Here is a 55653-nt window from a genome sequence, read left to right as displayed (position 1 = left end):
CCACGCTGCCTTCGAACTCACCGCCATCGTGATTGCCGGTGGCGCCGGCCTGCAGCTGGGCATGAAGCTGCTGGCGCCGGGCCGGCGCAGCCGCCTGGACGCGCTGGTCGAAGGCGGACGCATCGGCGCGCGGCTGTGCCTGGGCGTGGCCTTCATGCTGCTGGTGGCGGCGTTCATCGAGGCGTTCTGGTCGTCGATTGCCGAAGTACCGGCATGGGGCAAGTTCAGCGTGGCCGGCGTGTTGTGGGCCGGCGTGCTGCTCTGGCTGTGGCGTGGCGGGCGCGGAGGCGGCGATGCGGATTGACCGCCTGGACGTAGTGCTGCGTGCACGCAGCGGCTGGGAGGCGATGGAGCTGGGCAGCGCCCTGGCCCGCCGCCATGCCCGCGCGGTATGGGGCAGCTGGCTGCTGGCCAGTGCACCGCTGTTCGTGATCTTCAATGCAGTGGGTTGGTGGCTGGATGCCTTCGGCTGGGCGTGGCTGGCCATGTGGTGGTGCAAGCCGCTGTTCGAGCGCGCGCCCCTGTACGTGCTGTCGCGCGGCATCTTCGGCGAACCGGTGACGGCGGTGGGCGCCCTGCGCGCGCAACACAGCTGGGGCCACAGCGGATTCTGGGGTTACCTCGGCTGGCGCCGCTTCAGTGTGCTGCGCAGCCTGTGCCTGCCGGTGAACCTGCTGGAAGGCAATGCGCCGAACCAGCGTGGCCCCCGCCGCCGCGCGGTGGCCGCCGGTGCGGCCGGCGCCGCGACGGCGCTGACGGTGCTGTGCATGGTGTTCGAAGCGGTGTTGGTGTCCGGCGCGATCGGCGCGGTGTTCATGTTCATGCCGCTGGAGCTGATGTCCGAATCCTGGCGCGCGGCGTGGGACGTGATCGGCAAGGACACGCCGGCCTGGGCACGCTTCGGTTTCAACCTGGTGTGCTGGCTGGCCTCGGTGCTGATCGGCCCGTTCTTCGTCGGTGCCGGCTTCGGCCTGTATCTGAACCGGCGCACGCAGATGGAAGCCTGGGACGTGGAGATCGCGCTGCGCCGCCTGCGTGGGCGCCTGCTGCCGGTCGCCCCGACGCTGGCCCTGCTGCTGTGCCTGGCACTGCCACTGGCGGTCGGGCCGGTGCACGCGCAGAACGCAGCGCAGAGCGCAGAAGAGGCCAGCGAGACGGGCCTGGACGACACGCCGGACGAGGAAGCCGCCACGGCCGACAATGACCCGGCCAACGCCCCGGCGACCATCTTTGGCACCGCACCGGTGGATACCGCAGGGTTCCGCCAGGCGGTGAGCCGCGCCTATGAAGATCCACTGCAGCGCCCGACGCGCCAGGTCACACACTGGAAACCGATCGAGCAGGCCGAGGAAAAGAAAAAGGACGACAAGGCGCTGCAGCGCGACAGCCGCAACACCGGTGAGCGCAAGGCCCGCAGCAGCGGCATCGCCTGGCTGGCGCGCCTGGCCGAGTGGGGCCTGTGGGGTCTGCTGGGCGTGCTGTTGCTGGTGCTGCTGCTGACCGCCCGGGTGTGGCTGCCGTGGCTGCGTGGCAGTGGCCGGCGCAAGGTCGTTGCCGCGCCAGAAGTGGTGGAAGATCACCTGGAACTGCCGGCCGTGCTGCCACCGGATGTGGCCACCCAGGCCGGCCTGCTGTGGGACCAGGGGCGGCCGCGGCAGGCGTTGGCCCTGTTGTACCGCGCCAGCGTGCGTACCGTGGGTGAGCGCAGCGGCATCGCCCTGCCCCCCGGCGCCACCGAAGCGCAGTGCCTGCGCGCATCGCGGCGCATGCCCGAGGCTGCCGACCGTGACCTGTTCGCGCGCATCGTGCGCATGTGGCAGTACGCCGCCTATGGTGGCCGCCTGCCCAACCGCAGCGACTTCGATGCGCTGGCCGCAACGCTGCGCCAGCAATACCGGTGGCAGGCATGAGCCCGCGCCTGTTCTGGTCGTTGTTGCTGGGTGTGCTGGTGCTGCTTGGCATACCGCTGACCATCCTCTACCTGCGCACGCACGAGCGCGTGACCGAGACCATCACCCTGCCCGCGCAGGGCGAGGCCGCCTACAACCCGCTGTATGTGCTCGGCCAGGCGCTGCGCGCCGACGGTATCGAGGTGCATGCACGGCCCCGGCTGGAGCTGCAGCAGATGGCACTGGGCCGGCACGACACGGTGGTGCTGCTGCAGGACAGCAGCGAACTGCCCGCACCGGTGGCGCGTGCGCTGTTGGCCTGGGCCGGGCGAGGAGGTCATCTGCTGGTGCGCACCCCACCGCCGGCCGAAGATGACGCCGGCAGCACGCAGGGCCCCTTGCTGGACCAGCTGGGCGTGGACAGCCTGTTCCAGCGCAGCGAGTGCCAGCCGTTTCATGTGCAGGATGATCCCGGCCACGTGGAATTCTGCACAGGCCGGCGCTTCACCCTGGGCTTTGCCGCCAGCGCGCAGGCCGAGCGTCGCTGGGGCAGCGATCACGACCTGGTGTTCGCACGCCTGCGCCATGGCCAGGGCCGGGTGAGCGTGCTGGCCGACATGGCATTCATGCGCGGCGAGGTGGATTCGCCTGCTGCGCGCCTGGCGGCCGCCGCCGGCAACGCCAGCGACGGACTGCACGATCGTGCGCACCGCGACCTGACCCGTTACCTGCTTGATCCGAACTACGGCAAAGGCAGCGTCTGGCTGGTCTATGCCAGCCGCCCGCCGTCACTGTGGGCACGCGTGTTCTATCAGGGCTGGCCGCTGTGGGCACCGCTGCTGCTGGCCATCCTGGGCTGGCTGTGGGGCCGCTCGCAACGCTTCGGCAGCCTGTTGCCATCGCCGGTGCTGGAGCGCCGCTCGCTGCTGGAACACGTGCGCGCCAGCGGTGAACTGCTGCTGCGTTTCGGCCAGGGTGCGCGTCTGTACGACGCCGTGCACGCCTTGTTCCTGCATCGCCTGCGCCTGCGCGCACCGGTCGCCGCCGCACTGGAGGGCGCACCGCGCGAACAGGCCATCGCCGAACTGCTGGCCTGGCCGCGCAGCCGCGTTGCCAGCGCACTGACCCCGCCACCACCGCATGATTCCTCCGCCCTGCGCGAGCGCATCCGCTTGCTGCTCCAGATGAGATCCCTGCTATGACCGAAGTTCCCGAACTGCCGGCAGCGGCCCACGCCCGCCTGATCGAGCGCGTCGATGCCATCCGCAAGGCCGTCGGCCATGCCTTCATCGGCCAGGCCGACGTGCTGGACCAGATCCTGGTGGCCCTGCTGGCCGGTGGCCATGTGCTGATCGAGGGTGTGCCCGGGTTGGGCAAGACCCTGCTGGTGCGGGCATTGGCCCAGGCGCTGGAGCTGGACTACGGCCGCGTCCAGTTCACCCCGGACCTGATGCCCAGCGACGTCAGCGGCCACGCCGTGTACGACCCGAAGAGCGAGAGCTTCAAGATCCGCCGCGGGCCGGTGTTCACCCATCTGCTGCTGGCCGACGAGATCAACCGCGCACCGGCCAAGACCCAGTCGGCACTGCTGGAAGTGATGCAGGAAGGCCAGGTGACCATCGAAGGCAAGGCCTTCACCCTGGCACCGCCGTTCATGGCGCTGGCCACGCAGAATCCGCTTGAGCAGGAAGGCACCTACCCGCTGCCGGAAGCACAGCTGGATCGCTTCCTGTTGAAGGTGCTGATCGACTACCCGCAGCTGGAGGACGAGAAGCGCATGGTGGCCGCGATCACTCGTGGCCGCGCCGCCAGCGATTTCGATCTGAGCCAGGTGCCGCGAGTGCTCGGAGCCGGCGAGCTGCTGGAACTGCAGCGTGCCACCGCGGCGATCAGCATCGATGACGAAGTGATCGACTACGCAGTGCGGATTGTCGCCGCCACCCGGCAGTGGCCAGGCATCGCGGTGGGCGCTGGCCCGCGCGGCAGCATCGCGCTGGTGCGCGCATCGCGGGCGCAGGCCGTGCTGGCCGGTCGTGACTTCGTCACCCCGGACGACGTACGCGACATTGCACGCCCGGCGCTGCGCCACCGTATCGCGCTGGCACCGGAACTGCAGATCGAAGGGCAGGATGCCGACGACGTGCTGGGCGCGCTGCTGGCCAAGGTGGAAGCACCGCGCCGATGAGGCCGGCCCCGCTGCTGCTGGCGCTGTTGCTGGGCTGGGCTGCACTGGGCGGCCTGGTCGTGGGCGGATGGCTGCCGTCTTGGAGCTGGGTACTGGCCGCGCTGGTGGTGGCCACGCTGGCGGTGCTGGACCTGTGGCGGCAATGGCGGCGCCCATCGCCGCAGGTGCAGCGCGAACTGCCCGAGGCGCTGGCGCTGGGCGTTCGCCGTGAGGCCGCGCTGCGCCTGCAGGCAGCGCAGGCGATGACCGTGCAGGTGTTCGACCTGGTGCCGGGCGGCTGGCCGCTGGAATCGCTGCCGCAGCGCGTGCGGTTGCAGGCCGGCACCGCCTCCACCCTGCATTACCACCTGCAGCCGCTGCAGCGTGGGCGCTTCCGCTTCGAAGGCGTGCACGTGCGCATGCGCTCGCCATGGCGCCTGTGGTGGCAGCAACGCACCCTGCCGCCGACGCTGGACGTGCGCGTGTACCCAAACTTCGTGCCGCTCACCCGCTTTGCGTTGTTCAGTGCCGACCAGGCCTCGCGGCTGGTCGGTGCGCACGTGAAGCGTCGCCGTGGTGAAGGCACCGACTTCCATCAGATGCGCGAGTACCGGGTGGGCGACAGCCTGCGCCAGCTCGACTGGAAGGCCACCGCGCGGGCGCGCAAGCTGATCTCGCGCGAGTACCAGGACGAAAAGAACCAGCAGCTGCTGCTGATGCTCGACAGCGGGCGGCGCATGCTGGCCAGCGAAGGTGGACTGTCCCACTTCGACCATGCGTTGAACGCCTCGCTGGTGGTGGCGTACCTGGCGCTGCGCCAGGGTGATGCGGCCGGCCTGTTCGCCGCCGGCGGCGAGCGCCGCTGGGTGGCGCCGCAGCGTGGCATGGGCACGGTGGAGCATCTGCTGCGCGCCAGCTATGACCTGCAACCGCGCGCGGTGGCCACCGACTACCTGGCGGCGGCCACCGAAGTGTCGCTGCGCCAGCGCCGGCGCGCGCTGGTGATGCTGGTCAGCAACGTGCGCGACGAGGACATCGAAGACCTGCTGGCGGCCGTGCGCCTGCTGCAGCGACGCCACCTGGTGTGCGTGGCCAGCCTGCGCGAGCGCGAGCTGGACGGCGCGCTGGAGGGTGAGGTGCAGACGCTGGAGGAAGCCGCGCGCGCCGGTGCCGCCGCCCTGTATCTGCAACAGCGCGCGAAGGCGCACGAGGCGCTGCGCGGCGAGAAGGTGATGGTGCTGGACGTGACCGCCGACGCCCTGCCCGGTGCGCTGGTGGAGCGCTACCTGGCGGTGAAGCGCGAAGGGTTGCTCTGATACCAACGATCACTCTGGTAGGTGCCAACCTTGGTTGGCACGAAACCCACAGCGCCGACCAAGGTCGGCATCTACCAACAACGGTTGCCGGCCAGCGGCCGGCACTACCACTGCAACAACCGACGCATCGCTCTGGTAGGTGCCAACCTTGGTTGGCACGAAACCCACAGCGCCGACCAAGGTCGGCATCTACCAACAACGGTTGCCGGCCAGCGGCCGGCACTACCCGCCCTGCCACCGTCAGACGTAGATCCGCGTCGGCGCCTCGTCCACGATCGCGTGCGGCACGAAACGCGCGCTGTCGCGGGTGATCGCGCTGTCGTCCTCGCGGATGCCGATGCCGCAGGCGTGGTCGCCGATCACCCAGCTGCCGATCAGCGGGTAGCCACCTTCGAAGCGGGTGAGCGGATGCGCACGCTGGATGATGGCCGGGCCGTCATACGGACCGTCGCTGCGCTGGGTGCTGCCATCGGCCAGGTGCATATAGATGTTGGCACCTTCGCGCGAGAACAGCGGCTTGCGCACCCAGCCCGAAGCCAGCGTGCTGCCGTCGTCGAAGTGCGCTTCCAGCAGGTTCGGGTGGCCCACGTTACGCTGCCACAGCAGCGGCAGGATGCCCTTGTTGCTCAGCACCGCCTTCCATGCCGGTTCCAGCAGCTGTACGCCCGAACCAGGCAGCGCGCGGCCGAATTCCTCGGCCATCAGGTCTTCCAGCGGGTACAGCTTGAACAGCGTGCCGATCACCGAATCGTCCAGCGCGGTGAAACGGCCGTCCTCGGACAGGCCGATATCCTCGATGGCGATCGCCTGGCCATGCAGGCCCGCCTGCGAGGCGCAATCGCGCAGGTAGTCGACCGTGCCGCGATCCTCGTCCGAGCTGCCCACCGCGCTGAAGTACAGCGGCGGCGGCAGCTGCGTGGCCAGTTCGCCAAAGCGTTCGACCAGCGCCTCGTGGATGGCGTTGAACTGGTCGGCGTGCTGCGGCAGGCGGCCGGCGTTGCGCTGGTCCTCCAACCACTGCCACTGGAAGAAGCTGGCCTCGAACAGCGAGGTCGGCGTGTCGTAGTTCAGCTCGTACAGCTTGGCCGGACCGGTGCCGTCGTAGGCCAGGTCCAGGCGCCCGTACAGGTGCGGCTGGCGCTGACGCCAGCTGTCGGCGATCCAGTCGCGGTAGTGCGACGGAATCGCCAGCTGGTCCATCAGCCGTTCGCTGGCGATGACATCGCCGACCAGGTCCAGCGCCATCTGGTGCAGCTCGGCGCTGGGGTCTTCGATGTCCTGTTCGATCTGGCGCAGGGTGAAGGCGTAGTACGCGCTTTCATCCCAGTACGGCTGGCCGTCGATGGTGTGGAAGCGGAAACCCGCTTCGTCCGCGCGTGCCCGCCACTGGGCACGCTCGGCAATCCGGATGCGCTGCATGGGTCGATCAGCCGCCCACGCTGCTGCCGCTGCGGCGGGCGCTGGTGCTGCCAAAGCCGCTGCGGCTGGCGGTGACCGCCCGGTTCGGCTCGCTGGTGACCGGCGCCAGGCCGGCCTTGCCGGTGCCGATGCCGCTGGCGGTGTTCAGGCCACCGCTGCCGCCCGGGGCCGGGCGCGCCCAGCCGGCGCTCTTGTCCTGGTAGGCCGGCGACGCCGCCGGCGCCTGCGGGGCCAGGCCACCGCGGTTGCTCAGCATCTGCGACATGAAGAAGCCCATCATCATCGGGCCGATGAACGAGGTGCCGGCCGAAGTGTGCTGCTGCACGCACTGTTCCGGCTTGTAGTCCTGCTCACAGGCTTCCTTGCTGGCGTACTTCGGCGCTGCATCGGCAGCCTGCTTCTGCGCTTCGGCGAAGGCATTGCGGCACGACGACGGATCGCCGGTGGCCTCGGTGCAGGCCTCGACGGAGGTGTACAGGCCTTCCTGCACCTTCACCTCCGGCTCCTTCTGGCAGGCGGTGAACAGCAGCGGCGCGGCGCTCATCAGCAGCAGCGCGGTGGTGCGGGAACGTTTCATGGCCTCATGCCCTGTCGACGGATCAATAGCCCAATGATGCCAAATTCACCCCAACAACCGGAATCAGCAAAGTACGAAAGATGAACGGGTTTTCATTTTCGTCAGGCCGTGGGGTCAGATCCCTTCGCGCCGCGATGGGATCTGACCCCGTCGGCACACCGCCGCAAGCGGAACGGGTGGTTGCAGCAGCAACCGAAAAAATTGGCCATGATCGGCCGACCCCCACGTCGTACGGCCCGCCCGTTCCGCCAGCCATGCCTGAATACCGCTCCCGCACCTCCACCGCTGGCCGCAACATGGCCGGTGCCCGCGCCCTGTGGCGCGCCACTGGCATGAAGGATGGCGACTTCCACAAGCCGATCATCGCCATCGCCAACTCCTTCACCCAGTTCGTGCCCGGCCACGTGCACCTGAAGGACCTCGGCCAGCTGGTCGCGCGCGAGATCGAAAAGGTCGGCGGCGTCGCCAAGGAATTCAACACCATCGCCGTGGACGACGGCATCGCCATGGGCCACGACGGCATGCTGTACTCGCTGCCCAGCCGCGAGATCATCGCCGACTCGGTGGAGTACATGGTCAACGCGCACTGCGCCGACGCGCTGGTGTGCATTTCCAACTGCGACAAGATCACCCCTGGCATGCTGATGGCTGCGCTGCGCCTGAACATCCCGGTGGTGTTCGTCTCCGGCGGCCCGATGGAGGCCGGCAAGACCCAGCTGTCCGAGCACAAGCTGGACCTGGTCGATGCAATGGTGGTGGCCGCCGACGACAGCGCCTCCGACGAGAAGGTGGCCGCGTTCGAGCGCAGCGCCTGCCCTACCTGCGGTTCCTGTTCGGGCATGTTCACCGCCAACTCGATGAACTGCCTGACCGAAGCGCTGGGCCTGTCGCTGCCCGGCAATGGCACTACGCTGGCCACCCACGCCGACCGCGAGCAGCTGTTCCTGCGCGCCGGCCGCCTGATCGTCGAACTGTGCCACCGCTGGTACGGCGGCGAAGAAGCAAGCGCGCTGCCGCGCGGCATCGCCACCCCGGCCGCGTTCGCCAACGCGATGACCCTGGACATTGCCATGGGCGGCTCCACCAACACCATCCTGCACCTGCTGGCCGCCGCGCAGGAAGCCGAGGTCGACTTCGACCTGACCCACATCGATGCGCTGTCACGGCGCGTGCCGCAGCTGTGCAAGGTGGCGCCGAACACGCCCAAGTACCACATGGAGGACGTGCACCGCGCCGGCGGCGTGTACGGCATCCTCGGCGAACTGGCGCGCGGCGGCCTGCTGGATACCACGGTACCGACCGTGCACAGCCGCACCCTGGCTGATGCCATCGAGCGCTGGGACGTGGCGGTCAGCAACGAGCAGAGCGTGCACCAGTTCTTCCGCGCCGGTCCGGCCGGCATTCCCACCCAGGTCGCCTTCAGCCAAGCCACGCGCTGGCCCACCCTGGACGTGGACCGCGCCGAAGGCTGCATCCGCAGCGTCGAGCATGCCTATTCGGCCGAAGGCGGGCTGGCGGTGCTGCGCGGCAATCTGGCGGTGGATGGCTGCGTGGTGAAAACCGCCGGCGTGGACGAGTCGATCCACGTGTTCGAAGGCACGGCGCGCGTGTATGAAAGCCAGGACGCGGCCGTGGCCGGCATTCTGGCCGACGAAGTGAAGGCCGGCGATGTGGTGGTGATCCGCTACGAAGGCCCGAAGGGCGGCCCGGGCATGCAGGAAATGCTGTACCCCACCAGCTACCTGAAGTCGAAGGGGCTGGGCAAGCAGTGCGCCCTGCTGACCGACGGCCGCTTCTCCGGCGGCACCTCGGGCCTGTCGATCGGCCACGTTTCGCCGGAAGCGGCCAGCGGCGGCACGATTGGTCTGGTGGAAGACGGCGACCGCATCCGCATCGACATCCCGGCACGCCGCATCGATCTACTGCTGGACGAGGCCATCCTGGCCCAGCGCCGCGCCGACGCTGACGCGCGTGGCTGGACGCCGCGTGCACCGCGACCGCGCAAGGTTACCAGCGCGCTGAAAGCCTACGCCCTGCTGGCCACCAGCGCCGACAAGGGCGCGGTGCGCAACACCGCCCTGCTGGGCGATTGAGTGGCCCTGGGGTCAGAGCCTGGATCACAGCATGGGGTCGGATCCCTTTCGCAGAAAGGGGTCTGACCCCGCTAGCGCACCTCCATCCGCGCCCCTGCACTCACCAGCACCTCCAGCGAGGAACGACGGACGAAAGCCGCGTAGGCATCTCCACGGGTTTCGAAACGCAGGCCCGTGCTGCTCCACGACTCTGGATCGCCTTCCAGCACCACGCCGTGCCTGTCCAGGAATGCGGAGCGGAAGAAGGCATCCAGTGCCCCGTCCCCTGCCTGCAGCAGGCATGAGCGAAGGTGCTGGTCTTCGACGGCATTGATCGGGATCACCCCGTAGGCACGGTCCTGGCCGGCATCCGGGAAATCGGCGTGGATGCAGAAGGCATAGAACAGACGGCCTTCATCGGACAGTACGCCATGGATCAAGCCATCGTAGTACTCCGAATAGAACTCAATCTGCATCTACCTGCTCCAGGCCAGCAGGGCTGGCGGCTGTTTTGATGGCGGTTAGCACAGTGCCCAATGATCGATCAGCAAATCGCCATCCACTGCGTCCAGGTGGTTGACGCCCCCTGCGGGGATGCAGACGTTGTGCTTTGCCGCGATTTCCATCCACAACGAACGCAGCCTGGATGAGTCAGCCATCTTCATCCTGATTCACTTCCGGGTCGCGAAATCGATCAGGAGCCCTTGGAGCATCTGTCCGGTCCAGGTTCACCTCGAACACCTCCCCGTCCTCGATGTAGAGCTGTACGTCGTTGTCGTGTGAGAGCCGGATGTCCAGAACCCAGACCTGCGGAGCGCCCGTCAGCGCATCGCAGAGATCCGCCGTGGATGCCTGTACCGGTCCGTTCGTCATCCGATCTCGAAGGTCATTCAAGGCCGTTGGCGCATCTGTTGCCGAAGGAACATCCATGTGCGCTATCAGCCACATATTCTCCGCACCGAAGTTGGCCCTTAGCGCCTCACTTACCCTGTTCCCTGTGATCGGGAACCCCCAAGCGATTTCGGACATGACCATCGATCTCCGTTGGGCCGCCGTGCGGGTTCGTGCGAAGGCGCGCCTTAGCCGTATCAGAATCGTAACTAAGTTCGTGTGGATGCTGATGATTACCTTGTCGGCCATGGCCAAACGTCCAACCTTGTCGCCTACATGCAGCACCCGCGCCTTTTCGCCACTCAATCGGAGAAATAGAGTGGCGACATTCCAGCCAATCAAATGCTGGAACCAAGGCAGGAGCTGCCCCATTTGGCCTCCCTACTACTCTCGATAGTTGACTGATACAGCCACCCCAGCCGCGAGAGCCTCCACATCAGAAAGATTGGCCACCTCAAATACGGAATAGGTAACCTCACCCGTCAACTCCCGCAGCTCCGATGAATCTTCCAGATCCGAGTCAACCGAAATCAGCTTTCTGATTCCAGCGAATCGGTACTCGGCCTTCTGCCCCTCGATCTCCAGATGGCTACTTTCACCGACCTGTTCGTACTCAGCCGCCAATCCCAGCGCCCGCAGCATTGCCTTGTCCTCATCATCCTCTGAAACAAGGTAGACGTTCTCATGAACTACGTAGGAGCTCTGACCTACATAGCTGTAGTAGAAAATTGCATGTGCGCAATACCACATTCAACACCTCACCCGTCTTCTTCCCGCTTCGACTTGTTCCTGGGTCTCCGAGCCTTCTCCCCAGCATGCCGCTTGCACTCTGCTCAAGACGGTACTCGGACGCCATTGGCACGGCGTTCCAGCTGACCTGATCGCTTCCGCTGTTGCTGGCCCCGGTTCGGGATACTCACCGCGCGGTTGCGAGGCTAGCTTCGCAGGCCCTTGGTAATCTCAAGGAGAAATCCATTCAACCCCACAGGATCCCCCGTCCCCGGATCAAAGTCTTCGACCATTCGTGCCATCACATCCGTCAGGCCACCCAAACGCGCCAGCACTTCCGAAACAAAATCCACCTTGGCCGCGAAGAGAGTCACATCCTGATCGAGACGAACCACCCACTCACTCGAACGGGACAGTACATAGTGGTCAGCAAGGAAGCGCGCATCCTCGGCAAGGAATTCATGCAACGAGCAAAGGCTGGGCGCGGCAAAGAATCCGTCCCTATCCGCTTCGACATCCTTGAACGAGACAATCTCAATCTGTTTCAAGGAAGATGGGCGGCCCAGGTGCACATCCAACCACGCAATCCATATGTCTTCAGGGGCGAAGTACTCATGGCGATTTCTGTCGAAAGCAATCCCAGCCCAGCCTTCAGCCACAATAGGACTGTCAGGCGGCTGCGCATCAGACAATGTTCCATGCAGAAGATCTTTCGATGAGCCTGCAGCCATATCGCCTGATCCTTCTCGTATCTGATCATCGTGGTTGGAACGTTACTTCCCGCAGGATGATGCCAGGTGGTGTCAGAGCTCTTTGCCGGACCATCCTTGCAAGGAAGGTTGGTGGCATGCCGATTCGCATTGCTGCCATCCTTACCGAGCTGCGCAGATCGGACGTCCCTGCGCCCTGAGCCGACCCCATCCCAGCGACAGGCATCCCGTTGGCGGGCTTCCTTGTAGGACTTGGGAACTTTCCTGCGGTCAGTTCCTTGTCAAGAAGCCCCCATCAACGTCCGAGGTCGGCTCATTGAGTTCATCATTGAACCCTTCCCTGATTGCACTGAGCGCAATCCGCGCATCCACGCCATAACCCGACTCAAGCGCCTTCGAAAGATGGCGCGCAACGTCTGCCAGGATCACGCCCCATGCCTTCTCTTCCGAGATCCTGGAGGTCTCTTTGTACAGTCCAACCTTCATCGAGCAATGGAGCGCTTTTGCAGCAATCCACACTCGAAGCATCTCAACTGAATTCTCATCTTCCAGAGCCGCTTCCGGAACAGGACGCTCATTCATGACCTGACTTCCCACCTGCTTGGTGACACTTCATTCCACTGAAGCGGATGACGCTGATCAACTGGCGTATCCCCGGGCCGAACCGCACCTTTCCCTTCCGCCCGATGCTCGGCCAGCCAGTTCTATCCGATTCCCCCACACCCGGCAATCAGACAACTCTGAAACCGCAATCGCGATACGCCCATCCGTTACCCTGCCCGGCATGACCCAACGCCCGACGCGCCAGCCCCTCATCGATGCCCTGCGCGGATTCGCGCTGCTCGGCGTGTTCCTGGTCAACCTGCGCTTCTTCTCGCTCGACGCGCTGATGACCGAGGCCGCGCAGCAGGCCCTGCCCAGCGCTGCGCTAGACCATGCCCTCCGTACCGGCATGGAGTGGCTGCTGGACATGAAGGCGATCACCCTGTTCTCGCTGCTGTTCGGCATAGGCGTGGCGATGCAGATGGAGGGCAACACCCCAGGCCGGATGGCCGCGCACCTGCGGCGGATGGCCGCGCTACTGGTCATCGGCCTGCTGCATTCGGTGCTGCTGTGGTGGGGCGACATCCTGCTGGTGTATGCGGTGGTCGGCCTGCTGCTGCCGCTGTTCCGGCACCTCGGTGATCGCGCCCTGCTGGTCAGCGGCGTGGCCGTCGCCCTGCTGCTGCCGCCCCTGCTGTCGCCGTGGATCCGCGACTGGGTGGCCCTGCTGACCCCACGCGCACAGATGAATGCCATGGCGCTCGATGCGTTGGCCAACGGCACTCTGGCCCAGGCGTGGTGGCGCAACCTGCAACTGGCGGCGTGGCTGAAGCTGAGCAACTGGGCGTTGCTGTTCTTCGTGCTCGGGCGCTTCCTGCTGGGCTACTGGGCTGGCCGTCGCGGCCTGCTGCAGCAGCCGCAGGCGCATCTGCCGCTGCTGCGTTCACTCGCCGCAGGTGGGCTGCTGCTGGGCGCCGCGTTCCTGTGGGTCGATGCTACGGCCGATGCACTCAAGCAGGCCTGGCCGGCGTTGCGCGGTGGTGTACCGGGCTACCTGCTGCGCGTGTCGTACCGCGTTGCACCACTGGCACTGGGCATCGCGGCGGCGGCGACCTTTGCCCTGCTCTATCTGCGCCCGTGGGCTGAACGCGTACTGCGCGTGTTCGTTCCGGCCGGGCGCATGGCACTGAGCAACTACCTGCTGCAGAGCGTGATCTGCGTGCCGCTGTTTGCCGGCTTCGGGCTGGGCATCGGCCCGCTGCACGGGCTGTGGCCGGTGCTGCTGGTAGCGGCCGTGGTGTTCCCGCTGCAACTGTGGGCGAGCGCGTGCTGGCTGCGCAGCCATCGCTTCGGGCCGGTGGAATGGTTATGGCGCAGCGCCAGCGAAGGGCAATGGCTGCCACTGCGGCGGTAGAAAAGGGGACGGAGGGAATTAAGTCGTTCGTGCCTCAAACGACTTAATTCCCTCCGTCCCCTATTTTCCGCTGGGCATCGCCCGGCGCCACCAGAGCGCCTCAGCCGATCACGCGCTTGAACGGTGGCAACGCGTCGATGATGCGCTTGCCGTAACGGCGGGTCAGCAGCCGCGAATCGAGAATGACCACGCGGCCGGTGTCGGTGGAGGTGCGGATCAGACGGCCGGCGAACTGGGTCAGCGTGCGCAGTGCGTGCGGAATGGCAATCAGGTTGAAGGCATTCAGCCCGCGCCCCTCGAACCATTCGCTGAGGGTGGCGGTCTGCGGATCGGTCGGCACCGCGAACGGTACCTGGGTAATCACCACGGTGGTGCAGGCCTCGCCGGGCAGGTCGAGGCCTTCGCCGAACGAGTTCAGGCCGAACAGCACCGAGCCCTCGCCGGCTGCGACGCGGCGCAGGTGTTCGTCGATCAGGCGGGTCTTGGACATCTCGCCCTGCACCAGCACCTGCTTGCGGCGCGCGGCCGACATCAGGCCGGCCACCTTCTCCATTTTCCAGCGCGAGGTGAACAGCACCATCGAACCCTTGGCCCAGTCCAGTTCGGTATCGAGGTAACGCGCCACTTCGCGCGGATGGCCTTCGCGGTCGTCCGGGGTGACCGGGAACTTCGGCACGATCAGCTCGGCCTGGTTGGGCAGGTCGAACGGCGAGGACAGCGAGACCATCTCGGCCTCTTCGGGGATGCCGTTGTCGATCGCCAGCGACTGGAAATCGCCACCACCGGTCAGCGTCGCCGAGGTCATCACCACCGAATCCACTTCATCCCACAGCAGCTTGCGCAGCACGTGCGCGGCCGATACCGGCGAGCCGTGCAGCACCAGGTCGCCGTCGCGGGTGGCGGTGACCCAGCGCGCCATCGGCGGCGCGCCGTCCTTGTCCTCGCGGCGCCAGGCCTGCCACAGGTTGTACTGCTGTTCGATCATCTCCAGCGCCATGCCCAGGTTGCGCTGCAGGCGCTCGCGCGCGGCATCGTCCGGCTTGCCCTTGGCCACCTGCGCGGTGGCCGCATGCGCCCAGTTGTAGAGGCTGCGGGTATCGTCGGCCAGTGCTTCGATCGGCTCGCGCCAGGCCTCGGGCAGGCGGCCGTTGGCGGCGCGCCACATCGGTTCCTCGTCGGCCGGCGCCGGCATCCACACCCGCTCGATGTGGTCACGGAACGCGCGCAGCTGCTTGGCCACGTTGCTGGCCACCTCGATCGCCTCGTTCGGCAGCAGGTTGCCGAGGCGGTCCTTGTCAACTGCGCGGTAGGCGCCGGCGATCAGGATCTGCAGGCGGCCGGTGCGCTTGGCCATTTCATCCAGCGCCAGGCTGGCCGCGCCCTGGTCGATGGCCACGTTGCCGATGTGATGGCCTTCGTCCAGCACCAGCAGCATGTCCGACGGCGCGGCGATCAGTGGCTGGCCGTTGTCGCTGTCGCCGATCGACAGTGCCGACAGCAACAGCGCGTGGTTGGTGACCACGATCTGCGCATCACGCACGGTGTTGCGCGAACGCAGCACCGCGCACTGCGCCGAATACGCGCAACGACGCCCGGCGCAGCCCGAGGCCGGCGTGGTGATGCGGCTGCGCAGGCCGGGGCTGATGGTCTCCGGCGCGTTGTCGATATCACCGTCCCAGCTGCCGCCGGTGAAGGCGTCGGTGAGGCGCTTGGCGATGTCCATCTCAATCGGCGCCAGCGGCCGGTCGAACAGCGGCGCGTCATCCTCGAACATACCGCCCTGCGAGCCCTCGCCCTGCGCCTCGGCGGCATTGCGCGTGCACAGGTAGCGGGTGCGGCCCTTGGCCAGCGCCACGGTCGCTTCCAGGCCGGTGGCCTTGAGGAAATTGGGAATGTCGCGCTCGACCAGCTGCGACTGCAGGGCCACGGTGCCGGTGCTGATCACCAGCTTCTTCTTGCTGGCCAGCGCGATCGGCACGCCCGCGGTGAGGTAGCCCAGGCTCTTGCCGACGCCGGTAGGCGCCTCGACCACGCCGACGCCGCCACTTTTGGACAGCGCGCGCGACACCACGCCGATCATCTGGCTCTGCGAGCGGCGGGTGGAAAAGCCGGGCGTATTGGCCTGCAGCGTCGTGTACGCCTTGCGGATCGCGTCCTTCAAGGGGTCATCGAGCGTGCGCGGAGCGGCGACAGTTTCGGTCACGCCGGGAACTACCGTGGCTGGATCAGGCCGGCCATTGTCGCATGGCCGACCGGGTTCACCGCCGCTGGCAGCCTGAACGGGCCAGCGACGACGCCCGCTGGCGGTCACGGTCCAATGGCCGTGCCGTGGGTGGGGCAGATGCGCCGGGCCAGGCCGGCGCCAACGGTCAGGCGGCCGGGATCGTGCGGGTGCGCAGCAGGCGCACCAGCGCCCACACCAGCAGCACCACGCCCAGCGCCTCGACCATCGCCAGCGCGAAGTGCAGCACGCCGAGGATGGTGCTCAGGCTGGACACGGCGCTGAAATCGCCACTGCGCACCATCCACATCGGCAGGATGCCCGCCGCCATGCCGCCCAGGCTGGCCAGCAGCAACAGCAGCAGGCCCACCAGCGCACCCGTGCGGGTGGCATCGCGCGGTGCGCCCACCACCCAGACCAGGCCGACGCACAGCGCGATCAGCACCGGCAGGCGCACGCCCACCAGGCTCAGCACCGTGATCAGCAGGGTTGCGTTGTCCATTGCTCAGTCCTCGCCGGCCAGCACGGCCGCGCCTTGGCGCAGCGACTGGTAGACCTCGTCGGTCTGCGGGCGCACCCCGTGCCACTGCAGGAAGCTCTCGGCGGCCTGTTCGACCAGCATGCCCAGGCCATCGACGGTATTGCGGCACTCCGCCGCGCGCGCCCAGGCCAGGAAGGCGATGGCCGCCTCGCCGTAGTTGAGGTCGACTGCGGTGGTCATCGAGTTGACCAGCGACAGCGGCAGCTTGAACTCGACGTCGCGGTCGCGGCCGGCCGAGGTGGCGTTGACGATCAGTTCGAAATCGCCCAGCTCGCGCAGGTCTTCCCAGTAGCGGCTGATCGCGCGGCCCGGCTCACCCATCGCATCGATCAGTTCATCGGCGCGTTCCGGCGTGCGGTTGACCACCACCAACTCGGTGATGCCGGCATCGAGCAGCGCCGGGGCGACGCTGCGCGCCGAACCACCGGCGCCGATCAGCAGCATGCGGCGACCGCGCAGGTCCAGGCCGTGGCGATCGGTCAGGTCGCGCACCAGGCCGATGCCATCGGTGGTGTCACCGTGCCAGCGGTCGCCCTTGCGCAGCAGCGTGTTGACCGAGCCGGCGCGGCGCGCGCGCGCGGTCAGCGTGGTGCACACCGAGAACGCGGTTTCCTTGTGCGGCAAGGTGACGTTGGCGCCGACACCGCCCTCGGCGGCGAACGCCTCCAGGCCGGCCAGGAACGCTTCCGGGGCCAGGTCGATCGCGCGGTAATCCACCGCGATGCCTTCCTGGCGACCAAACGCAGCATGGATCTGCGGCGACTTCGAGTGGGCAACGGGGTGTCCGAAGACGGCGTAACGGTCGGTCATGGAATCCTCAAGCTGGCTAGACTGATGCTCTTTCGTGCACGGACCTGGATGATGCGTCTCACCCCGCCCCTGCTGGTGCTCGCCGCCAGTCTACTCTCTGCCCCCGTGGCGATGGCGTTGAACGAGTACGGCATCGAAGGCATGGGCGTGGTCTCCACCCGCGCCGACGAGGGCCGCGCCACGATCAGCGCCGACGCCCAGCGCATCGTGTTCGCGCGCCGTGGCGAGGCGGGCTGGGGCCTGTGGGAGGCACGCGTGGTCGATGGCCGCTGGCAGCAGGCGCAGGCGCTGCCGGTGGGCGTGGCCGGCGAGGCCCGCGATCCCTACTTCAGCCGTGATGGCCACTGGCTGCTGTTCGCGGCCGGCCGCGAGGGCGCGCTGGCGCTGTACCGGGCCGCGGTCGCCGCCGATGGCCAGCTGGGCAGTGCGCAGCCACTGGCCGGCGACGCCGGGCGCCAGGCAGAGCGCGGGCCGGCCCTGAGCGCGGATGGCCAGCGGCTGCTGTTTGCACGCCAGCAGGGACGTGGCGCCGGCTGGGACCTGTTCGTGGCACCTCTGGACGCGCAGGGCGCACGGGGCCCGGCCCGCGCACTGGCCGCGTTGAACAGCGCCGAGGACGAGACCGACGGCGACTGGCTGGGCAACGACGGCGCGGTGGTGTTCAGCCGTGGCAGCGGCGCGAACGCGCAGGTGTGGAGCAGCAGTTGTGCGTGGAGCGGCGCGGCGCTGCAACCGTTGGGGCTGTCGTTCAACCAGGCCGGCGGCTGGACCGGCGCGCCGGTGATCGACAACGCCAAGCCGGGCGAAATGATGGTGGCCAGCAGTGCGGCCAAGGCACCGCGTGCCGGCGGCGTGGACGTGTACCGGTTGGCGGTGCCGAAGGTGGTGGCGGTGCCGGGGTGCGTGCCGGGCGCACGCTGACGGCGCTACCGGTAGATCCACGCCATGCGTGGATGATCGTTCGCTAGGTGCCAACCCAGGTTGGCGGCTACCAGAACGCGGGGATCAGCGCGACAACACCTTGGCGCGCTGCTGCTCGTACTCGACCTCGCTCAGCTGGCCGTTGTCCTTGCGCTGGTTCAGCGCGGCCAGTTCGGCCTGCACGCTCTCCGGCAGAGCCTGCTCACGGGCCACGTGGCGGGCGGCCGAGAGCTGCTCCGGCGGGCGCTTGCCGGCCCGCCAGGCGGCGATGAAGACACCGACGATGATGGCGCCGAACACCAGCGTACCGATGCCCCAGATCAGCCATTGCATCCATCCCAGTTCGGGTCCCATCGCCTATTCCTCCGTCTATCGAGGCGCTATTGTCAGCGCTCGCGCAGCCATCGCGCCACCTGCGGCGCGAAATAGGTCAGCACGCCATCGGCGCCGGCGCGCTTGAAGCCCAGCAGCGACTCCAGCACGCAGGCCCGCTCGTCCAGCCAGCCATTGGCGAAAGCCGCCTTCATCATCGCGTACTCGCCACTGACCTGGTAGGCGAAGGTCGGCACGCCGAAGGTCTCCTTCACCCGGCGCACCAGGTCCAGGTAGGGCATGCCCGGCTTGACCATCACCATGTCGGCGCCTTCTTCCAGGTCCAGCGCGATCTCGCGCAGCGCCTCGTCGCCGTTGGCCGGGTCCATCTGGTAGGTCTTCTTGTCGGCCTTGCCGAGACTGGCCGCGCTGCCCACCGCATCGCGGAACGGGCCATAGAACGCCGAGGCGTACTTGGCCGAGTAGGCCATGATGCGCACGTTGAGGTGGTGCTCGGCATCCAGCGCGCGGCGGATCGCACCGATGCGGCCGTCCATCATGTCCGACGGCGAGACGATGTCCGCGCCGGCTTCGGCATGCGACACCGACTGCTTGACCAGCGCCTCGACGGTGATGTCGTTCAGCACGTAGCCCTTGTCGTCGATGATGCCGTCCTGGCCATGGGTGGTGTACGGATCCAGCGCCACGTCGGTCATCACCCCCAGTTCCGGGAAGCGCGACTTCAGCGCGCGGATCGCGCGCTGGGCCAGGCCGTCTTCGGACCAGGCGGCCGAAGCGTCCAGCGACTTCAGCGACGGGTCGATCACCGGGAACAGATCGATCACCGGAATGCCCAGCTCCAGCGCCTCTTCGGCCACCTTCAGCAGCTCTTCGATCGACAGCCGGTCCACGCCCGGCATCGACGGCACTGCGGTGCGGCCGGCCTGTTCGTGCACGAACACCGGGTAGATCAGGTCGTCGGTGGTCAGCGTGTTCTCACGCATCAGGCGGCGCGAGAACTCGTCGTGGCGCATGCGGCGCGGGCGGTACAGCGGATGGGACATGGCAGGCTCCGAGGAGTGGCTATTGCAACAGGTAGCCCTGCGGCAGCAGGGGTTCGGGCAAGGGGCGTTCGCCGAGCGCGTCGAGCTGGTCGATTTCGATGGTGCGCACCAGCGCATCCAGCGGCAGGTCGTTCGGCTCCAGGCCGAACGGGTCCTCCATTTCTTCGCCCAGCTGGTCCAGGCCGAAGAAGGCATAGGCCAGCACCGCCGACAACACCGGCGTACCCCAGCCCAGCGAGCTGGCCAGGCCGAAGGGCAGCAGCACGCAGAACATCCACGCGCAGCGGTGCAGCAGCAGGGTGTAGGCGAACGGCAGCGGCGTGGTCAGGATGCGCTCGCAGCCAGCCTGGATCGACGACATCGCGTGCAGGCGCTGTTCCAGCTGGGTGTAAAGGATCGGGTCCAGTTCGCCGCTGCGCAGCGGCTGGGCCAGTTCGGCGGCGATCATCGCCAGCAGTGCGTCAGGGACGTTTTCGCGCTGGCCCAGCTGCTCGCGCTGCGGCTTGTCCAGCCAAGGCACGGCCGCCAGCGCCACCACCCGCCCGCGCAGGCGCGCCGCCAGGGCATGGGCGAAGGCCGTGGTGAGGTAGGCGATGCGGCGGCGGCGGCCTGCATCGTCAGGCAGCAGCAGGTGCAACTGGCGGGCCAGCGAGCGCGATTCGTAGACCAGTTGGCCCCACAGCTTGCGGCCTTCCCACCAGCGGTCGTAGCAGGCGCTGTTGCGGAAGCTGAGGAAGATCGACAGGACCAGGCCGAGCAGGGTGAACGGGGTCACCGAGAAGCGCTCGATGCCGGTCGGCGGCGCCAACTCCACCACCGCCGCCACGGCAATGGACAGGATCAGGATGGCCAGCACCTTCGGCGCGATCGCCGGAACGATCGAGCCGCGCAGGATGTACAGCAGTTGCCAGCCGTGGGGACGGGGTCGGATGATCATCGGGCAGCCGCGCCGGGCGCGGATTCACAGGCACGCGGGGGGCTCGCGCAGTCATTCATTGTACGCCCCTGCCCGGCCACCGGCCGTGCGCCTGCGACGCCCGGTCGCACCCGCCGGCGGGTTCAGATCACGCCGCCGCCCAAGCCCAGGCGCAGGATGCCAACCACCACCACGATGCCGTTCAGCACCAGCCCGGCCCAGGCCCGGCCACGCTTGCTGGGGTGGGTGAATAGGATGCCCAGCGCGGCGATCACCGCGCCAACGGCGGCAAACGGGATCAGGAACCAGTTGCCCCAGCCCAGCAGCGGAATCAGTGCCAGGATCATCCACAGCAGCGCCAGCACACCCCACAACAGACTGATCACACCCATGCCGCCCTCCTGCAGTTGGTTCCTGGCCCCACCATAATCGTTCCCGGGGCCGCCGCCTACTGTCGTTGGCAGGGCTGTCACCGGCACCGTGCTAGCGTCTGGGCTGCCTGCCCACGGGCGGGTGTTGGCGCCGATTCAGAGTGGCCCGCCGATGATCGCAACCAGTCCTACAGGGGTCGTGCCATGAACATCCGTTGGGCCGCGGTGGCGGCCATCCTGCTGGTCAGCGCCGGCTGCGCCAGTACTTCCAAGGTGATGCTGGGCCGCGCCCGGGCACCGATCGATCCGGCGCTGGTGCAGATCTATTCGACGCCACCGGCCGGCTCCCAGGAGATTGCCCAGCTGGAGTCGGCCTCGGCGGTCGGCTTCGGCACGCAGGGCCAGACCGATGCCGCGGTGGCACGCCTGAAGCGTGAAGCGGCGGCACTGGGCGCCAATGGCGTGGTGCTGATGGGCGTAGGCAGCAGCGGCTCGCCAGTCGGCATGTCGGTGGGTGCCGGCACCTTCGGTTCGCATGTCGGCGGTGGCGTCGGCATCGGCATTCCGACCACGCAGAAGCGTGCGGCCGGCGTGGCGATCTGGGTGCCGAACCCGGAACCGCCGGCACGGCTGCCGACCCAGGTGATCACCCCGCAACCGCAACGCTGATGCGATTCGGTAGTGCCGGCCGCTGGCCGGCAACCTCGGGAATTCCTGCGCAAAGGGAATGCCGGCCAGCGGCCGGCCCTACCCCTGCAACAACCGACGCATCGCTCTGGTAGGTGCCAACCTTGGTTGGCACGAACCCACAGCGTCGACCAAGGTCGGCATCTACCAACACCGGTTTCCGGCCAGCAGCCGGCACTACCCGGTGATGCTCAGCGCTTGTACTTCGGCACGAACACCTTGTTGACCGCGTCGGCCAGCTGGTCCGGCGGCAGCAGGCCCTGGTCGAGCAGGAAGTTGTTGAACGCCAGGCGGTCGAACTTCGCGCCCAGTGCCAGCTCGGTCTGCATGCGCAGTTCCAGGATGCGGGTGTAGCCGTAGAAGTAGCTGCCGGCCTGGCCCGGCATGCGCACCATGTAGCGGTCCAGTTCCTGGGTGGCCATCGCCTTGGACAAACCCACCTGCTCCATCAGCACGCGCTCGCCATTGGCGCGGTCGGTCAGGCCGAGGTTGAGCATCGGGTCAAGCATTGCGCGCGCTGCACGCAGCAGGCGGAACTGCAGGGCGATCATCTGCCCGTCCAGCGGCTCGTAGGGCACCATCTCGGCTTCGGCATACAGCGCCCAGCCTTCTACGTTCACCGAATTGAACGCGAACATGGTGCGCGCCAGCGACACCCCACGCTCGACCATCGCGGTGAACTGCAGCTCGTGGCCGGGGCGGCCTTCATGCGCACTCAGGGTCCAGGCGGCCGAACCGAAGTTGAAGTCGTCGTACTGTGCGCCCGGGCCGGCGGCCGGGTTGCCCAGCGGCAGCACGAAGGTGCCCTGCTGCCCGGTGTTGTTGACCAGCGGCGCCGGCAGGAAGTGCGGGGCCGGGCTGGCCGCGCTCTCGGCCGCCGAACCCAGGCGCATCTGCATGGCGCGCTTGGGGACATCGACGATGGCGTGCTCGCGGATCAGCGGATCGATCGCATCGATCACCTTGCGGTAGTGGCCTTCCAGCTGGTCGTCGGCGATCTTGTCGGCCTTCAGCGCGCGGATCACTGCCACCGGGTCGCTCGGGTCGGCCACCTTCAGGCCCTTGTCCTTCACCACCAGCGGCGCCAGCTGCTGCATCGCCGAGCGGGTTTCCATGAACTCCAGCTGCGCGCGCTGCATCAGCAGCTTCGGGTCGATGTCGATGCCTACCTGCTTGAGCTGGTAGGCGTACAGCGGCGCCGGCAAGCGTGCATCGGTGCGCGCCTTGGGCAGCACGTCCTTGCGCGTCCACGCCGCGTAGTCCTTCATCTGCCCGGCCAGCGTCTTCATCGCTTCATCGGCACCGGCGATCTGGTACTTCTTCAGCAGCGACTCGATGCCGCTGATGTAGGTCTCGACGTTGTCCAGCGACTGCTGCACTTCGATCTTCGTCGGCTGCAGCAGGCTGCTCTCCTTCAGCCGCTCCTCGTAGCGCTGGCGTGCCAGCGTGGTGAAGGCGGTGCCGCCCGGCTGCAGGCCGGCATAGGCCTTGAGACGATCGATCGCCTTGGCCCGGCGCTCGGCTGGCACCTGGTCGGACAGCAGCAGGTTGAGGCCGCTGAACACCGTCTGCGGTGCGTCGGTCCACGGCAGCAGGTACTTCTCGTTGAGCTCGCTGCCTTCGATGTTCTGGTTGGCGGCATGGATCATGATCTCCAGGTCCTGGCGGACGTTGGGATCCTTCTCGGTGGCCAGCTTCGCCTTCAGTTCGTCGCGCGCCTTGGCCATCGCCGCGCGGTAGCGCTTGTCGTTGTCGGGACCGAGATCGGCCACCTTGTCGTCATAGCCAGGCACACCGAAGAAGCCGGTTTCCTCTGGCTGGAACGGGCCCTGGGCATCAAGCAGGATCTGCGCCAGTGCATTGCTGCGGGCCACCCAGGCCGGGCTGGCCGGCGTGGCGGCCTTGGCGGTGGGTGCGGCCAGCGCCGGCGGGGCGGACAGCAGCGGGGCGGCGGTCAGGGCCAGGGCAACGGCCAGCGCGATCGGCTTCATGGTGCACTCCAGAACAGGGTTGCCCGCACCCTACGCGCTCAGGGCGACGGCGACAACCGGCCGGACGTCACGGGCGGCGGATATGAGACGTCGGGGCTCTGGGATGGCGGATCGGGATAGAAATCGGCAACGATGCCCTTCGTTTCGCGCAGGACTCTTGCGTTGTCATGAAGATCGGTCGATCCCGCTGGCATCCCCTCATGCTGGTTCATCGAGGATGACCATAGATTCACCCGCGGGCAGACCTGACCAGTGCACTCCAGGGCCATGACAGTTCGCCAGCCAGGCGCAGCCCCCTCGGTGAAACGATAGCCATGACCGTACGCGAATCTGGGCGGATCAAGTGTCGCATTTTCGGGATTATGATCTGCCCCCGGCAGATGGCCGACCTCATGCGCAAGAGTGTGTTGATCCAGGCATCTGCGCTCAATCGCGACAAGAGCTGTTTCCCGGGTGGCCAGTACCTGCTGGGCAAGTCCACATGCGGAAGCGCCCGTGCCAGTATCGATGATCATCACCATGATGTCGGCACGCTCGCCCTCCCGGGCCGCATGCAACAACCATAGTGGCCCCTGCTTGCCTTCGGCCATGTCATCCAAGGTCTGATCAAGCGTGGATTCGCTGTATCCAGGGACCGCGTATGCCACCGTCCGCAACTCCAGTTCAATGCCACTTGCAGCGAATCCGGAATTAGCCTGCATTACCGCAACCCGGAACTGCTCAATTGCAGGATCCAGCCCGCTCGCCAGTGCGCCTGTCGCAAATCCGTACGCGACCCGGATGACATCCTGACCTTCCCCACTCCGACCAGAGGCAAGTCCAAGGGGAACACCGGGAGCCGGTCGATCGGGTCGTCGGTCCTTTACATCGTCGCGCTCGTCGCGCAGGGCATGGCGCACGTCACGCTTTATCAGTCGATCACCGTCGAGGGTGTAGTGCCAGACGCCGAGGCTGAATCTTGCATGTGTTCCCGAAGCGTCCGACCAGATTCTCACGCGTTGCTCCCCTGACTTTCCTTCCGTGCTCCGGAGCGCGACTTTCACCGTGCCCACCCACTGCATACTTGAGAGCGAGCGCACCTCGCGTTGGACGCCTCCGTCGCCCACTGGCCGGTAGCTCACACTCTGCGTAGTCTCGAACAAGGGTTGGGAAGGATCGCGAACAAGGTTGAGAACCGTATCGTGGAGATCGACGGTGATCTCATCTGCGGCCAGGGCCGCCTCGTTCACGCGGACCCGACGTACCCATACCACGTCGTCCCCCTGCCTCCGCAACGTCTGTTCGGCTTCGACAAGTGAGGCGTATGAGAGCGTCTCCACGAGGGGTTCAACGGCCATCGCGGGCGTGACCAACGCCAGCGCAAGCACAATCGGGACGACCACACTCCTGATTGCATACATTTGCATTGCAGGCTCCTTCCAGAATCAAATGAAATGCTGCCGCCGAACCAAGGCTGCAACGCATCAAACATTGGAATGAACTTGCGTCGGCGTTTCGAGACGTCTCCCGCACTATCAATCAGCTCCATGAAGGCAATGAAGATTGATTGCACAGCCAATGACGAAGTGGCGAACCTGCGCCACGCCACGACGTGATTGAACAGGCTCGCACGAGACACACTGAGCCAAGCCGGAGCCCGATAGGAGAGCGTGATTGCAACTGCGCCAGATTGCGACAAACTTTGATTCCGCAGTACTTCGAACAGCTACATCGCCATGCCAGGTTTGCACCCACCGCGATCACGGCATTCCTGCAGCGCGCATTCGTCCGCCGCTTCATCGTCATCCAGCGCGCTCAGGTCGAAAGTCTGCTTGTTCTCGCCCAGCACGTACATCACCGGGTAATCCCATACGTCATCGCGGCGGCTGCCCTGCACGAACAACCGGCCGTGCGCGCGGGAGCCCTCCAGGGCCACGGTCAGGCCGACGTCGCGCTGGCCGTCGATCGCGGTCTGCATGCTGCCCAGCGGCATCGATCCGGTACGCAGGGGTTCGCCGAACGCTTCCACCAGTTCGACACTGCAGCCGGCGCGCCGCAGCGCCTCGCGCATCGGCGGGCTCTCGCGTGCCGCCTCGCTCCAGCGCAGCACGCTCCAGGCCACGATGCCGCCGGCCACGCCCAACACCATCACGACGGTCAGGGGCATCGCCCAGCGCCAGTGCCGGCTCCACCATCCGGCGGGTCGGGTGCAGTGACTGGGAATGGGCGGTGGCAGGGTCATTGGCGGGCTCCTTCCCGGCTGTGGATCAGGGTTTCAGGCAACGCCCCAGGAAGGCTTCGGCCACGCGGTAACGATGCAGGGCATCGGCGCCGGACAGGCCATGCTTGGCACCCGGGTAGGTCATCAGCTCGAACGGCTGGCCGCGCTTCTGCAGCGCGCTCATCAGGCTGGTCGAGTTGGTGAACAGCACGTTGTCATCGGCCATGCCGTGGATCAGCAGCAGCGGCGAGCGCAGGCCGTCGATGTGGGTCAGCACGCGCGCCTCGCGGTAACCGGCTTCATTGCGCGCCGGCAGATCCATGTAGCGTTCGGTGTAGTGGCTGTCGTACAGGCCCCAGTCGGTGACCGGGGCGCCGGCCACGCCGCAGGCGTAGCTGTCGGAGGCCTTGGCCAGCAGCATCAGGGTCATGTAACCGCCGTTGGACCAGCCCTGCACGCCGATGCGCGCCGGGTCTACCCACGGCTGCTGCTTCAGCCAGGCCACGCCGCGCAGCTGGTCGGTCACTTCCACCGTGCCCTGCCTGCCGTACAGCGCGCCACCGAAGTCGCGGCCACGGCGCGGGGTGCCACGGTTGTCCAGCGAGAACACCACGTAGCCCTGCTGGGCCAGGTACTGGTTGAACAGGTGATCGCCGCGGCCGGGCCAGCTGTCGGTGACGGTCTGGCTGGCCGGACCGCCATACACGTACACCGCCACCGGGTAGCGCTTGGACGGATCGAAACCGGCCGGCTTGATCAGGCTGTAATTGAGCGGGGTCTTGCCGTCGGCTGCGGTGAGCGTGCCGAACTCGACCGGGCGCTGTGCATCGCGGTAGCGCGCATACGGATGCTTGGGATCGGCCAGGTCGTTCTCGACCAGGGTGGCGATCTTCTCGCCGTTGGCGCGGAACAGTTCGATCTGCGGCGGCGTGCTGCTGTTGGACCAGCTGTCGACATAGACGCTGGCGTTGCGCGCGAAGCTGGCGCTGTGCATGCCCGGCGCCTTCGACAGGCGCTGCGGCTGGCCGCCCTGCAGCGACACCGCGTAGATCTGGCTTTCGCGCGAGCTGTCGATGCCGGCGCGGAAGTAGGCCTTGCCGGCCTTCTCATCGACCGCCAGCAGTTCGTCCACCGGCCAGTTGCCCTGGGTCAGCGCGATGGTCTTGCCTGCGCTGTCGATGCGGTACAGATGCTGGAAACCGGTGCGCTCGGACGACCACAGCACGCTGCCGTCCTGCAGGAAACGCAGGCTGTTGTGCAGCGGCACCCAGGTCGGGCTGGTCTCGTGGGCGAGCACGCGCTGGCGGTTGGAATCGAGCGCCACTTCCACCAGGTCCAGCTGCTTCTGGTCACGCGACTGGCGCTGGAAGCTCAGGTGCCGGGCATCGCGCCAGTCGACGCGGGCCAGGTAGATGTCCTGTTCCTTGCCCAGGTCGACCCAGCGCGGCTGCGCGTCGGCGGCCGGTGCGATCACGCCCAGCTGCACGCGCACGTTGGCATCGCCGGCGGCCGGATAGCGCTGTTCGATCACATCGGTGCGGTCGGCATAGACCTCGTAGCGTTTCTGCACCGGCACCGGCGCTTCGTCGATGCGGGCAAAGGCAATGGCCGAATCATCCGGCGCCCACCAGTAACCGGTGTGGCGGTCCATTTCCTCGTCGGCGACGAACTCGGCCACGCCGTTGCCGATGGTGCTGCTGCCGTCGCCGGTCAGCTGCAGCTGCTTGCCGCTGGCCAGATCAATCACCCACAGGTTGCGGCCGCGGATGAAGCTGACGAAGCCGCCCTTCGGCGACAGCTTGGCGTCGGTGGCAAAGCCTTCGCCGTGGGTCAGCTGGCGCACGGCCGCGGCACCCTGCTGCTTGAGGTCGTACAGGTACAGCTCGCCACCCAGCGGGAACAGCAGGCGCTGCGCGTCCGGCGACCACTGGTAATCGACGATGCCGGTCATCGCGGCGATGCGCTGGCGCTCGCGGCGGGCCTTCTCTTCGTCGCTGAGGGTCTCGGTGCCCGGCAGCACGACCTTGGAATCGACCAGCAGGCGGGTCTGGCCGCTGCCGATGTCGTAGCTCCACAGGTCCAGCTGGTTGCGGTCGCTGTCCTTGCCGCGCAGGAAGCTGACCTGCGAACCGTCTGGTGCCACCTTGGGCTTCATCAGGGTCGGGCCGGACAGCGGCAGCGGGCCGGTGATGGCTTCCAGGGTCAGCTTTTCAGCGTGGGCAGCGGTTGTGGTGGCGAGCATGAGGGCAAGCGAAGCGAACAGGTGGCGCATGGAGGATCCCGGCAAACGGCAGGTCCGCCCCCGCGTCGGGCGCGGAGCGGTCATCCCCCATCCTAACCAAGCCTGTGCGGGAAGGCAGCATGACCTTCTGCCCATGGCCCGGTGCTGGAGTCAGAGCCCTTTGCGCTGCAAAGGGATCCGACCCCGGGGCGGTCAACGCTGGCCGAACAGGTGCTTGCGTTCTTCGTCGCTGAGCGGCTTGCCGGCGTTGGGGTTCACCTGCTGGCGCAGGGCGTAGGCCCGCTGGGTGGCCGGGCGCGCGGCAATCGCCTCGTGCCAGCGCTTGAGGTTGGGGAAGGCGGCGAAATCGACCGGAATCCTGTCGTAGGCGCCGATCCACGGGTAGCTGGCCATGTCAGCGATGGTGTATTCCTCGCCGGCCAGGAACGCATGCTGGGCCAGGCGCTTGTCCATCACCCCGTGCAGGCGGCGTACTTCGTTGTCGTAGCGCTCGATCGCGTACGGGATCTTCTCCGGTGCGTACACGTGGAAGTGGCCCATCTGGCCACTCATCGGGCCCAGCCCGGCCATCTGCCAGAACAGCCATTCCAGGGTGGTGACGCGGCCACGCGCGTCGCTGGGCAGGAAGCGGCCGGTCTTCTCGGCCAGGTACAGCAGGATCGCGCCGGATTCGAACACGCTCTGCGGTGCGCCGCCATCGGACGGAGCGTGGTCGACGATCGCCGGCATCTTGTTGTTGGGCGAGATGGCCAGGAATTCAGGCTTGAACTGCTCGCCCGAGCCGATGTTGACCGGGTGGATGCGGTACTCCAGGCCGGCTTCCTCCAGCAGCAGGGTCACTTTGTGGCCGTTCGGGGTGGGCCAGTAATACAGGTCGATCATGGCAGCGGCTCGGGGTACGGAAGGGAACCTGAAGTCTAGTGCGTGAGTTGGGTTGGCACCGTCATGGCGGGCCAGTAACCTCGCCACTCCCCCGCAACGCAGCATCCCCCGCATGAGTGCAAACCGTCCGCCGCTCTCCCCCCTGTCGACCCTGATCTTCGCCTCGCGCTGGCTGCAGCTGCCGCTGTACCTGGGCCTGATCGTGGCGCAATGCGTCTATGTCTACCTGTTCGGCAAGGAACTGTGGCACCTGATCTCGCACTCGCCGTCGATGGGCGAGCAACAGATCATGCTGATCGTGCTGGGCCTGATCGACGTGGTGATGATCTCCAACCTGCTGGTGATGGTGATCGTCGGTGGCTACGAGACCTTCGTCTCGCGCCTGCGTCTGGAAGGCCACCCGGACCAGCCGGAATGGCTGAGCCACGTCAACGCCAGCGTGCTGAAGGTGAAGCTGGCGATGGCGATCATCGGCATCTCCTCGATCCACCTGCTGAAGACCTTCATCGCCAGTGGCGGGCTGGGTGCCATGCCGTTCTGCACGCCGGACCGCATGGCGCTGGCCGCCGAGAACATCGCCGCGGCGCAGTGCACCAACCTGACCCCGGACGGTGTGCTGTGGCAGACCATCATCCACTGCGTGTTCATCCTGTCGGCGATCGGCATCGCCTGGACCGACAAGCTGATGTCCAACAGCCACAGCAAGCCGCACGACCACTGACCTCGTTGCCGGCAGCGGCATGACGCCGCTGCCCCATCCCGGCCATCGCCCCTTGTACGCGGCGGTGGCCGGGATGCTAGATTGCACCCTCGCCGTTGCCGGCGGTGGCGTCGGGAAACGTCACCCTGCCGCGCCCGGACCGCAGGTCCCGGCCATGCGTATCAATGATTTACGTCACGTCGTCTTCTAGAGGGGAGCAGGATGTCGCACGTCTCAACGATCACCGCCGCGCGCCGGTGGCTGCCGGTTGCCCTGGCACTGGCGCTGGCCGCCTGCTCGGGCAAGGAAGAAACACCCGCACCGGCACCGGGCGCCGCCCCGGCGGCCACGGCACCGGCCGCCCCGGCGGTCGCGGCCAAGGTGCAGTCGATGGGTACCGAACAGCTGCGTGAATCGGCCAGCCAGGCCCTGCGCGAGAACCGCATGTATGCCCCGGCCGGCGACAACGCCATCGAGTACTACCTCGCCCTGCGCGACAAGACGCCGGACGATGCGTCGGTGAAGAGCGCACTGACCGATCTGCTGCCCTACACCCTGATCGCCGCCGAACAGCACCTGGGCCGCGAGGATTTCACCGAAGCGCAGCGGCTGGTGGCACTGATCGAGAAAGTGGATGCGTCCGCGCCGGCACTGCCGCGGCTGAAGGATGGCCTGGCCAAGGGCGTGCAGAACGCCGCCAAGCGCACCGAGGCCGAAGCCGAGAAGGCGAAGAAGGACGCCGAGGACCGCAGCAAGCAGCAGACCGAGCAGCAGCGCCTGGCCGAGCAGCGTGCCAAGGAAGCCGACGCCGCCAAGCAGATCGCCGCGCAGCAGGATGCCACGCGCCGCGACAACGAGCGCCAGGAGGCCGAGCGCCAGGCCGCCGCCCGTCGCGAGGCCGAGCAGAAGCAGCAGCAGGCCGCTGCCCAGCAGGCCAGTGCGGCACGCCAGGCCGCCGCACCGGCCGCCGCTGCCGCACCCAACCTGCGCCCGGTCAGCACACCGGCGCCGCGCTATCCGGCCGAGGCGCTGCGTGCGGGTACTTCCGGCGAGGTGCTGGTGGAAATCACGGTCGGCACGGACGGTTCGGTGATCAACGCCCGCGTGCTGCGTGCAACCCCGTCGCGCGTGTTTGATCGCGAGGCGCTGAACGCGGTGAAGCGCTGGCGCTTCGAGCCGGTCGGCGCGCCGGTCACCACCCGCCGCACGCTGGTATTCGCACCGGGCGGCTGACCACAGAAAAGGGGACGGAGGCGATCAAGTCGCTTCCGCCCCGCCCTGACGCCAAGGCCCGGCATGCCCGGGCCTTGTGCGTTTCAGGCCGCCGCGTCGATCAGCCGCTGCAGCGCAGGGTCGCGCGCGGCCAGGATCTGGAACAGGCCCAGCGCGTGCAGGCCGGGCAGCAGTGCACGCAGGTCGGCCTCGGCAGTGGCGCGGGTGGCAGCGGAACTGGCCGGATCCTGCCAGTGGCGGACGCTGGCCAGGAAGGCACCGACGCTGCCTTTGCGCACGGTGAGGCCGTTCACCTGCACCTCGTTCTGATGGTCGGGGAGGATATCCTGTGGCCGCATGAGGGTGCTCCTGTGAGATTGGGCGCCCAGTGTGGCGCTCGCGCGCGGGCGTTTCTGCCGTATAACTGCCAACCAATATGGCAGATCAGACACCAGCGCGCTTGATCGACCCCGCTTTGGCGAACACCGAAGGCGGCCCCAGCGTGCTCGCTTCCCAGCTGCGCGTGCCCGGACGACGCCGCACCGCGCGCCACCAGCATGTGCGCGGCCAGTTGCTGGGCGCCCACCGCGGCCTGCTGCGGATCGAGGCCGGCGACCTGCACTGGCTGCTGCCGGCGGGGCACGTCGCCTGGATTCCGCCCTCGCTGCCCCACGCACTGGTGGGCGCGGACGGGTTCGATGGCTGGAGCCTGTACTTCAGCGCTGCGGCCTGCATGGAACTGCCCACGACACCGCGCATTTTCCAGCCCAGCACGCTGTTGCAGGCCGCGACGATGCGGGCGCTGCAATGGCAGCAACGGGCACTGGACGCGGCGCAGGAACGCCTGGCCGGCGTGATCGCCGATGAGATCACTGCCAGCACACCGCTACCGCTTGCCCTGCCGCAACCGCGCGACCGACGCCTGCGGCGGATCGCCGCCGCACTGGCGCGCGCCCCGCACGACAACCGCAGCATCGAGGACTGGTCCGCCAGCGGCGGGCTGTCCAGCCGCAGCCTTGCCCGCCATTGGCTGGCCGAGACCGGTATGACGCTGAGCCAGTGGCGGCAGCGACTTCGCGTGCTGCTGGCGTTGCCACACCTGCTGATGGGTGAGTCGGTGATCCGTGTTGCGCTGTCGCTGGGCTACGACACGCCCAGCGCCTTCATCGCCGTGTTCAAGCGTGAGATGGGGGTAACGCCGGCGCGGTATGGAAAAGGGGACGGAGGGGATTAAGTCGCTTCTGCCCGGCCCCACAGCCTCGCACGGCAACCTCTGATGGCCTTGCCTGCGATGGTCACGGCACGCTGGGACTCCCTTGCAAACGCGGATTCCCATGCCCAGACAAGCGCGCCTGATGTTGGCCGGCTACGCCTATCACGTGACCCAGCGCGGAGTGAACAGAGGTGCAATCTTCGTCGACGATATCGACCGGCAGCTGTTCCTGCACCTGCTGCGCAGTGCATTCGACAAGTACCACGTAGCGCTGCATGCATATGTACTGATGGGCAACCACATCCATCTTCTGGCCACGCCAACGACGCCGCTGGGGCTGGCCAACGCCATGCGCGTGCAGGGCAACAACTACGTGCAGGCCTTCAACCAGCGGCATGGACGCAGCGGCCCGCTCTGGCAGGGCCGCTTTCATTCCTCGATGATCGATACCGATGCCTATCTTCTCAGTGTGTACCGCTACATCGAACGCAACCCGGTCCGGGCCGGCATGGTCACCGCTGCGGAAGATCATCCGTGGTCCAGCGCTCAGGGCCATCTGAACCAGCGCGATGATCCTCTGCTGACGCCGCACCCCGCCTTCCTGGCGATTTCGCCCGACACCGAACGCAGAGCCGCACTGTATGCGCAGTTCCTGCGTGATACGGGCGCGTCTGCCGACGTGCCTGCCATCCGTGCCCATAGCAGCAGGCAACGACCGTTGGGGGACGCAGCCTTCCTGCAGAGGGTGGAAGAGACCCTTGGGCGATCCGTGGTGATGCGGGCCAGGGGACGTCCTCGAAAAACGGGGACGGAAGAGGCAAATACGACTTAATCCCCTCCGTCCCCTTTTTCGCGCTTAGCCGGAGATCGCCAGGCGCTCGTTGTGGTAGCGGCGCACGGCCGCGAACCACAGCAGCGCGGCCAGGCCCAGGCTGGCGCCGAGATAGATCGCCCACACCGAGGGGGTGATCATCTCGTGGCGGATCACCTTCAGCAGCATCTGGTTCTGCGACAGGAACGGCACTGCGTACTGCCACAGCTCGCTCTTCAGCGGATACGCCACCAGCGCGTAGCCCGGCAGCATCGGCAGCAGCATCAACCAGGTCATGTGGCTCTGCGCTTCCTTCATGCTCTTGGCGGCGGCCGAGAGGAAGGTCAGCAGCGAGGTACCGATCAGCAGCATCGGCAGCATCACCAGCAGCATCTGCAGCATCGAGCCGATGTTCATGTTGAACTGGCGGCCGACATTGCCCGGTGCGATCTGCGCGCTCACCTTGAATGCCACCAGGGTCAACAGCAGCGAAATGAAGCCAACCACGCAGGCCGCCGCGATCTTGCCGCTGACGATCGCGCTGCGCGAGCCGGGCGTGGCCAGCAAGGGCTCCAGTGACTGCCGCTCACGCTCACCGGCAGTGGCATCCATCACCAGATAGGCGCCGCCGATGAACGAGGTCAGGGTCAGCAGCACCGGCAGCAGCATCGACAGGATCATGCCGCGCTTGGCTTCGGCACTGGCCATATCCTGGCGTGCCACATCCAGTGGGCGTGCCACCTGCGCGTCGATGCCACGCGACATCAGCCGCAGCGCGCCCACCTGGCCGTTGTAGGTGGCCAGGGCAGCTTCCAGACGCGCACTGGGGACTTCAGCGGCGCGACGGGTGCTGTCCTTGATCACCTCCACCAGTGCCGGCTTGCCATCGGCCCAGTTGCTGCCGAAGTCATCGCTGATGCGCAACGCGACGTCGATGTCCTGGCTGCGGATCGCCTCTGCCAGTTCCTTCGGTGCCGGGGTGGCATTGAGGCCCTGCGCAGCAAGGAAGCGCACCAGGTTGGGCGCGTTCTCCGCACCGATGGTGGGAATCTGCAACGGTTGTTCGATCTGCGTGCGCACCCGGCTTTCGGCCAGCTTGCCCATGCCCAGCAGCAGTACCGGGTACAGCAGCGGCCCGAACAGCAGGGTCAACAGCAACGTGCGGCGATCGCGCGACAGATCGCGCAGTTCCTTGCGCATCACCGTCATCAGGGTCGACATCATGCTCATGCGTGCAGGCCCTCTTCGCTGCCGATCAGTGTCACGAATGCATCTTCCAGATTGGGCTCGCCGGCCTGCGCGCGCAGTTCATCGGCACTGCCGGCGGCCATCACCGTGCCCTTGGCGATGATCACGATGTGGTCGCACAGCGCCCCGACCTCCTGCATGATGTGGCTGGACAGGATCACGCAGCGGCCTTCCTCGCGCAGCCCCAGCAGGAAACGGCGCAGTGCGCGGGTGGTCATCACGTCCAGGCCGTTGGTCGGTTCATCCAGGATGACATTGCGCGGATCATGCACCAGCGCGCGCGCGATCGCGGTCTTGGTGCGCTGGCCCTGCGAGAAGCCATCGGTCTGCCGGTCGAGGATGTCGCCCATGTCCAGTGCATGGGACAGCACCTCGATGCGTTCGCGGATCATCTGCGCGGACAGGCCGTGCAGTTCGCCGAAGTAGGCGATGTTCTCGCGTGCGGTCAAGCGCTTGTAGACGCCACGCGCATCGGGCAGCACGCCGAGGTGGCGGCGCACTTCCACCGGGTCGCGCGCAGCGTCGATGCCATCGACGGTGATGCTGCCCTGGTCGGGGGTCATCAGCGTGTAGAGCATGCGCATGGTGGTGGTCTTGCCGGCGCCGTTGGGGCCAAGCAGGCCGGTGATGCGGCCATCCTCGGCGCGGAAGCCGACGTTGGACACCGCCTGGATGCGCCCGCTGCGGGTGTCGAAGGCCTTGTGCAGGTTGTCGGCGACGATCATGGTTCCCATCCGTTGAACGAGGTGAACGCCGGCACGTAGCTCAGCGTGTCCAGGCAGCTGGCGTCGAGCGCCTTGGCATCGGTCTTGTCGATGAACTGGCCGAGCAGGCGCGGCATGCAGCCGGCAGCCAGGGTGCCGTGGCCCTGACCGCGGGCCACCAGCGCGCGGCCGTTGGGCAGGCCCTTGAGGACCTGTTCGGCGTAGCGCGGCGGGGTGACCGGATCCAGCTCACCGGACAACAGCAGCGCCGGTACCTCACTGCGCAAGGGATCGGCATTGGCCGGCGCAGCAGGCTGGTGCGGCCATACCGGGCAGGCGGCGAAGAACGCACTGGCCACTTCATTGCCGAACAGGCGGTCTGGGTTCGCAGGCGGTGCGCGATAGCGCGGTGCATCCTCGCTGCAGATCACCGACCACTGCATGCCGCGGTTGATCTGGAAATCCATGCTGCGGTTGGCACCGCGCGCCAGCGATGCCAGCGGTGCATAGCGACCCTGTGCGGCTTCATCCAGCACCAGCGGCAGCAGCGAGGAGAACTGCGGCACGTAGGAGAAGGCGAACGCCAAGCCCACCACGCTGTCCGGGCTCAGCACGTCCTGGCGTGGCGCGTTGGTGCCCGGGTCGCGATAGTCGACGGTTACCGGTGCACGGCGCAGGGTTGCAACCACGCTGCGCAGCTGGGCAGCGGTATCGACCGGGAAACGCTTGCTGCACGCCGCATTCTTGCGGCACTGCGCTGCCTGTAGCGTGATCGCGTCTTCGAAAGTGTTGGCGAAATCTCCGCCGACCACCAGCTCATTGGGCACCACGCCGTCGATGACGATGCTGCGGGTGTGCTGCGGGTAGGCGCCGGCATAGCGCTGGGCCACCCGGGTACCGTAGGAGCCGCCGACCAGGTTGAGCTGGTCCACGCCCAATGCCTGGCGTACCGCGTCCAGGTCGGCGATCGCCTCGCTGGTGGTGTAGAAGCGCGCGTCGGCGCGTCCCTTCAGCGATGCGGCGCAGCGCTGGGCGTAGTCGCGCAGCAGGGCCTCGCTGGGAGCGGCCTCCTCGTCGATGGGCAGCGGCTTGCCGTCCGCGCCCAGGCAGGTCAGGGGATTGGAGCCGCCGGTACCGCGCTGGTCGATCAGGAAGATGTCGCGCTGCTTGCGGACCTGGCGCAGCGCGGTGTCGACGATGACCGCCACTTCGCTGGCGGCCTGGCCGGGGCCGCCGGCAAGGAAGAACACCGGATCGGCTTGGCTGGCGCCATTGTCGCCCGACTCCAGCCAGGCGATGCGCAGGTCGATGCGGCGACCGTCAGGCCGGGCGCGGTCTTCGGGCACCTGCAACGTGGTGCATTGGGCCGCGACGTTGGCGCTGGCGCCTTCGCTGGACAGCGTGCAGGGCTGGAATGCCAGCGTGCCGTAGCGGCGGCTGGGTGCATCGGCACCGCCCTCGGCATTGCCCGAGGGTGATGGACTGCAGCCGGCCAGCATCAGGCTGGCCAGCATGGTGGCCAGTGCGAGGTGGTGTCTTTGCATCGTGCTCGTTTCCCCTGGAGGACGTTCCTGCCGACCACGACGGGCTGCCGCGGAAGATGTGACCCAACTTACACGGGCACGGCGTCGGCGGCGATGGGCAAAGACGAAACCGTCTCCGGGGCTGCACAGACCAGGCGGTCGCGTCCCTCGGCCTTGGCACGGTAGAGGGCGACGTCGGCAGCCGCCAGCAACAGCCCCAGTTCGCCCTGCCCGGCGTCCACGGCCAGGCCGACGCTGGCGGTGACGGCCACCGGCCCCTGGGCCAGGGACGCCGGCCACTGCTGCAGGCGCACACGGATCATCGCGGCCAGTTCCACCGCTTCGCGCTGCGAGCTGCCTGCCAGCACCAGCACGAACTCCTCGCCACCGTAGCGCCCCAGCAGGTGGTCGCGTCCGCGCAGGCACTGCTGCAGCACATGCGCAAAGTGGCGCAGCACCTCGTCGCCGGTCGGATGGCCCCAGCGGTCGTTGATCGTCTTGAAGTGGTCCACGTCGATCAGCAGCAGCGCCAACGATCGTCGCTGGCGGCGCAACTGCTGCAACCGGGCCTGGCCATCGGCCAGCACCGCACTGCGGTTGAGCAGGCCGGTCAGTCCATCGGTACGCGCGGCGTGGCGCAGATCGACCAGCATGCGTTCAACCAGCAGCAGCACCATGGCAAAACAGCGCGCCAGCTCCAGCATCACGCCGGCCAGATAGGTGGCGAACATCGGTGATCCGGTGCGCATGATGTCCTCGCCGGCGTCAGGCGCAACCGGCAGCCACAGTCGAACCGCATACAGCGCGGCCTCGGCCAGGAACACCGCCGCGGCCAGCCGGCAACTGGTGCGCTGCTGCGGCGGCGCGTAGCGCAGCAGCAGCACGGCAATCCAGCCGTTGACCAGCACCGCGAACACACTGAACACCTGCAGGCGGATGCCCAGGTCGGGCCACTTCACCAGGAACGCGAAGATGCAGGCCATGAACGTGGCCGCCAGCAGCAGCGGCGGCCACAGCGGCAACGGTCGCTCCAGATGCAGGGCCACGCCCCGCAGCATCATCAGGCCGCAGGCCGCCATTGCCGCGTTGCCGGCCAGCACCGCAGGCACCAGCGGCAGATACGGGCGCAATGCCAGCAGGGTCACCCCCAGCGTCATCAGCCACAGGCTGATCGTCCATTGGCGCAGCACCGGTTGCCCTCGCAGCACCAGCAGCAGCAGCGAAAACCCCATCGCAATGCCGATGCAGAGCAGGAAGCCAAGCACGGTGATGGTAGGGAAATGCAGGGACATTCGCCGCTCGTCGGCAGGGGCGCCGCGCGCATCTTAGCGCCTTGCAGCCACCGGCTGAGGCTTCGGCCCCGGGCCGTGGAATGCAAGGTCGGAAAACGGCGAGCACCGTGCGCACACCGCAGCGCAGAATGCGGCGCACACAAGGAGACCGGCATGCACATGTGGTACCTCGGTGGCATCGACCACCGCCCGTTCCTGCACCTGTTCGAGAAGAGCGACACGGCGTTGGCCGCACTGGGCATCCAGCGCCGCTGGGCCGGCGCGCACGGCGGCCACCCCTGCCGGGTGGGACTGAGCGATCCGCCGCCGGGCAGCGAGCTGCTCCTGCTCTCGCATGTCCATCTGCCGCTGCACTCGCCCTATCACGCGTCCGGCCCGATCTTCGTACAGCGCGGGGCGACCCGATGCGTGCTGCCGCCTGGCGAAGTACCGCCCTATGTGCAGCGCCGGATGATCTCGCTGCGTGCCTACGATCACGCCGCGCTGATGCGGGAGGCGCAGATCGCCGCAGGCAGCGAGGTCGGTGCGCAGCTGGATCGGCTGTTTGCCGATCCGGCGGTGGCCTTCGTCCAGCTGCACAACGCGGCCCACGGATGTTTCTCGTGCCAGGCCGATCGGGTCGCTGTGGCATCCGCGCCGCGTGACCCTCATGACGTGATCGATGGCACGCCGGTCACGTGATCACCCGCGCATCCGTTCAGCCCCACGTGAAGCCCGCGGGAAGGGCTTCACATGCGCAGTCACGGATCGGCATCTTCGCGGTTCCGCCGCTCGCATCGCGACTCGATACTCGCGGAGGTGCCGCCGAAAGTCCGCCGTGCAGCGCAGCTCCTGCGGTCACCGTTCCCTTTCGACGACCACAAGGATGCGCCATGTCATTCCGATCCAAACCGCTGCTGCTGGCCACCGCGTTCGCCGCCGCCGGCCTGGGCCTGGCCGGCACTGCGGCCGCCCACGGCACCATGACCACGCCGGTCAGCCGCGTCTACGCCTGCTTCCAGGGCAATCCCGAGAATCCGACCAATCCGGCCTGTGCCGCCGCCAAGGCGATCGGCGGCTCACAGGCGTTCTACGACTGGAACGGCATCAACCAGGCCAACGCCAACGGCAATCATCAGGCGGTGGTACCCGATGGCAAGCTGTGCAGCGGCAACAACCCGACCTTCCGCGGCCTGGACGTGGACCGCAGCGACTGGCAGACCACGCCGATCCAGCCCGATGCGAATGGCAGGTTCACCTTCGTGTTCAAGGCCACCGCGCCGCACGCGACCCGCGACTGGCGCTTCTTCGTCACCCGCGAGGGCTGGCAGCCGGGCAGCCCGCTGCGCTGGGCCGACCTGCAGGAATTCTGCACGCTGGGCAACACGCCGCTCTCGGCCGATGGCACCTACAAGCTGCAGTGCACGCTGCCGCAGCGCACCGGCCAGCACGTGATCTACAACACCTGGCAGCGCTCGGATTCGACCGAAGCGTTCTACACCTGCATGGACGTGCGCTTCCAGGGCGGCGGTGGTACGACACCGGCGCCGCAATGGCAGGATGCCGGCCCGGTGACCGCACGCGGCGAGCTGCCGGTCGGCACCACCCTGGCCCTGCGCGTGTTCAACGCCAACGGCAATGACGTCGAACGCGTGGAGGCCACGCTGGCCAGTGGCCAGACCGCGGCCGCGCAGTGGCCGCTGGTGCTGGCGCGCAAGGTCAATGCCAGCGCGCAGCATGCACGGGTGGGCGTGCTTGCCAATGGCGTGATCACGCCGTCGGCCTCGGCCACCGCCAACCGCGTGTACCTGAAGGACGGCAACCGCTTCCAGCTCGACACCAAGGTGCCGGACCCGGGCACGCCGTCGCCCGGCGGTGACTACGACAGCGTGTATCCGGTCGGCATCGGCAGCTACATCCCCGGCCAGACCGTGGTGAAGGGCAGCGACGGCAAGCTGTATGCCTGCCGGCCGCGTCCGGAGGGCGCGTGGTGCAACGTCAATGCCGACGCGTACCGACCGGGCGTGGGCTCGGCCTGGCGTGATGCCTGGATCGCGTACTGAGGCAGGTTCCGGGGGCGGCGTGAGGCCGCCTCCGGTTCATCGGGTTGCCGGCCAGCGGCCGGCACTACCCTGCTCCTTGCGGTTGCCGGCCAGCGGCCGGCACTACCCGGATCTATTTGCTGCTGACGTACTTCTCGCGGCGGATCTGCGGGTTGCCCAGGCCGGCAGCCTTCAGCAGCTCGGCGCAGGCATCGACCATGTCCGGGTTGCCGCACAGGTAGGCGATGTCGGTGGCCGGGTCCGGGGTGAAGCCGGCCAGTGCCTGCTGCACGTAGCCGTGCTGCACGTCCGGATGCGGATCGGCCGGCAGTTCGCGCGACAGGCACGGAACATAACGGAAGTTCGGATGCTTTTCGGCGAATCTGTGGAAATCTTCGCTGTACAGCAGCTCGCCCGGGCTGCGTGCGCCCTGCAGCAGCACGATCTGCACGCCGCGCTCGGCCATGGCCGTTTCCAGCAGCGGCAGCATCGAGCGGTACGGGGTGACGCCGGTGCCGGTGGCGATCAGCAGGTAGCGGGCGTTGTGGTCGCCGGGGTTCAGGCAGAACCGGCCATACGGGCCGGACGCGCTGACCTGGCCGCCGTGCTCCAGCGCTTCGAACAAGGCCGTGGCGGCGCCGCCGGGCACGAAGCTGACCGCGATATCCACCGCCTCGCCCGGGCCCAGCGCATGGTCGTGGATGGTTGCCAGCGAGTAGCTGCGCTTGGTTTCGGTGCCGTCGGCGTAGCTGAAATGGACCTGGATGAACTGGCCCGGCTGGAAATCCAGCGGCTGTCCGTCGTCACGCACGAACTGGTAGTGGCCGACGGTCGGGGCCAGCATGCGGCGGCCGACCAGCTTGAGGGGGAATTGAACAGGCACGACTTTTCGGGACAGTGTGTAGCCGGGGCAAGCCCTCGGGGTCTTCTATAATAGCCCCTCCCCGCCCCTCTCCAGCGCCAGCCCATGGGCGCGAAGGCTTCGAGCTTGGCATCCCTGAACGATATGGCGCCCGCCCTGCGCGTGCGCGACCTGCGCAAGACCTACGACAACGGCACCCAGGCCCTGAAGGGGGTCTCCCTGGAAGTGGCCCCGGGCGATTTCTTCGCCCTGCTCGGCCCCAACGGCGCCGGCAAGTCGACCCTGATCGGCATCATCAGCTCCCTGGTCAACCTCAGCCAGGGCCAGGTGGAAGTGTTCGGCAGCGACCTGGTGCGCAACCGCAGCGCCACCATGCGCCTGATCGGGCTGGTGCCGCAGGAGATCAACTTCAACCTGTTCGAAAAGCCCTTCGACATCCTGGTGAACTACGCCGGCTTCTACGGCGTGCCGCGCGAGGAGGCCGAGCAGCGCGCCGAAGAAGAGCTCAAGCGCGCGCACCTGTGGGAAAAGGCGCAGGTCATGAGCCGCACCCTGTCCGGCGGCATGAAGCGCCGGCTGATGATCGCCCGCGCGATGATGACCCGCCCGCGCCTGCTGATCCTGGACGAACCGACTGCCGGCGTGGACATCGAGATCCGCCGTGACATGTGGCGCGTGCTGAAGGAGATCAATGCGGCCGGCACCACCATCATCCTCACCACGCACTATCTGGAAGAGGCCGAGTACCTGTGCCGGCACCTGGCGATCATCAACCACGGCCAGATCGTCGAGCAGGGGCCGATGCGCACCCTGCTGGCCAAGCTGGATGTGGAAGGCTTCCTGCTGGACATCGACGGTGAGTTGCCGGCGCAGCTGCCGGTGATCGAGGGCGCGACCCTGACCGCACCGGACCCGCACACGCTGGACATCGACATGCCGCGCGCGATGGACCTCAACCGCGTGTTCGCCACGCTGAACGAGGCCGGCATCCGCGTGCGTTCGATGCGTACCAAGAGCAATCGCCTGGAGGAGCTGTTCGTGCGCCTCACCGGCAACCTGGAGACCTCCGCATGAGCACCACCGAGCTGACCGACGGCCAGCGCAACCGCGTCGCACTGATGACCATCGTGCGCCGCGAAGTCGCCCGCATCATGCGCATCTGGGGCCAGACCCTGGTGCCGCCGGCGATCACCATGACCCTGTACTTCCTGATCTTCGGCGGCCTGATCGGTTCGCGCGTAGGTGACATGGGCGGTTACAGCTACATGCAGTTCATCGTGCCGGGCCTGGTAATGATGAGCGTGATCCAGAACAGCTACGGCAACATCAGCTCTTCGTTCTTCGGCGCAAAGTTCGGCCGCCACGTGGAAGAGCTGCTGGTCAGCCCGATGCCGAACTGGGTGATCCTGTGGGGCTACGTGGCCGGCGCGGTGCTGCGCGGCCTGATGGTGGGCGTGATCGTGCTGATCATCGCCATGTTCTTCACCCCGGTGCGCATCCCGCACCCGCTGGTGACGCTGAGCACGGTGCTGCTGGGTGCGACGATCTTCTCGCTGGCCGGCTTCATCAACGCGGTGTACGCCAAGAAGTTCGACGACGTGGCGATCGTGCCGACCTTCATCCTGACCCCGTTGACCTACCTGGGCGGCGTGTTCTATTCGGTGAAGCTGCTGCCGACCTGGGCCGAGGCCGCCACCCATGCCAACCCGATCTTCTACATGGTCAACGCGTTCCGCTATGGCCTGCTGGGCAGCAGTGATGTGCCGCTGTGGGTGGCCTACGCGCTGATGATCGGTTTCGTGGTGGTGCTGACTGCGGTGGCGCTGTGGCTGCTGCGCCGTGGCGTGGGCATGCGCAGCTGAGCCCTGCCATGGTCGTGCCGGCCGCTGATGAAGCGCCGGAGACCGTTGCCCTGGAGAGCCGAGCCCATGCTCGGCTCTTTTTCGCCTGCAATCTCCGGCACAATCGCAGTTCTGATTCCCCCAGAACACGGTGAACGTGCAATGCGCATCCTGATCCTCGGCGCCGGCGGTACCGGCGGTTACTTCGGTGGTCGCCTGGCCCAGGCCGGCGTCGATGTCACCTTCCTGGTGCGCCCGGCACGCGCTGCACAGCTCGGCCGCGATGGTCTGGTCATCCGCAGCCCGATCGGCGATGCCCGCTTCCCGGTGCAGCACGTCACCGCCGACGCCCTGCCCGCGCTCGCTGCAGAAAAGCCCTTCGATCTGGTCATCCTCAGCTGCAAGGCCTATGACCTGGACAGCTCGATTGACGCCATCGCCCCGGCCGTGGGTGCAGGTACCACCGTGCTGCCCATCCTCAATGGCCTGCATCACTACAACGCACTGGATGCGCGCTTCGGTCGTGAGGCGGTGCTGGGCGGCCTGTGCTTCATCAGCGCCACCAAGGCCGCTGATGGCGCCGTGCTGCACCTGGGCAAGCCGGCCAAGCTCACCTTCGGCGAGCGCGATGGCGGCGCGATCTCCGCGCGCGTGCGCGGCTTTGCCGCCGCCTGCGCGCAGGCCGATCTTGATCACCTGGCCAGCGAACGCATCGGCCAGGAGCAGTGGATCAAGTACACCTTCCTGACTGCACTGGCAGCTGCCACCTGCCTGCTGCGTGCGGACATCGGCACCATCGTCGCCACCGATGATGGCCAGGCCATCGTGCGCGGCCTGTACGACGAATGCCTGGCGGTGGCCGAAGCAGCCGGTGAACCGATTCCCGACAGCGCGCAGGACATCGCGCGCGGCACCTTGACCCAGGCAGGATCTGCGCTGAAGGCCTCGATGCTGCGTGACCTGGAAGCCGGCCAGCAGGTGGAGGCCGAGCAGATCGTCGGCGACATGCTGGCGCGTGCGCGCAAGGCCGACCAGGAAGGCCTGTTGCTGCAGGTCGCCTACAGCAGCCTGCAGGCCTACCAGGCCCAGCGCGGCGGGTGAGCCAGTCGTTGCGGGCCGGCGCGCTGCCGGCGCGGGTGCTGATCCTCGGTCTGGGCTGGAGCGGACGCGTGCTGGCCACGCACCTGCAGGCGCAGGGCGTACACGTGGCCGGCACAGTGCGCGACCCGTCGTCGGCGCCGGACGATGGCCTGCTGCGGCATCCACTGCGCAGCGACACCCCACCGTCACCTGCCCTGCTCGATGAGATCGCACGGGCCGACGCCGTGCTGTGCAGCGTGCCGCCGGATGCCGAGGGCGACCCGGCACTGCGCCTTCTGCTGCCGGCACTGAAGGGCAGCCCGGCACTGCGCTGGGTCGGCTATCTGTCGTCCACGTCGGTGTATGCCGACCGCGCCGGCGGCTGGGTGGACGAGCGCAGCGCAGCCGATGCCACCGACGTGGCCGGCGAGCAGCGCAGGCGCGCCGAGGCCCAGTGGCGCGCCCTTGCGGAAGAACGCGGTATGGCCTCGGCGGTGTTCCGCCTGCCGGGGCTGTATGGTCCTGGCCGCAACGCCCTGCTGCAACTGGCCGAGGGCCGTGCCCGCCGCGTGATCCGCCCGGACCTGGTGTTCAACCGCCTGCATGTGCAGGACCTGGCAACCGTCATCACCGCAGCGATGCAGCGACCCACCCTGCAGGGGCTGTACCTGCCCAGCGACGACGCACCGGCACCGCCGCAGGATGTGCTGGCCTTCGCCGCGCAGCTGGGCGGGTTTGCGCTGCCCCCTGCCGTGGCCTGGGACGATCCGGTGCTGAGCCCGACGCTGCGGCGCTTCTATGAGAGCAACAAACGCATCGATAGTCGTGGCACGCGCCAAGCCTTGGGCTGGGAGCCGAGATTTCCAACGTATCGGGAAGGGCTGCAGGCGCTGGCCGCTTCGCTCGCCGGGCATGGCCCGGCGCTACCGGACAGCTCCTTGTAGAGCCGAGCCCATGCTCGGCTGCTCTTTGCGTCTTTCGCGCTGCGCGCGATAAGCCGAGCATGGGCTCGGCTCTACGGATCAACCGACGTCGGGCAGCCGGAAGAACGTGCGCGTGGCCGCCGTGGCATTGGCCGCGGTCACCGCCACGTCCTCGCCACGGTCGCGCGCCAGTTCCTCGACGATGTGCGACAGGAACATCGGTTCATTGCGGCGGTCCTTCGGCATCGGCTTCAGCGTGCGCGGCAGCAGGTACGGCGCGTCGGTCTCGATCATCAGGCGGTTGGCCGGGATGTTCTTCACCAGTTCGCGCAGGTGCGCGCCACGGCGCTCGTCACACAGCCAGCCGGTGATACCGATGTACCAGTCCTGGTCCAGGTAGTCGAACAGTTCGTCGCGTTCACCGGTGAAGCAGTGCACCACCGCCGGGCCCAGACGGCCCTCGAAGTTCTTCATCTGCGCCATGAAGTCGGCATGCGCGTCGCGCTGGTGCAGGAAAAGCGGCTTTCCATTCTCGGCCGCCAGCTGCAGCTGGCGCTCGAACGCGCGGTGCTGGGCCGGGCGCGGCGAGAAATCGCGGAAGTAATCCAGCCCGCACTCACCCACCGCCACCACTTCCGGTTGCGCGTGCAGCGCGCGCATTTCGGCATCGCATTCCTCGGTGTATTCCACCGCATGATGCGGGTGCACGCCGGCGGTGGCATACAGGAAGCCCGGATGCTGTTGCGCCAGCTGCAGGGCCAGCGGCGAGTGCTCGCGGCTGGCGCCGGTGATGACCATCTGCACCACGCCGGCCTGGCGCGCGCGGTCCAACACGGCGTCACGGTCGCGGTCGAAGGAATCGTGGGTCAGGTTGGCGCCGATATCGATCAGGTGCATGGTCATCGCGGGGGAAAAGTGCCTGCTCATTGTACCTGTGCCCGCCGTGGCCCCTTATCCTTTGCACATGAACGCCCCGCTCTTCCCGATTTCCCCGCTGCTGCCGCAGATCCAGCAGCACCTGGCCGCGCAGCCGCGGCTGGTGCTGGAAGCCCCGCCCGGCGCCGGCAAGACCACCCAGGTGCCGCTGGCGCTGCTGGATGCGCCGTGGCTGCTGGGCAGGAAGATCATCCTGCTGGAGCCGCGCCGGGTGGCCGCACGCAGCGCCGCGCTGTTCATGGCGCGGCAGCTGGGCGAAGAGGTGGGCGGCACCGTCGGCTACCGCATCCGCTTCGAGAACAAGGTTTCGTCGCGCACGCGCATCGAGGTGGTCACCGAAGGCATCCTGACCCGCATGCTGCAGGACGACCCGATGCTGGAAGAGGTCGGCGCGATCCTGTTCGACGAATTCCACGAGCGCCACCTCAGTGGCGATCTCGGCCTGGCCCTGGCGCTGGACGTGCAGGCGCAGCTGCGCGACGACCTGCGCCTGGTGGTGATGTCGGCCACGCTGGATGGCGAGCGGCTGGCGCGCTTCCTCGATGCACCGCGCCTGAGCAGCGAGGGCCGCAGCTACCCGGTGGCGATCAGCCATTTCCCGGCGCGCCGCGATGAAGCGCTGGAGCTGCAGGTGCGCCGCGCGGTGCAGCAGGCGCTGGCCGAACACCCCGGTGACCTTCTGGTGTTCCTGCCCGGCCAGCGCGAGATCGCGCGCGTGCAGGCGGGGTTGCAGGAATCGCTGGATGCCGGCATCGAGGTGCTGGCGCTGCATGGCGAGCTGCCGGTGGAACAGCAGGCGCGCGTATTGCAGGCCGCCAGTGACGGCCGCCGCCGCGTGGTGCTGGCCACCAACGTGGCCGAGTCCTCGGTGACCCTGCCTGGCGTGCGCGTGGTGATCGACAGCGGTCAGGCGCGCGAACCGCGCTACGACCCCAACAGCGGCTTCACCCGGCTGGACGTGGTGGCCATCGCGCAGGCCTCGGCCGACCAGCGTGCCGGCCGTGCCGGACGCGTGGCCGAAGGCGTGGCCTGGCGGCTGTGGCCACAGTCGCAGCGGCTGGAGCCACAGCGCCGCGCCGAGATCGACCAGGTGGAACTGGCCGGGCTGGCGCTGGAACTGGCCGCCTGGGGCAGCAGCGACCTGCGCTTCCTCGATCCGCCACCGTCAGGACCGATGGGTGCGGCGCGCGAACTGCTGCAACGCCTGGGTGCACTGTCGGACTCCGGCGCGATCACCGCGCTCGGGCGCCGCGTGCTGGCGCTGGGTACGCACCCGCGCATGGCGGCGATGCTGCTGGCCGCGCCGGATGCACGCGCGCAGGCGCTGGCGGCGGATCTGGCCGCACTGCTGGAAGCCCGCGATCCGCTGCGCCAGGGTGGCGATGCCTTGGCAGCGCGCTGGCGTGCGCTGGCTGCCTTCCGCGGTGGACGTGCGCCGGCCGACGCCAATCGCAGTGGGCTTGCCGCCATCGATGCCGCTGCCAAACAGTGGCGCCGACGCCTGCGCTGCGACACCGCGCCACCGACCAGCATCGAGGCGCACGAACTGGGTGACCTGCTCGCGCATGCCTTCCCCGACCGCATCGGTTTCCGGCATCCCACCGATCCGCTGCGCTACCTGCTGGCCAATGGCCGCAGCGCGCGCCTGCACGAACTGAGCGACCTGCGTGGCGAACCGTGGCTGGTGGCCAGCGAACTGCGCTTCGAAGCGCGCGATGCGCTGCTGCTGCGCGCGGCACCGGTGGACGAAGATGCCCTGCGCAAAGCGTGGCCGGAGCGCTTCGTCACCGAGGATGTGGTGCGCTGGGACAGTGAACGCCGCGCCCTGGTGGCGCTGCGCGAAAGCCGTTTCGACCGCATCGTGCTGGACAGCCGCTCGGCCGGCCGGGTCGATCCGCAGCACGCTGCACAGGCACTGACCGATGCGGTGGCCGAGCTCGGCCTGCAGGCATTGCCGTGGACCGAAGGACTGCGCCAGTGGCAGGCGCGGGTCGAGTCGCTGCGACGCTGGATGCCGGAACTCGGGTTGCCCGATTGCAGTGACGCTGCGCTGCTGGCCAACCGTGCGCAGTGGCTGCAACCGGCGTTCGCTGGCAAGAGCCGGCTGGACGCGCTGGACGAAGCCAGTTTCGGCGAGGCGCTGAAGTCGCCGCTGGAGTGGTCGCAGCGGCAGCTGGTCGAGCGCCATGCGCCGACCCGCATCACCGTGCCTTCAGGCTTGGAACGGCCGATCACCTACGCGTTGGACAGCGAAAGCGGCGAGCCGTTGCCACCAGTGCTGGCGGTGAAGCTGCAGGAACTGTTCGGCCTGGCCGACACCCCGCGCATCGCCGATGGCCGCGTGCCGTTGACCCTGCACCTGCTGTCGCCCGGCGGACGCCCGTTGCAGGTCACCCAGGACCTGCGCAGTTTCTGGGAAAACACCTATGCCGAGGTGAAGAAGGAAATGAAGGGGCGCTACCCGCGCCATCCGTGGCCGGATGACCCGTGGACGGCCACGGCCACGCACCGCGCCAAGCCACGCGGAACCTGAGGGGCGGGGTCGGATCCCATTGCATCGCAATGGGATCCGAGCCCACCCTGCCCGATCCTGAATGGCTGCGGTAGAGTCACGCCACGCGCGACGCCGACTGACATACCGTTTACGGGCAACACGCGACACTGGACTTCGACCCGAGGCAAAGGACCCCCGCATGAGCAAGCTGACCGTAATCACCGACCGCGCTCTGGAGCGCGCCCTGGAACTGGCCCACACGGCCGGCGATGGCCTGAAGAGCGCCGGTGGCAGCCTGCGCAATGCGGACTGGATCAAGACCGGTGCCGCCATCGGCGCGGTAAAGACCGGCGGCAAGGCCGCCACCAAGTTCGTGCGCCGCAACCCGGCGGTGGCCGTGGCCGCTGCAGCGGTGGGTGTGGGCCTGCTCGGCTATGCGCTGTACCGCAAGCAGCAGAAGAAGGCCGCCAATGGCCAGGTGGTGGATGGCCAGGCGCATCGCATCAGTGCACGTGACCGTCGCAATGCCACCGTGGTTGACGAGCACAGCGACATCGGCAGCGACGCCTGAGTTGCCGAGTGGGTCAGACCCCTTCCTGCGGAAGGCCTCTGACCCCATCAGCCTGTGAGGGCCGGACGCCACAAGGCCTCCGGCCCTTTCTGTTTCAGCCGATCTGCCGCCACTGTCCCGGCTGCAGATCGTCCAGCCGGTACGGCCCCATCGATACGCGCACCAGGCGCAGCGTCGGCAGGTTCACCGCTGCGGTCATCCGGCGCACCTGCCGGTTGCGGCCCTCACGGATCGTGATCGCCAGCCAGCTGTCGGGCACGGTCTTGCGGAAGCGCACCGGCGGATCACGTGTCCACAGCGACGGCGCCGGATCGAGGCGCTCGATCTTCGCCGGCAGCGTCGGCCCGTCGTTGAGAACCACGCCGTCGCGCAGCTGTTGCAGCTGCTCATCGCTGGGCGTGCCTTCCACCTGCACCCAGTAGGTCTTGTTGGCCTTGTGCTTCGGGTCGGTCAGCTTGTGCGCCAGCGTGCCGTTGTCGGTCAGCAGCAGCAGGCCCTCGCTGTCATGGTCGAGCCGGCCAGCGGCATACACGCGCGGCGGCAGGCCGAACCCGGCCAGCGTCGGCCGCGGCGGCACGCTGCGGTCGGTGAACTGGCAGAGCACGTTGAAGGGCTTGTTGAAGGCGATCAGCATTGCGGGCACGGCAGGCGGCGGATGGCACATTGTCCCACGCCGCGCCACGCGCCACGTCCCTGTAGTGCCGAGCCCGTGCTCGGCGGCTGTTGTTCCCTGTCGCGCTGCGCGCGATGAGCCGAGCATGGGCTCGGCTCTACAGGGTCAGCGCTGCCCCCTTACGGCTTGATGAAGCGCAGGGTCATGCGGTCGCTTTCGCCGATCGCCTGGTACTTCGCGTCGTCGGCCTTGTCGTGCTGGTTGGTCGGCGGCAGCGTCCACACGCCGTTCGGGTGGTCCTTGGTGTCACGCGGGTTGGCGTTGACCTCGCTGCGCGCATCCAGCTTGAAACCGGCGGTCTCGGCCATCGCGATCACCTGCTGCTGGCCGACATAGCCGGTGTCATCGTCGTCGGCCACGTCGGCCTTGGCGCGATGCTCAACCACGCCCAGCACGCCGCCCGGCTTGAGCACGTTGAAGAAGCCCTGGAACATGCCCTGGGCCTGGCCGGCCTTGCGCCAGTTGTGCACGTTGCGGAAGGTCAGCACCACGTCGGCCGAATTGGCGGGGCCGAACACCGGCTTGGCCGGATCGTAGGCCACCACGGCGGTCTTGCCGAACTGCGCCGGTGCAGCGGCGTACTTCTTTTCCAGGCTGTCGCGGCTGCGTTGCTGGTAATCGCGGCCACGACCTTCGGCCACCGCCATCGGATCGACCACGGCGGCGATGTACTGGCCCTTGTCATGCAGCAGCGGCGCCAGGATTTCCGAGTACCAGCCGTTGCCGGGGGTGATCTCGATGACGGTCTTCTCCGGTGCGACCCTGAAGAACGACAGCGTCTGCGCGGGATGGCGATAGGTGTCGCGCTTGGCATTGTTGGCATCGCGGGTCGGCGCCTTCACCGCCGCATCGATGGCCGGCGAAACCTGGATCTTCGCCGGTGCCACCGAGGCCGGTGCGGCGAATGCGGGAACAGCGGCAAGCAGGGCCGAAGCAAGCAGCAGGCGGCAACCACGCAGGGACGAAGCAGGCATCATCGGAGCGACTCCAGCGGAAGATGCGGCGAGACTAGCAGCCGCAGCGCCCCAGGTGTTCACAAAACGTTATCGACGTGCGCGTTGCGGAACACTGTTTTGTGGCCACCGCCGCAGCACGGTCACACAACGCGCTCTATTCTGGAGCACTTCCCCCAAGGAGTCCGTGTCCATGACGGCAACCCGCGAACTGGGCCGTTCCGGCCTGCATGTACGTCCGCTCGCCTTCGGCGGCAACGTGTTCGGCTGGAGCGCCGATGAAAGGGCCAGCTTCGCCCTGCTCGACGCCTTCGTCGATGCCGGCTTCAACCTGGTCGACACGGCCGATGTGTATTCGGCCTGGGTGCCCGGCAATGCCGGCGGCGAATCGGAAACGCTGATCGGCAAGTGGTTCGCGCGCAGCGGCAAGCGCGACAAGGTGGTGCTGGCGACCAAGGTGGCCAAATGGGCCGAACGCCCCGGCCTGACCCCGGACAACATCAATGCCGCCGTGGAAGATTCGCTGCGCCGGCTGCAGACCGACGTGATCGATCTGTACCAGGCCCACGAGGACGACGAATCCACACCGCTGGAGGCCACGCTGGCCGCCTTCGGTCGCCTGATCGAAGCCGGCAAGGTGCGCGCCATCGGTGCCTCCAACTACAGCGCCACGCGCCTGGCCGATGCGCTGAAGGTGTCCACCGACTACAAGCTGCCGCGTTACGAAACCCTGCAGCCGGAGTACAACCTGTACGACCGTGCCGGCTACGAAAGCGAGCTGGAACCGCTGGTGCAGCGCGAACAGATCGGCGTGATCGGTTACTACGCGTTGGCCAGCGGCTTCCTCAGCGGCAAGTACCGCACGCCGGCCGATGCGGCCAAGAGCCCGGCGCGTGGCGAGACGGTGGTGAAGCGCTATCTCAACCCGCGCGGCCTGCGCATCCTGCAGGCGCTGGATGACGTGGCCAGCAAGCACCGAGCGACCGCCGCGCAGATCGCGCTGGCGTGGCAGATCGCGCGTCCGTCGATCACCGCGCCGATCGTCAGCGCCACCGGCGTCGAGCAGCTGCACGAGCTGCTGGCGGCGGCGAGCCTGTCGCTGAGCGTGCAGGATGTCGCGCAACTGGACGCCGCCAGCACGGAAGCGTGAGACCTGGTAGTGCCGGCCGCTGGCCGGCATTGCACCCATACCGAAGAAAATAATTGAACAAAATGGTTGCGCACGACTAAATCGTGGTTTATCGTGCGCACCTCGTTTCAACAACCACTGGAAACCTCCCTTGAACGCGCATTCCGTCGCCATCGCCAAACTGCTGCCATGCCTGCGCATGGACGTGCTGGTGCGCGCGTTCGGCAAGGAAATCCAGCTGACAACGGCCTGATACCCGCCCTGCGGAGATCGGCCACCCCGATCTCCGAGGCTTGACGACGCCCTCGGAACGCAAGTCCCGGGGGCGTTTTCGTTTGCGTCGACACAAGGACCCGCGATGCCAGAACTGCACCCCGCGCGGCAGCCCGCCACGCACTGACCCAGGTTTTCCCGCCGCGCCGGAGGATTTTCTTCGTGCCAATGGCAACGCCTGGACATTATCTGCATCGCACCCAAACATTATCGCTCGCGATAATGTCGGTGGCCTGCACCCTCGACTACCAACGGTCCCGTTTCAACCACGGGCTGGTGCGCGCGGCGTTGCCGTGGCGTATGCCGGAGGTCGCGGACATGCCATCGCCTGGATCGCCTGCTGGAGGCAGGCGCCGGTTCGCCGGCACGCGGTTCGATTCCGCGCGGTTCACCACTGGATAGCTCAGTAGGGATAGAGCAACGGATCCTGATTCCGTCTGTCGTGGGTTCGACTCCCACTCCAACCACATGACCTTCCACGTCATGACCAGAAGCAACACCCGGGGCGCAAGCCCCAGCGGCCATCGTCGCCGGTCCTGCGAACGCCTCCGGGCGCCACAGGAACGGCAACGGACCGCACGCCGGGCCTCGGCCTGTCACTCCCATTGCCCCGTTCGGCTCCGGTGCTGTCTGCCGGCAGGAAGGGTAGCGAGGGCGATGACGCACCGCAGGCTCCGCGCGCGGACCGTCCGCCGATGGCCGCCCTCTTCCGCCGGCGGCGCAGCGTGTGCCGCCGGCCCTGCCACGACCTGTTCGACCCGGGTCATGGCATTCATTCCATCGGGTCGAATCACCAGAGCCATACAAGGGGAGACTCCCATGTTCTGGACCATCAAGGTCGTGATCGGCGACGGCGAGCGCGGCCTGGTGTATCGCAACCGTCGTTTCCAGCAGATCCTGCTGCCGGGTGTGCATCGCCTGTCGCTGTTCGGCGGCCGCCCGCAGGTGGACATTCACAGCGCATCGAAGGGCGCGGCCTACACCGGCAACGACCAGGACAGCCTGATCGAAGCGCTTGGCGCAACGCTGGACACGCACCTCGTGCTGGCCGACGTCGGCGCCGGGGAGGTCGGCCTGCTGCTGCGCAACGGCCGCATCGACGAGGTCCTGCCGCCGGGCAGCCGCCGTCTGTACTGGCGCGGTTCGGTCGACACCCAGGTGCGCGTGCTGGCGCTGGGTGACGAGCCGTACGTGCCGGTGGAGGTGCAGCAGCGCCTGGGTCAGCTGGGCGTGCTGCCGCGTGTGGCGGTGATCAGCACCGTGCCGAGCGAGTCGGTCGGCCTGCTGTTCATCGATGGCACGCTGCGGCAGACGCTGGGCGCCGGCCTGCACGCATTCTGGAACTTCAACGGCAACGTGTCGGTGGAGCGTGTGGAGCTGCGTACGCGTTCGCTGGACGTGTCCGGCCAGGAGCTGTTGAGCCGCGACAAGGTGACCCTGCGGGTGAACCTGGCCGCGACCGTGCAGGTGGTCGACCCGGTGCGTGCACACCGCACGCTGAGCAATGCCGATGAGTTCATCTATCGGCAGCTGCAGTTCGGCCTGCGCCAGGCGATCGCCGCACGCAGCCTGGACGAGCTGCTGGGTGACAAGGCGGCGCTGGACGGCGAGATCGCCGCCCATGTGCAGGCCGCGATCGAGGGCCACGGTGTACGCCTGCTCGGCGTCGGCATCAAGGACGTGATCCTGCCGGGCGAGATGAAGGAGATCCTCAACGGCGTGGTACTGGCCGAGAAGCAGGCCCAGGCCAGCGTGATCCGTCGCCGCGAGGAGGCCAACGCCACGCGTTCGCAGCTCAACACCGCAAAGCTGATCGAGGACAACCCGGTGCTGATGCGCTTGAAGGAACTGGAGGCGCTGGAGAAGGTCACCGAGAAGATCGACAAGCTCACCGTGTTCGGCGGCCTGGACGGCGTGCTGAAGCAGCTGGTGACGATCAGGTAGGGGGCAGCGGCGGCGCAGGGACGCGCCGCCGGCCCATCAAGGACATTCAACAAGACAATGGACACGCAACAGAACTATCAATGGCTGCACGCCGAGGGGACCACGCCGATCAAGGGCTGGGTCAACGGCGTGCCGCTGGAGGCACAGGCCCACGAGCAGCTGCGCAACATCGCCGCGATCCCGTTTGTCGGGCCGTGGGTGGCGGTGATGCCGGACGTGCACCTGGGCAAGGGCGCGACCGTGGGCTCGGTGATCCCGACCCGCGGTGCGATCATCCCGGCCGCGGTCGGCGTCGACATCGGCTGCGGCATGGCGGCCGTGCGTACCACGCTGCGCGCCAACGACCTGCCCGATGACCTTCGGCAGCTGCGCAACAGCATCGAGCGCAGCATCCCGGTCGGCAATGGGCGCGGCGGCGAGCATCAGCGCATGCCCGACAGCATCCACACCCGGCTGGTGCAGTCCGGGCTGGCCGCCGGGCTGGAGAAGATCAAGGACAGGCATCGGAAGATCCGCACCGACAAGCTCGACCGTCAGCTGGGTACGCTGGGCGGCGGCAATCACTTCATCGAGCTGTGCCTGGACGAGACGGACACGGTGTGGGTGATGCTGCACAGCGGCTCGCGTGGTACCGGCAACCTGATCGGCACCTACTTCATCGAGAAGGCGCGCGAGGAACTGGCACGGCGTGTGCTCGGCTTCCACCTGCCGGACAAGGACCTGGCGTTCTTCATGCAAGGCGAGCCGCTGTTCGACGACTACGTTGAGGCGGTGTCGTGGGCGCAGGACTACGCGCGGCAGAACCGCGAGGCGATGATGTCGCGGGTGCTGGCCGAGATGCGCCACCGCTTGCCGAAGTTCCAGCTGGCGGCAATGGCAGTGAACTGCCACCACAACTACGTGCAGAAGGAAACGCACCACGGGCAGGAACTGCTGGTGACGCGCAAGGGCGCGGTCAGTGCGCGCGAAGGCGAGCTGGGCATCATTCCCGGCAGCATGGGCACGCGTAGCTACATCGTGCGCGGCAAGGGCAACGCGGACAGCTTCCACAGCTGCAGCCACGGTGCCGGCCGGGTGATGAGCCGTGGCGCCGCACGCCAGCAGATCACGCTGGCACAGCATCGCGAAGCCACCGCACATGTGGAATGCCGCAAGGACAGCGGCGTGCTGGACGAGTCACCGGCAGCGTACAAGTCGATCGACGATGTGATGGCAGCGCAGCTGGATCTGGTCGATGTGGTGCATACGCTGCGGCAGGTGCTGTGCGTGAAGGGGTAATGGAACGGTGCCGGCCAAGGCCGGCACCCACCGCGCCCGATTGCGGTGGATCCATGCACTGCGTGGATGAAACAGCGCCGACCAAGGTCGGCACCTACCGGAACACGTGCGTTCAGCGCGGCACGCTGTCCTGGGCCACGAGCGCGTGATGCACGCCGATGCCTGCGCGCACGCCTTCGGCCATGGCCAGGGTGATGTTGCCGACCGTGGTCGCATCGCCGGCGGCGTACACGTTCGGCACCGAAGTCTGCTTCATCGCATCGACCTCGATCAGCACGCCCAACGGGCTCTCCGCCAACGCACAGCCCAGCTGCTGCACGAGCGGCGTCGCCATCGCCTGCGTGGCCGGCACGAACAGCGCGCGTTGCGCGATGCGGCGGCCATCGGCCAACTCCACTTCCAGCCAGGTCGGCTGATCGCCGTGCACAGCCACCACCGGCACCGTCTCGATCTGCACGCCGCGCTGCTGCATGGCGGCGCTCTCTTCGTCGGTGATCGCCAGGCCCTGGCTGAAAAAGGTGACATTGCCCCAGTCGGCAAACAACGGCGCCTTGGCGGCCGACATCGGATGACCGCCGAGCAGGCCGATGGCGCCGCCACCGACTTCATAGCCGTGGCAGTAGGGGCAATGCAGCACGGTGCTGCCCCAGCGCTCGGCCAGGCCCGGCAACACCGGCAGCTGGTCGGCGATGCCGCTGGCCAGCAGCAGCTTGCGCGCCGCCAGCACCTGGCCATCGGCGGTACGCACTTCCACACCGTCGGTGGTGGCATCGGCCTGCACGGCCTCGGCATGGAGCCAGCGCACACTGGGGTAAGCCAGCAGTTGCTGGCGCGCGGTCTTCAGCAGCTCGGCGCCACTGATGCCGTCCAGCCCGAGCACGCCGTGCGAGTGGCTGGCGAAGCGATTGCGCGGTGAACCGGCGTCAATGATCGTGACCGGCCGACGGGCACGCGCGAGGATCAGGCCAGCGGCGATGCCGGCATAGCTGCCGCCGACGATGAGCACATCAGGATTCATGGTGACCTTCCAGGGAGCGATGATGAGCGAGATGACGGGCGAAGTCGGCGCCGAGCTGATCCAGCGTGGTCG

General features: G+C 67.5%; 54 protein-coding genes and 1 tRNA gene (2 of these 55 only partly in view). 25 read left to right on the top strand and 30 right to left on the bottom strand.

Annotation, left to right across the window (positions count from 1 at the left end; genetic code table 11):
• The 5 genes in view from LZ605_RS16520 to LZ605_RS16500 are tightly spaced (each overlapping or abutting the next) and all read left to right on the top strand, a layout consistent with a single transcriptional unit that may run on beyond the window.
• Window positions 1-304, top strand: partial view of a stage II sporulation protein M gene (locus LZ605_RS16520; protein ID WP_249842539.1) — the end only. 689 nt of this gene lie to the left of the window's left edge; only the last 304 of its 993 coding nucleotides appear in the window; its start codon lies off the left edge, out of view; its stop codon occupies window positions 302-304.
• Entirely contained in the window at window positions 294-1910 is a 1617-nt protein-coding gene (locus LZ605_RS16515; protein ID WP_249842538.1) for a DUF4129 domain-containing protein, read from the top strand. Before LZ605_RS16520 ends, LZ605_RS16515 begins: the two co-directional genes overlap by 11 nt.
• Window positions 1907-3091, top strand: a complete 1185-nt coding sequence (locus LZ605_RS16510; RefSeq protein WP_249842537.1) for a DUF4350 domain-containing protein — start codon at window positions 1907-1909, stop codon at window positions 3089-3091. The genes LZ605_RS16515 and LZ605_RS16510 overlap by 4 nt, the downstream gene beginning before the upstream one ends.
• Window positions 3088-4074, top strand: a complete 987-nt coding sequence (locus tag LZ605_RS16505; RefSeq protein WP_249842536.1) for an AAA family ATPase — start codon at window positions 3088-3090, stop codon at window positions 4072-4074. The genes LZ605_RS16510 and LZ605_RS16505 overlap by 4 nt, the downstream gene beginning before the upstream one ends.
• The gene (locus LZ605_RS16500; protein WP_249842535.1) at window positions 4071-5369 is read left to right on the top strand and encodes a DUF58 domain-containing protein; all 1299 of its coding nucleotides are present in this window, start codon (window positions 4071-4073) and stop codon (window positions 5367-5369) included. Before LZ605_RS16505 ends, LZ605_RS16500 begins: the two co-directional genes overlap by 4 nt.
• Window positions 5370-5609: 240 nt before the next feature.
• Here LZ605_RS16500 and LZ605_RS16495 read toward each other — a convergent pair whose 3' ends face one another.
• Together LZ605_RS16495 and LZ605_RS16490 are read right to left on the bottom strand one after the other, a co-directional pair.
• On the bottom strand, window positions 5610-6788 hold the full coding sequence (locus LZ605_RS16495) for a glutathionylspermidine synthase family protein (protein ID WP_249842534.1): 1179 nt from the start codon (window positions 6786-6788) through the stop codon (window positions 5610-5612).
• A 7-nt stretch (window positions 6789-6795) separates the two neighbouring features.
• Entirely contained in the window at window positions 6796-7365 is a 570-nt protein-coding gene (locus tag LZ605_RS16490; RefSeq protein WP_249842533.1) for a DUF1190 domain-containing protein, read from the bottom strand.
• A 254-nt stretch (window positions 7366-7619) separates the two neighbouring features.
• Here LZ605_RS16490 and ilvD point away from each other — a divergent pair, with 254 nt between their 5' ends.
• Window positions 7620-9458, top strand: a complete 1839-nt coding sequence (gene ilvD / locus LZ605_RS16485) for a dihydroxy-acid dehydratase (protein WP_249842532.1) — start codon at window positions 7620-7622, stop codon at window positions 9456-9458.
• Window positions 9459-9529: 71 nt separating this feature from the next.
• Here ilvD and LZ605_RS16480 read toward each other — a convergent pair whose 3' ends face one another.
• The 5 genes from LZ605_RS16480 to LZ605_RS16460 all read right to left on the bottom strand — a co-directional run bounded on the left by LZ605_RS16480 (window position 9530) and on the right by LZ605_RS16460 (window position 12349).
• On the bottom strand, window positions 9530-9913 hold the full coding sequence (locus LZ605_RS16480) for a hypothetical protein (RefSeq protein ID WP_249842531.1): 384 nt from the start codon (window positions 9911-9913) through the stop codon (window positions 9530-9532).
• A gap of 175 nt (window positions 9914-10088) precedes the next feature.
• A complete protein-coding gene (locus LZ605_RS16475) occupies window positions 10089-10700 on the bottom strand; it encodes a hypothetical protein (protein WP_249842530.1) in 612 nt (203 codons plus the stop codon).
• Between the two features lie 12 nt (window positions 10701-10712).
• The gene (locus tag LZ605_RS16470) at window positions 10713-11078 is read right to left on the bottom strand and encodes a DUF4288 domain-containing protein (protein ID WP_249842529.1); all 366 of its coding nucleotides are present in this window, start codon (window positions 11076-11078) and stop codon (window positions 10713-10715) included.
• A gap of 185 nt (window positions 11079-11263) precedes the next feature.
• Window positions 11264-11788, bottom strand: a complete 525-nt coding sequence (locus LZ605_RS16465; protein WP_249842528.1) for a hypothetical protein — start codon at window positions 11786-11788, stop codon at window positions 11264-11266.
• Between the two features lie 249 nt (window positions 11789-12037).
• Window positions 12038-12349: a DUF5076 domain-containing protein gene (locus tag LZ605_RS16460; RefSeq protein ID WP_107232531.1), complete on the bottom strand. Its 312-nt coding sequence runs from the start codon at window positions 12347-12349 to the stop codon at window positions 12038-12040.
• Between the two features lie 202 nt (window positions 12350-12551).
• Between LZ605_RS16460 and LZ605_RS16455 the strand changes: the two genes are divergently transcribed.
• Window positions 12552-13724: a DUF418 domain-containing protein gene (locus tag LZ605_RS16455; RefSeq protein WP_249842527.1), complete on the top strand. Its 1173-nt coding sequence runs from the start codon at window positions 12552-12554 to the stop codon at window positions 13722-13724.
• Window positions 13725-13824: 100 nt separating this feature from the next.
• Here LZ605_RS16455 and dinG read toward each other — a convergent pair whose 3' ends face one another.
• The 3 genes from dinG to aroE all read right to left on the bottom strand — a co-directional run bounded on the left by dinG (window position 13825) and on the right by aroE (window position 17296).
• Window positions 13825-15927, bottom strand: coding sequence for an ATP-dependent DNA helicase DinG (dinG, locus tag LZ605_RS16450; protein WP_180879460.1), 2103 nt, complete (start codon window positions 15925-15927; stop codon window positions 13825-13827).
• Between the two features lie 166 nt (window positions 15928-16093).
• Window positions 16094-16447: a hypothetical protein gene (locus tag LZ605_RS16445; RefSeq protein WP_249842526.1), complete on the bottom strand. Its 354-nt coding sequence runs from the start codon at window positions 16445-16447 to the stop codon at window positions 16094-16096.
• Between the two features lie 3 nt (window positions 16448-16450).
• Window positions 16451-17296, bottom strand: a complete 846-nt coding sequence (gene aroE, locus LZ605_RS16440) for a shikimate dehydrogenase (RefSeq protein WP_249842525.1) — start codon at window positions 17294-17296, stop codon at window positions 16451-16453.
• A 48-nt stretch (window positions 17297-17344) separates the two neighbouring features.
• Between aroE and LZ605_RS16435 the strand changes: the two genes are divergently transcribed.
• Window positions 17345-18217: a TolB family protein gene (locus LZ605_RS16435; RefSeq protein ID WP_249842524.1), complete on the top strand. Its 873-nt coding sequence runs from the start codon at window positions 17345-17347 to the stop codon at window positions 18215-18217.
• An 84-nt stretch (window positions 18218-18301) separates the two neighbouring features.
• On the opposite strand, the gene LZ605_RS16430 is transcribed toward LZ605_RS16435, so the two are convergent.
• From LZ605_RS16430 to LZ605_RS16415, 4 genes are all read right to left on the bottom strand, one after another.
• Complete coding sequence (locus tag LZ605_RS16430) at window positions 18302-18571, bottom strand: hypothetical protein (RefSeq protein ID WP_010482214.1); 270 nt, start codon at window positions 18569-18571, stop codon at window positions 18302-18304.
• A gap of 32 nt (window positions 18572-18603) precedes the next feature.
• Window positions 18604-19593, bottom strand: a complete 990-nt coding sequence (gene hemB / locus LZ605_RS16425; RefSeq protein WP_249842523.1) for a porphobilinogen synthase — start codon at window positions 19591-19593, stop codon at window positions 18604-18606.
• A 19-nt stretch (window positions 19594-19612) separates the two neighbouring features.
• Window positions 19613-20530, bottom strand: a complete 918-nt coding sequence (locus tag LZ605_RS16420) for a bestrophin family protein (RefSeq protein ID WP_249842522.1) — start codon at window positions 20528-20530, stop codon at window positions 19613-19615.
• Window positions 20531-20652: 122 nt separating this feature from the next.
• Window positions 20653-20901, bottom strand: coding sequence for a hypothetical protein (locus LZ605_RS16415; protein WP_006475755.1), 249 nt, complete (start codon window positions 20899-20901; stop codon window positions 20653-20655).
• A gap of 183 nt (window positions 20902-21084) precedes the next feature.
• Here LZ605_RS16415 and LZ605_RS16410 point away from each other — a divergent pair, with 183 nt between their 5' ends.
• A complete protein-coding gene (locus LZ605_RS16410; RefSeq protein ID WP_249842521.1) occupies window positions 21085-21549 on the top strand; it encodes a hypothetical protein in 465 nt (154 codons plus the stop codon).
• A 209-nt stretch (window positions 21550-21758) separates the two neighbouring features.
• On the opposite strand, the gene LZ605_RS16405 is transcribed toward LZ605_RS16410, so the two are convergent.
• The 5 genes from LZ605_RS16405 to LZ605_RS16385 all read right to left on the bottom strand — a co-directional run bounded on the left by LZ605_RS16405 (window position 21759) and on the right by LZ605_RS16385 (window position 28882).
• Window positions 21759-23558, bottom strand: coding sequence for a DUF885 domain-containing protein (locus LZ605_RS16405; protein ID WP_249842520.1), 1800 nt, complete (start codon window positions 23556-23558; stop codon window positions 21759-21761).
• 38 nt (window positions 23559-23596) lie between these two features.
• Window positions 23597-24964 carry a zinc-dependent metalloprotease gene (locus LZ605_RS16400; protein WP_249842519.1) on the bottom strand — a complete coding sequence of 456 codons (1368 nt, stop codon included), beginning with the start codon at window positions 24962-24964 and terminating at the stop codon, window positions 23597-23599.
• A gap of 299 nt (window positions 24965-25263) precedes the next feature.
• Window positions 25264-25779: a cytochrome c oxidase assembly factor Coa1 family protein gene (locus LZ605_RS16395; RefSeq protein WP_306803730.1), complete on the bottom strand. Its 516-nt coding sequence runs from the start codon at window positions 25777-25779 to the stop codon at window positions 25264-25266.
• 25 nt (window positions 25780-25804) lie between these two features.
• Window positions 25805-28030: a S9 family peptidase gene (locus LZ605_RS16390; RefSeq protein WP_249842517.1), complete on the bottom strand. Its 2226-nt coding sequence runs from the start codon at window positions 28028-28030 to the stop codon at window positions 25805-25807.
• Window positions 28031-28192: 162 nt separating this feature from the next.
• Entirely contained in the window at window positions 28193-28882 is a 690-nt protein-coding gene (locus tag LZ605_RS16385; protein ID WP_249842516.1) for a glutathione binding-like protein, read from the bottom strand.
• 112 nt (window positions 28883-28994) lie between these two features.
• On the opposite strand from LZ605_RS16385, the gene LZ605_RS16380 reads away from it, so the two are divergent.
• A complete protein-coding gene (locus LZ605_RS16380) occupies window positions 28995-29603 on the top strand; it encodes a TIGR00645 family protein (protein ID WP_249842515.1) in 609 nt (202 codons plus the stop codon).
• A 201-nt stretch (window positions 29604-29804) separates the two neighbouring features.
• Window positions 29805-30815 carry an energy transducer TonB gene (locus LZ605_RS16375; protein WP_249842514.1) on the top strand — a complete coding sequence of 337 codons (1011 nt, stop codon included), beginning with the start codon at window positions 29805-29807 and terminating at the stop codon, window positions 30813-30815.
• 83 nt (window positions 30816-30898) lie between these two features.
• On the opposite strand, the gene LZ605_RS16370 is transcribed toward LZ605_RS16375, so the two are convergent.
• Window positions 30899-31153, bottom strand: coding sequence for a hypothetical protein (locus LZ605_RS16370; RefSeq protein WP_249842513.1), 255 nt, complete (start codon window positions 31151-31153; stop codon window positions 30899-30901).
• A gap of 77 nt (window positions 31154-31230) precedes the next feature.
• On the opposite strand from LZ605_RS16370, the gene LZ605_RS16365 reads away from it, so the two are divergent.
• Window positions 31231-32028, top strand: coding sequence for an AraC family transcriptional regulator (locus LZ605_RS16365; protein WP_249842512.1), 798 nt, complete (start codon window positions 31231-31233; stop codon window positions 32026-32028).
• A 100-nt stretch (window positions 32029-32128) separates the two neighbouring features.
• Entirely contained in the window at window positions 32129-32839 is a 711-nt protein-coding gene (locus LZ605_RS16360) for an REP-associated tyrosine transposase (protein ID WP_249842511.1), read from the top strand.
• 24 nt (window positions 32840-32863) lie between these two features.
• Here LZ605_RS16360 and LZ605_RS16355 read toward each other — a convergent pair whose 3' ends face one another.
• The 4 genes from LZ605_RS16355 to LZ605_RS16340 form a co-directional block, all read right to left on the bottom strand.
• Window positions 32864-34048, bottom strand: coding sequence for an ABC transporter permease (locus LZ605_RS16355; RefSeq protein ID WP_249842510.1), 1185 nt, complete (start codon window positions 34046-34048; stop codon window positions 32864-32866).
• A complete protein-coding gene (locus tag LZ605_RS16350) occupies window positions 34045-34791 on the bottom strand; it encodes an ATP-binding cassette domain-containing protein (protein ID WP_249842509.1) in 747 nt (248 codons plus the stop codon). Before LZ605_RS16350 ends, LZ605_RS16355 begins: the two co-directional genes overlap by 4 nt.
• A complete protein-coding gene (locus LZ605_RS16345; RefSeq protein WP_249842508.1) occupies window positions 34788-36314 on the bottom strand; it encodes an alpha/beta hydrolase in 1527 nt (508 codons plus the stop codon). Before LZ605_RS16345 ends, LZ605_RS16350 begins: the two co-directional genes overlap by 4 nt.
• 68 nt (window positions 36315-36382) lie before the next feature.
• Window positions 36383-37585, bottom strand: coding sequence for a GGDEF domain-containing protein (locus LZ605_RS16340; RefSeq protein WP_249842507.1), 1203 nt, complete (start codon window positions 37583-37585; stop codon window positions 36383-36385).
• Between the two features lie 153 nt (window positions 37586-37738).
• Between LZ605_RS16340 and LZ605_RS16335 the strand changes: the two genes are divergently transcribed.
• Both LZ605_RS16335 and LZ605_RS16330 read left to right on the top strand, forming a co-directional pair.
• Entirely contained in the window at window positions 37739-38266 is a 528-nt protein-coding gene (locus LZ605_RS16335) for a DUF1203 domain-containing protein (RefSeq protein WP_249842506.1), read from the top strand.
• A 191-nt stretch (window positions 38267-38457) separates the two neighbouring features.
• Window positions 38458-39627, top strand: coding sequence for a lytic polysaccharide monooxygenase (locus tag LZ605_RS16330; RefSeq protein ID WP_249842505.1), 1170 nt, complete (start codon window positions 38458-38460; stop codon window positions 39625-39627).
• Window positions 39628-39739: 112 nt separating this feature from the next.
• Here the strand turns inward: LZ605_RS16330 and LZ605_RS16325 are convergent, their stop codons facing one another.
• On the bottom strand, window positions 39740-40489 hold the full coding sequence (locus LZ605_RS16325; RefSeq protein WP_249842504.1) for a ferredoxin--NADP reductase: 750 nt from the start codon (window positions 40487-40489) through the stop codon (window positions 39740-39742).
• A gap of 84 nt (window positions 40490-40573) precedes the next feature.
• Between LZ605_RS16325 and LZ605_RS16320 the strand changes: the two genes are divergently transcribed.
• The 4 genes from LZ605_RS16320 (at window position 40574) to LZ605_RS16305 (ending at window position 44333) form a co-directional block, all read left to right on the top strand.
• Entirely contained in the window at window positions 40574-41542 is a 969-nt protein-coding gene (locus LZ605_RS16320) for an ABC transporter ATP-binding protein (protein WP_249842503.1), read from the top strand.
• Complete coding sequence (locus tag LZ605_RS16315) at window positions 41539-42330, top strand: ABC transporter permease (RefSeq protein ID WP_107232578.1); 792 nt, start codon at window positions 41539-41541, stop codon at window positions 42328-42330. Before LZ605_RS16320 ends, LZ605_RS16315 begins: the two co-directional genes overlap by 4 nt.
• 141 nt (window positions 42331-42471) lie before the next feature.
• Window positions 42472-43410 (top strand): 2-dehydropantoate 2-reductase, encoded by a 939-nt coding sequence (gene panE / locus LZ605_RS16310; RefSeq protein WP_249842502.1) that lies wholly within the window; start codon window positions 42472-42474, stop codon window positions 43408-43410.
• Window positions 43407-44333, top strand: a complete 927-nt coding sequence (locus LZ605_RS16305) for an epimerase (RefSeq protein WP_249842501.1) — start codon at window positions 43407-43409, stop codon at window positions 44331-44333. Before panE ends, LZ605_RS16305 begins: the two co-directional genes overlap by 4 nt.
• A gap of 78 nt (window positions 44334-44411) precedes the next feature.
• Here the strand turns inward: LZ605_RS16305 and LZ605_RS16300 are convergent, their stop codons facing one another.
• On the bottom strand, window positions 44412-45209 hold the full coding sequence (locus tag LZ605_RS16300) for a TatD family hydrolase (protein WP_249842500.1): 798 nt from the start codon (window positions 45207-45209) through the stop codon (window positions 44412-44414).
• Between the two features lie 67 nt (window positions 45210-45276).
• On the opposite strand from LZ605_RS16300, the gene hrpB reads away from it, so the two are divergent.
• Together hrpB and LZ605_RS16290 are read left to right on the top strand one after the other, a co-directional pair.
• Window positions 45277-47781: an ATP-dependent helicase HrpB gene (hrpB, locus tag LZ605_RS16295; RefSeq protein ID WP_249842499.1), complete on the top strand. Its 2505-nt coding sequence runs from the start codon at window positions 45277-45279 to the stop codon at window positions 47779-47781.
• A gap of 160 nt (window positions 47782-47941) precedes the next feature.
• Window positions 47942-48313, top strand: coding sequence for a hypothetical protein (locus LZ605_RS16290; protein ID WP_249842498.1), 372 nt, complete (start codon window positions 47942-47944; stop codon window positions 48311-48313).
• Window positions 48314-48407: 94 nt separating this feature from the next.
• On the opposite strand, the gene LZ605_RS16285 is transcribed toward LZ605_RS16290, so the two are convergent.
• Together LZ605_RS16285 and LZ605_RS16280 are read right to left on the bottom strand one after the other, a co-directional pair.
• A complete protein-coding gene (locus tag LZ605_RS16285) occupies window positions 48408-48947 on the bottom strand; it encodes a pseudouridine synthase (protein WP_249842497.1) in 540 nt (179 codons plus the stop codon).
• Window positions 48948-49105: 158 nt separating this feature from the next.
• The gene (locus tag LZ605_RS16280) at window positions 49106-49963 is read right to left on the bottom strand and encodes a class I SAM-dependent methyltransferase (RefSeq protein ID WP_249842496.1); all 858 of its coding nucleotides are present in this window, start codon (window positions 49961-49963) and stop codon (window positions 49106-49108) included.
• Window positions 49964-50132: 169 nt separating this feature from the next.
• On the opposite strand from LZ605_RS16280, the gene LZ605_RS16275 reads away from it, so the two are divergent.
• From LZ605_RS16275 to LZ605_RS16260, 4 genes are all read left to right on the top strand, one after another.
• Window positions 50133-51089 carry an aldo/keto reductase gene (locus LZ605_RS16275; protein ID WP_249842495.1) on the top strand — a complete coding sequence of 319 codons (957 nt, stop codon included), beginning with the start codon at window positions 50133-50135 and terminating at the stop codon, window positions 51087-51089.
• 647 nt (window positions 51090-51736) lie between these two features.
• A tRNA-Gln gene (locus tag LZ605_RS16270) sits at window positions 51737-51808 on the top strand.
• Window positions 51809-52160: 352 nt separating this feature from the next.
• A complete protein-coding gene (locus LZ605_RS16265; protein ID WP_249842494.1) occupies window positions 52161-53285 on the top strand; it encodes a slipin family protein in 1125 nt (374 codons plus the stop codon).
• A 57-nt stretch (window positions 53286-53342) separates the two neighbouring features.
• Complete coding sequence (locus tag LZ605_RS16260; RefSeq protein ID WP_249842493.1) at window positions 53343-54563, top strand: RtcB family protein; 1221 nt, start codon at window positions 53343-53345, stop codon at window positions 54561-54563.
• 112 nt (window positions 54564-54675) lie between these two features.
• On the opposite strand, the gene LZ605_RS16255 is transcribed toward LZ605_RS16260, so the two are convergent.
• Both LZ605_RS16255 and LZ605_RS16250 read right to left on the bottom strand, forming a co-directional pair.
• Window positions 54676-55581 (bottom strand): NAD(P)/FAD-dependent oxidoreductase, encoded by a 906-nt coding sequence (locus LZ605_RS16255; protein WP_249842492.1) that lies wholly within the window; start codon window positions 55579-55581, stop codon window positions 54676-54678.
• On the bottom strand, window positions 55571-55653 hold the final stretch of the coding sequence (locus tag LZ605_RS16250) for an Rrf2 family transcriptional regulator (RefSeq protein ID WP_249842491.1). 373 nt of this gene lie beyond the right edge of the window; 83 of the gene's 456 nt are visible here — the last part of the coding sequence; its start codon lies off the right edge, out of view; its stop codon occupies window positions 55571-55573. Before LZ605_RS16250 ends, LZ605_RS16255 begins: the two co-directional genes overlap by 11 nt.

This window comes from Stenotrophomonas maltophilia, from assembly GCF_023518235.1.
Classification (GTDB): Bacteria; Pseudomonadota; Gammaproteobacteria; order Xanthomonadales; family Xanthomonadaceae; genus Stenotrophomonas.
This window is presented reverse-complemented; position numbering and strand designations above follow the sequence as displayed.

Bases quoted from the DNA above. Each gene is read 5' to 3' on its own strand.
- LZ605_RS16515 (WP_249842538.1), top strand. From the start codon at position 294: ATGCGGATTGACCGCCTGGACGTAGTGCTGCGTGCACGCAGCGGCTGG.
- LZ605_RS16510 (WP_249842537.1), top strand. From the start codon at position 1,907: ATGAGCCCGCGCCTGTTCTGGTCGTTGTTGCTGGGTGTGCTGGTGCTG.
- LZ605_RS16505 (WP_249842536.1), top strand. From the start codon at position 3,088: ATGACCGAAGTTCCCGAACTGCCGGCAGCGGCCCACGCCCGCCTGATC.
- LZ605_RS16500 (WP_249842535.1), top strand. From the start codon at position 4,071: ATGAGGCCGGCCCCGCTGCTGCTGGCGCTGTTGCTGGGCTGGGCTGCA.
- LZ605_RS16495 (WP_249842534.1), bottom strand. From the start codon at position 6,788: ATGCAGCGCATCCGGATTGCCGAGCGTGCCCAGTGGCGGGCACGCGCG.
- LZ605_RS16490 (WP_249842533.1), bottom strand. From the start codon at position 7,365: ATGAAACGTTCCCGCACCACCGCGCTGCTGCTGATGAGCGCCGCGCCG.
- ilvD (WP_249842532.1), top strand. From the start codon at position 7,620: ATGCCTGAATACCGCTCCCGCACCTCCACCGCTGGCCGCAACATGGCC.
- LZ605_RS16480 (WP_249842531.1), bottom strand. From the start codon at position 9,913: ATGCAGATTGAGTTCTATTCGGAGTACTACGATGGCTTGATCCATGGC.
- LZ605_RS16475 (WP_249842530.1), bottom strand. From the start codon at position 10,700: ATGGGGCAGCTCCTGCCTTGGTTCCAGCATTTGATTGGCTGGAATGTC.
- LZ605_RS16470 (WP_249842529.1), bottom strand. From the start codon at position 11,078: ATGTGGTATTGCGCACATGCAATTTTCTACTACAGCTATGTAGGTCAG.
- LZ605_RS16465 (WP_249842528.1), bottom strand. From the start codon at position 11,788: ATGGCTGCAGGCTCATCGAAAGATCTTCTGCATGGAACATTGTCTGAT.
- LZ605_RS16460 (WP_107232531.1), bottom strand. From the start codon at position 12,349: ATGAATGAGCGTCCTGTTCCGGAAGCGGCTCTGGAAGATGAGAATTCA.
- LZ605_RS16455 (WP_249842527.1), top strand. From the start codon at position 12,552: ATGACCCAACGCCCGACGCGCCAGCCCCTCATCGATGCCCTGCGCGGA.
- LZ605_RS16445 (WP_249842526.1), bottom strand. From the start codon at position 16,447: ATGGACAACGCAACCCTGCTGATCACGGTGCTGAGCCTGGTGGGCGTG.
- aroE (WP_249842525.1), bottom strand. From the start codon at position 17,296: ATGACCGACCGTTACGCCGTCTTCGGACACCCCGTTGCCCACTCGAAG.
- LZ605_RS16435 (WP_249842524.1), top strand. From the start codon at position 17,345: ATGATGCGTCTCACCCCGCCCCTGCTGGTGCTCGCCGCCAGTCTACTC.
- LZ605_RS16430 (WP_010482214.1), bottom strand. From the start codon at position 18,571: ATGGGACCCGAACTGGGATGGATGCAATGGCTGATCTGGGGCATCGGT.
- hemB (WP_249842523.1), bottom strand. From the start codon at position 19,593: ATGTCCCATCCGCTGTACCGCCCGCGCCGCATGCGCCACGACGAGTTC.
- LZ605_RS16420 (WP_249842522.1), bottom strand. From the start codon at position 20,530: ATGATCATCCGACCCCGTCCCCACGGCTGGCAACTGCTGTACATCCTG.
- LZ605_RS16415 (WP_006475755.1), bottom strand. From the start codon at position 20,901: ATGGGTGTGATCAGTCTGTTGTGGGGTGTGCTGGCGCTGCTGTGGATG.
- LZ605_RS16410 (WP_249842521.1), top strand. From the start codon at position 21,085: ATGAACATCCGTTGGGCCGCGGTGGCGGCCATCCTGCTGGTCAGCGCC.
- LZ605_RS16405 (WP_249842520.1), bottom strand. From the start codon at position 23,558: ATGAAGCCGATCGCGCTGGCCGTTGCCCTGGCCCTGACCGCCGCCCCG.
- LZ605_RS16400 (WP_249842519.1), bottom strand. From the start codon at position 24,964: ATGCAAATGTATGCAATCAGGAGTGTGGTCGTCCCGATTGTGCTTGCG.
- LZ605_RS16395 (WP_306803730.1), bottom strand. From the start codon at position 25,779: ATGACCCTGCCACCGCCCATTCCCAGTCACTGCACCCGACCCGCCGGA.
- LZ605_RS16390 (WP_249842517.1), bottom strand. From the start codon at position 28,030: ATGCGCCACCTGTTCGCTTCGCTTGCCCTCATGCTCGCCACCACAACC.
- LZ605_RS16385 (WP_249842516.1), bottom strand. From the start codon at position 28,882: ATGATCGACCTGTATTACTGGCCCACCCCGAACGGCCACAAAGTGACC.
- LZ605_RS16380 (WP_249842515.1), top strand. From the start codon at position 28,995: ATGAGTGCAAACCGTCCGCCGCTCTCCCCCCTGTCGACCCTGATCTTC.
- LZ605_RS16375 (WP_249842514.1), top strand. From the start codon at position 29,805: ATGTCGCACGTCTCAACGATCACCGCCGCGCGCCGGTGGCTGCCGGTT.
- LZ605_RS16370 (WP_249842513.1), bottom strand. From the start codon at position 31,153: ATGCGGCCACAGGATATCCTCCCCGACCATCAGAACGAGGTGCAGGTG.
- LZ605_RS16365 (WP_249842512.1), top strand. From the start codon at position 31,231: ATGGCAGATCAGACACCAGCGCGCTTGATCGACCCCGCTTTGGCGAAC.
- LZ605_RS16360 (WP_249842511.1), top strand. From the start codon at position 32,129: ATGCCCAGACAAGCGCGCCTGATGTTGGCCGGCTACGCCTATCACGTG.
- LZ605_RS16355 (WP_249842510.1), bottom strand. From the start codon at position 34,048: ATGAGCATGATGTCGACCCTGATGACGGTGATGCGCAAGGAACTGCGC.
- LZ605_RS16350 (WP_249842509.1), bottom strand. From the start codon at position 34,791: ATGATCGTCGCCGACAACCTGCACAAGGCCTTCGACACCCGCAGCGGG.
- LZ605_RS16345 (WP_249842508.1), bottom strand. From the start codon at position 36,314: ATGCAAAGACACCACCTCGCACTGGCCACCATGCTGGCCAGCCTGATG.
- LZ605_RS16340 (WP_249842507.1), bottom strand. From the start codon at position 37,585: ATGTCCCTGCATTTCCCTACCATCACCGTGCTTGGCTTCCTGCTCTGC.
- LZ605_RS16335 (WP_249842506.1), top strand. From the start codon at position 37,739: ATGCACATGTGGTACCTCGGTGGCATCGACCACCGCCCGTTCCTGCAC.
- LZ605_RS16330 (WP_249842505.1), top strand. From the start codon at position 38,458: ATGTCATTCCGATCCAAACCGCTGCTGCTGGCCACCGCGTTCGCCGCC.
- LZ605_RS16320 (WP_249842503.1), top strand. From the start codon at position 40,574: ATGGGCGCGAAGGCTTCGAGCTTGGCATCCCTGAACGATATGGCGCCC.
- LZ605_RS16315 (WP_107232578.1), top strand. From the start codon at position 41,539: ATGAGCACCACCGAGCTGACCGACGGCCAGCGCAACCGCGTCGCACTG.
- panE (WP_249842502.1), top strand. From the start codon at position 42,472: ATGCGCATCCTGATCCTCGGCGCCGGCGGTACCGGCGGTTACTTCGGT.
- LZ605_RS16300 (WP_249842500.1), bottom strand. From the start codon at position 45,209: ATGCACCTGATCGATATCGGCGCCAACCTGACCCACGATTCCTTCGAC.
- hrpB (WP_249842499.1), top strand. From the start codon at position 45,277: ATGAACGCCCCGCTCTTCCCGATTTCCCCGCTGCTGCCGCAGATCCAG.
- LZ605_RS16290 (WP_249842498.1), top strand. From the start codon at position 47,942: ATGAGCAAGCTGACCGTAATCACCGACCGCGCTCTGGAGCGCGCCCTG.
- LZ605_RS16285 (WP_249842497.1), bottom strand. From the start codon at position 48,947: ATGCTGATCGCCTTCAACAAGCCCTTCAACGTGCTCTGCCAGTTCACC.
- LZ605_RS16280 (WP_249842496.1), bottom strand. From the start codon at position 49,963: ATGATGCCTGCTTCGTCCCTGCGTGGTTGCCGCCTGCTGCTTGCTTCG.
- LZ605_RS16275 (WP_249842495.1), top strand. From the start codon at position 50,133: ATGACGGCAACCCGCGAACTGGGCCGTTCCGGCCTGCATGTACGTCCG.
- LZ605_RS16265 (WP_249842494.1), top strand. From the start codon at position 52,161: ATGTTCTGGACCATCAAGGTCGTGATCGGCGACGGCGAGCGCGGCCTG.
- LZ605_RS16260 (WP_249842493.1), top strand. From the start codon at position 53,343: ATGGACACGCAACAGAACTATCAATGGCTGCACGCCGAGGGGACCACG.
- LZ605_RS16255 (WP_249842492.1), bottom strand. From the start codon at position 55,581: ATGAATCCTGATGTGCTCATCGTCGGCGGCAGCTATGCCGGCATCGCC.